The sequence below is a fragment of the Acinetobacter sp. HY1485 genome, from assembly GCF_027568475.1.
Taxonomy (GTDB): domain Bacteria; phylum Pseudomonadota; class Gammaproteobacteria; order Pseudomonadales; family Moraxellaceae; genus Acinetobacter.
The window spans coordinates 288,357-346,027 of record NZ_JANKZG010000002.1; the positions used below are offsets into that span (position 1 = coordinate 288,357).

Here is a 57,671-nt window from a genome sequence, read left to right on the forward strand (position 1 = left end):
CCATCAGCTGTGTCACAATTAAAGGAGCAGTAATACCACCAACACGCCCAATGGCTGATGCCCATCCCGCACCAAACGCACGCATTAAAGTTGGATATTGTTCAGGCGTATAGGTATACAACACACCCCATGCGCCCAAATTAAAAAACGACATCAAGCAACCCCACACAATCAAACTTGTATTACTTGCTGATTGTCCAAAGAAATAAGTAGATACTGCACATAGCAAAATAAAACTTGCTAACGTGGTTTTTCTTCCCCATTTTTCAACGCACCATGCTGCCACCACATACCCAGGAAGTTGGGCTAAAATCATAAATAAAACATATTCAAATGATTTAACAATATCAAAACCTTGTTTAACCAATAAACTTGGCAACCACGTAAAAATACCATAATAGGAAAATACAATACCAAACCAAATGAGCCACAGCATTAATGTTCTTTTATAAAAAAGTCTTTGCCACAATTGTTTAAAACTCACCTTTTGTATGGTGACAGGTTTTACTTCAGCAATATCAATTACGGTGATTTGACTTTGTTTTTCTAAATCTTGGACAATTTGGTGCGCTTGTTGAATTTTTCCTTTATTGACTAAGTACGGCACAGATTCGGGAATTTTGGTTAAAATAATCCAAACATAAAATAAAGGTAAACCGCCAATTAAAAATGCAGCGTGCCAACCTATTTTAGGAATAATCCAATACGAAATTAAAGCAGCACATAACCAGCCCAAACCCCAAAAACTTTCTAATAAAACAATAAAACGCCCACGAACCTGTGATGGGATATATTCACTCACTAAACTCACTGCAACAGGTAACTGACCACCTAAACCAATACCCACCAAAAAACGTAGAATCAGCAAATAGGTCAAATTAGGTGCAAAAGCACATAAAGCGGTTGCTGTGCTATAAATTGCAAGCGTACAGGCTAATACTGTTCTACGTCCAAATTGGTCGGCTAAACGCCCTGCTACCACTGCACCCAATGCCATTCCCACAAAGGTCAGACTCACAATGAATCCGCTTTGGCTTGGGCTAAGCTGCCATGCTTTAACCAAACTCGGCATAATAAATGCAATCATGCCTGTGTCCATGGCGTCAAACATCCACCCCAATCCTACAATAGCCAACAAACGGTAATGAAACCGCCCAACAGGTAAACGCTGTAATCTTGAAATAATGTCCATATTATTTACTCATCTTGAGATGAAACCGATTGTTCATCATCATCTTGATAGATAAATTTTGGCATTTCTAAACCAAAATAAATGGCAATAACACGTAAACTAAAGCCAAACACTAACGTGGTAATAATGCTTGCTTCTAGGTTTAAACCAATTGCCTGACATGCCCAATAACACATCACTGCCACAAACGAAATACTGGCATAGAGCTCACGGCGAAAGACCAATGGTACATCGTTACACAAAATATCGCGTAAAATACCACCTGACACCCCTGTCATCACTCCTGCAACCGCAGACACCACAAAGCCATGCCCCATGCTAATGGCAATTTGACAACCAATAATCGTAAAGCCGATTAGACCCAATGCATCGAGTAACAAAAACACAGAGCGTAAATGACGCATCCATTTAGCAATTAAAATAGTAGCAATAGCTGCAAAGCAAGTTAAAACCAAGTATTCAGGGTGTTTTACCCAACCTAATGGATAGTGACCTAGCAACACATCACGTACAGAACCACCGCCAAGTGCTGTCACACATGCAATCAAAATAACCCCAAACCAATCCATGCTTCGTCGTCCTGCTGAAAGCGCACCTGTCATGGCTTCGGCAGTAATTGCAACAATATAAATAATGGTTAACAGCATACCCACTTCCTTTTGGGAGCAAAATTATGTTTAAAGAAATGATGCACAACAATGCTTATATTTTTTACCCGAACCGCAGATACATGGATGCTTCATACTTGGCATAAATGTCAACGTTGGATCTAAAAAATACCATTGGTTTTGATGGAAAACAAAATAAGAACTTTCATGATGTTCTTGGTCTTTTATACCATCGTGATAGTACGCTTTGAACTCCACTAAAGCATGATGCTTATTCACTTGTGCCACATGTTGTATGACCTCAAGTTTTTGCCATTTATTTTGTAAACTCCATTGGCGAATAGCAGGCACATCTAAATGTGGCTGTTGCCCCAAGGCAGTGGTTTGTACCAAATAATCAATATTGTGTTTGGCAAAAGCACTATAGCGAGAGCGCATCAGCTCTTCTGCATTTTGTGCTGTTTTTTGTCCTAAATGAAATGGTTCACAGCACACGGCATAGTCATTTTTTCCACACGGACAGGTTAAATTACACATAAAAAAATAGCCCTCATATTGAAGGCTATTTTAACTTAGTTAGTCATCGTTGGTCTGCGGTTTTTCTAACATCACCACATGCACTTTTTCAATTTTGTGCCCATCCATCGTCACCACTTCAAAGCGATAACCATCGGCTTCAACCACATCACCATTTTCAGGTAAACGCCCTAAATGCATTAAAATATAACCCGAAAGTGTTGAATATTCTTCACTGTCATCAACTAAGTCTTTACCTAATAATAATGATAAATGACGAATGTCTGTTGAACCTTCCAACATCAATGACCCATCATCTAAACTTTCTGCAACTGCCTCTAGCTCATCTTCGTCAGGGAACTCACCTGCAATGGCCTCTAAAATATCAATGGGTGTAACCACACCTTCAATAGAGCCATATTCATTAAGTACCAATGCCATTTGTAATGGTGCTTGACGTAATTGCTCCATGACCATCAGTACGTCTGCATTTTCATGCACAATCATGGGCTCGCGTAAATGCGGTGTTACTTCAAAATGATGTGTTTCGATATATTGATTGAGCAATTTATGCGTTAAGGCAATACCTGCTAAATTATCTAGTTCGCCATGTGCAAAAATAATGCGTGAATGCGTCATTTGCATTAAACGCTCTTTGACTTCTTCAGGCTGATCGTCTAAATCAATCCACTCAATTTCTGGTCGTGGTGTCATCACAGATTTAACAGGACGCTCAGCTAAACCAATCACCCCTTGCACCATCACACTATGGTAAGCACTGTTTTCGCCATTAAATAATTCTTCTGCTAATGCCTGTGTCGCCAGCACATCATGGTTAGCGTTGTCGTGCTCTGATGTAGTATTACTGCTTTTCTTACCACCCAACATACGCATAACAGCAGAAGCAGTTTTGTAACGCAAATCGGTTGTTGTAACCAGCTTTTCTTGATTACGGCGTGCAGCTTGGTTAAGCACCTCAACCAATACAGAAAACCCAATCGCCGCATATAAGTAACCTTTTGGAACATGATAACCAAAGCCTTCCACAAGCAGTGAAAAACCAATCATCATCAAAAAGCCTAAACATAAGACAACAACAGTTGGGTGTTTATTCACAAAATTCATGAGGGGTTTAGATGCCCACATCATGATACCCACGGCAACCACGACTGCAATCATCATGACAGGCAAGTGTTTTACCATACCCACCGCAGTAATCACACTATCGAGTGAGAATACGGCATCAAGCACTACAATCTGTGCAATCACAACCCAATATGCAGGATATTCTGTCGCTTCTTGCTTAGACTGTGATTTACCTTCTAAGCGTTCGTGTAATTCCATTGTGCCTTTAAACAGCAAGAACACACCACCAAAGAGTAAAATTAAATCACGCCCAGAAAATGGATGATCGAATAAGTGAAATAAAGGCTGAGTGAGCGTAATTACCCATGCAATAGATGCAAGTAATACCATACGCATACATAGCGCAAGGAATAGACCTAATAAGCGTGCACTATCACGTTTTTCAGGCGGTAATTTTTCTGCCAAAATTGCAATAAAAACAAGGTTATCAATACCGAGAACAATCTCAAGGACAACCAATGTGGCAAGACCTACCCATGCCGAAGGATCTGACATCCATTCAAACATCATTGGTTATACTCCTGCAAAGCGATTGAAATAGAAGATAAAGAAAGCGCCGAAAAACAAATGGCTTTTTTTAATTGTTGAAAAAAATGTGTTGAGCGTCGACAACCACTACTCATATGCATAAAAATGTTGTGAAACGATTTTTTAGTATAGGGAAGATTGTTCCGAAATTCATCATTTTTTAGTATTTTTTACACAGTAATTGCTTTCGTTTTTTTGAAAAATTCCTGTTATATTCTGAGCAGACAATAAAGAGGAGTTTGACACATGACAAAAAAAACACACCGCCCTTTAGTGGCACTTTATTGTGGTTCACGCACAGGTAATAAAGCCATTTATTTAGAAAGTGCCATTCAGCTTTCACAAGGACTTGCCGAGCATGGCTTTGGTATTGTTTATGGCGGTGCAAGCATTGGTTTGATGGGACAAGTTGCCGATACAGCATTAGAATTTGGTGGCGAAGCGGTTGGCGTTATTCCTGAATTTATGTTGGATTATGAAGTTGCACATGAGAGCTTAACAGAGCTTCATGTGGTTAAAACCATGCACGAACGTAAAGCAATGATGGCAGAACGTGCGAGTGCTTTTATTGCCTTACCCGGTGGGCTTGGCACATTTGAAGAAATTTTAGAGGTCGCAACATGGGCACAGCTTGAACAACATCAAAAACCAATGATTTTATATAATGTAAATGGTTTTTATAACACCCTTGTCGCACATTTAGACCATGCCGTGACAGAGGGTTTTTTACCGCCCCAACATCGTGCAAAACTTATTGTTTGCAATCATATTAATGAAATTTACAGTGCCTTAAATGGGTTAAAAGCACCTGAGCATGTGTTAGTTTAATCTTTATTTTTCATGAGCAATTTAAGACTTAAAAATATATTGATGGTGATAATCTAAATAGGTTTTATGTTGCTCATGAAGTATGCCATTTATATTACTTAATAATCCTAATTGAACTTGTACATTTTTAGATAATTTAGAAGAGTAAATTAGCGCTTGATTCTCCGTAAACGTAATTAAGCCTTGATCAAATAATTTATCGTAGGTTGGCGTTAAGAGTAATCCATTATAACCGTCAATTTTTTCGGAAGGGTTACTTACTGCCCAAGGCTTAATATGCGATGCAATTAGCAACTGTGGTAATTCGCAGCCTGTTACAATACATTTTTGATTAATATCAAAGACATTTTTTCTAAATTTATTTTGTGCTAAACGTATTTTAATCAATCTTTTTGTTTCTACTTGTTGATTCAAATTCTCAAAACACATTCCTGACTGATCTATATTTGATAAATATTCTTCATACCACTTTAAAGCAGATGAATACATATTATTACCTTTTATATTTCGCTCATGATAGATCTCTAATTCATCAAGTTGTTGTTTTAATGCCATGAACTCTATCAAATCATTTGGTATCTCATAGCTAGGCAACCATTTTTTAATATTATTAAAAATAACCGAACTATACTTCTTTGCTGTAGCATCAGATTTTCCTTGCTTAATCAGCCATCTTTGAAACTCCATATTTACCTCATAAAAAAGGACGCCTGAGCGTCCTTTTATCTTATTCCCACTCAATTGTTGCAGGTGGTTTAGATGAAACGTCGTACACAACACGAGAAACATCTTTAATTTCATTCATAATACGCGTTGAGATTTTATCAACAAGGTCATACGGTAAGTGTGCAAAACGCGCGGTCATAAAGTCAACCGTTTCTACTGCACGTAATGCCACAACCCATGCATAACGACGACCATCACCCACAACGCCTACAGACTTAACAGGTTGGAACACAGCAAATGCTTGTGCTGTTTTATCGTACCAACCACTTGCTCGTAGTTCTTGCATGAAAATGTCATCTGCAAGACGTAAAATGTCTGCATATTCTTTTTTCACTTCACCCAAAATACGTACGCCTAAACCAGGACCTGGAAATGGATGACGGTAGATCATGCTATGTGGCAAACCAAGTGTTGTACCTAACTTACGTACTTCATCTTTAAACAAGTCACGTAATGGTTCAACTAAATCGAATGCTAAATCTTCTGGTAAACCACCCACATTATGGTGTGATTTAATTACGTGTGCTTTACCTTGCTTGCTTGCAGCAGATTCAATCACGTCAGGGTAAATTGTGCCTTGTGCTAAGAATTTAACGCCATCTAACTTACGCGCTTCTTCTGCAAATACTTCAATGAACTCACGCCCAATAATTTTACGTTTTGCTTCTGGGTCTACTTCACCTGCCAGCGCATTTAAGAAGCGATCTTCTGCATTTGCACGAATGACACGGATGCCCATGTTTTCTGCAAACATTTGCATCACTTGCTCGCCCTCGTTTAAACGAAGTAAGCCGTTATCTACAAATACGCATGTGAGTTGGTCACCAATTGCTTTATGCAACAATGCTGCCACTACCGAAGAATCTACACCACCTGATAAACCTAAAAGAACTTTTTCATCACCAATCTGTTCGCGTAATTGTTCTACACGTAAATCAATAATGTGTTCTGCTGTCCACAAATTTCCACAACCACAAATGTTGTGTACAAAATTAGATAGTAATTCAGCACCTTTATCAGTATGTGTAACTTCTGGGTGAAATTGAACACCATAAAAGCCACGTTTTTCATCACTTACCGCAGCAAAAGGACAACTTGGTGTGCTTGCAGTTGTCACAAATCCTTCAGGAATTTTGCTAACTTTATCGCCATGGCTCATCCAAACGTGAAGCTGATTTTCTTGGTCTTGTAAATTACCAATTAATTTATCACGCTTTAAAATATCAACTTCAGCATAACCAAACTCATGTACTGTACCTGGCTCTACTTTACCGCCAAGCTGTTCTGACATGGTTTGTAGACCATAGCAAATACCCAATACAGGCACACCTAAGTTAAATACAACTTCTGGCGCACGTGGACTACCTTCTTCATGTACACTTTCTGGACCACCAGATAAGATAATCCCATTTGGATTAAATGCACGAATGTCTTCTTCAGACATGTCATACGCATACATTTCTGAGTACACACCTGCTTCGCGAACACGGCGTGCAATAAGTTGACTGTATTGTGAACCGAAATCCAAAATCAGGATACGATCTTCAGTAATTTGAGTATTGGTCGTCATGGAATCCACTAACATAGGCAAAGAAGATAGGCACGAAATTTTAGCATTTTTCCCTAAGGGAGTATATATGTTAAAAACAACCGCTTATTTATGATTAACTTAGCTATAAATTCAAAAAATATCATACTGATTAATTAAATAAGTGATAGAAATACTTTTCTACTCCAAACACTACAACGCATTTATATGCTTCTTTAAAGAACATTTTAAAAATATTGTTTTTGTCGTACACCCCATCCCATCACAAGAATGCGTACAATACCCCCATCATGGACGACCACTTTTTGTATGAATAACTGGCTTATTATTGGCATACTCACTGTTTATATTTTAGTCCTTTTTGGATGTGCTTTTTTTGGCGAAAAATACGCAAAAACATTATCACCCAAACGTCACATGCTTTTGCTCAGTTTGGCACTTGGCGTTTACTGCTCGTCTTGGACATTTTTTGGTGCAACAGGCACAGCCGTACGCCAAGGCATTAACTACTTACCTATTTATTTAGGTCCCTTACTATTTTTATGGTTAGGTTACGATATTTGGCGCAGAATCGGGCGCATTCGTCAGCATCATTCTATTTCATCCATTGCCGATTTTATTGCCGCTCGTTACGGTAAAAGTGGCATGTTAGCCGCTTTAGTTACTATTTTATCGGTTATTGGAACGATTCCCTATTTAGCCTTACAACTGCGTGCGATTGCCCTAAGTACCCTTGTTATTTTACCCGATGACAGCGCGTTACATCTAAGTCTTACCACCAATACAGTTTTAGTGCTTACAGGTATCTTGGCATTACTTGCCATGCTATTTGGCACGCGCCAAGCAGAAAGCACCGAGCAACACGGTGGACTCATGTTAGCTGTGGCATTAGAGTCATTTGTAAAATTAGTCGCGCTCATTGCAGTAGCATTATTTTTTGTATTTGACCAACCACATAACATTGTACAAATTACACAAGATATTAAACAACAACTTCAAGAAGTTCAAAAATTTGGCGTCCCCGATACCTTTTGGATTCAAACACTTTTAGCAGGTTTAGCCATTATTTGCTTACCTCGCCAATTTCATATTGCCGTAGTCGAACTTAGAGAAGAACGTCATATTAAAGGCACACGGCGTTGGTTTTCGCTTTATTTACTTCTTACAGCACTTGCCATTATTCCAATTGCCAGTTGGGCATTGCACAGTAACACTAGTATTTTACCTATTCCCGATGTTGCCGTACTTAGCTTGCCCATCACCTATCAACACGAATGGCTCACGCTGCTGTCGTTTTTAGGTGGTTTTTCGGCATCTACAGGAATGCTGTTGGTAGCATCGGTTGCACTTTCTATTATGCTCAGTAATGACCTCATTATGCCTGCCTTATGGAAACTCAACCTACTGTCACGGCATGACCAACGCTTACCATTTGTACTTAAAATTGTGAGACGTCTTTGTATTTTAATGGTAATGTCACTCGGTTTTTTATTTTTCCATTTTTTTGATGGCATTGATCGTCTGTCTGTTTTTGGACTGATTGCCTTTAGCGCGGTTGCACAATTTGCTCCTGCTCTCATTGGTGGACTGTACTGGCGTGGCGGTAGTCGCCAAGGGGTTTACGCAGGCTTATTTATTGGATTTGTCATGTGGGCATATACCCTCATCTTACCGATGGTGATTCATAGCTTGCCACCTCACTATGCACAAGCAGGGCAAAACTTACTCTATCACGGCTTATTTAATATCTCGGCTTTACGCCCTGAGGCATTACTTGGTCTAGAATCTCTTGCGCCTTTATCACACGGCGTACTGTGGTCTTTGGGTTTAAATACACTTGCCTATTTTTGGGTATCTAAACTCTATCGCCCAAGTGTGGCAGAACAAATCCAAGCAGAAAGTTTTTTTTATTACGATACGCCACGTTCATCGCAAAACATTATGGCAGACATGGGCTATTTCCAATCTGATAGTCCCAAACTTAAAATTGGCGATTTAATTGCCTTAGCAACACGCATTACAGGTGAACAGGCAACACAACGTGCCTTTGACCACTTTTGTGAAGAAAATTATCTCACGCTTTACCCCAACCGTGTTGCCAATAGCATGTGGTTACGTTTTACCGAGCAATATTTGGCAGGTACGATTGGTGCTGCTTCTGCTCGTACCTTACTTAAAACTGCACTTGTGAATAATGGGATTGGTATTGCCCAAGTGGCAAACATTTTAGACCAAGCCTCACAGTGGCAACGCTTTAATCAAAACTCATTAATGACCATGATTGACCACATGACACAAGGGGTAAGTGTGGTAGATGCCAACATGTGTTTGGTCGCATGGAACACTCAATATTTAAAGCTTTTTGATTATCCAAAAGATTTAGTCTATGTGGGTTGTCCGATTGCGGATCTCACACGTTACAACGCAGAAAGAGGTGACTATGGACCAGGGGCTGTAGAAGAACACGTTGCACGTCGTATTCGTTGGATGCAAGTGGGCAACAAACAAGAGTTTGAGCGCATTCGTAAAGATGGACGTGTCATTCAAATGCAAGGTAACCCCATCGAAGGCGGTGGTTTTGTAACGACATTTGTAGATATTACGAGCTTTAGGGAAAACGAAGCTGTACTTGAAGCCCATGTGAGCGAACGTACCCAACAGCTTGCCACCGCATTAAAAGAACAAAAACAAGCAAGAGAACAAGCCGACCAAGCCAATATGTCTAAAAGCCGATTTATTGCGGCAGCCAGTCACGATTTATTACAACCGATGCATGCAGCACGTTTATTTAGTACGGCATTAGAACAAGGTATTGAAAATGAAGAAGATAAAAAAACCTTAGAACAGCTAGACCGCGCCCTACACGGAGCAGAAAGTATGCTCTCCGCTTTACTTGATATTGCACGTTTAGAAGGTGGAACTATTCAACCTAAACGAATGTCATATCCATTACATGATTTACTCAGCGACTTAGCACTTCAATTTAAATCCATTGCTGCACAGCGTAGTATTCAATTTAAAGTACACGATGCTACTTTTTGGATTGATACAGACCCACAATGGATTCGTCGTATTATTCAAAATTTTGTGAGTAATGCGTTACGTTACACAGCTCAAGGTAAAATTGTGGTGGGTACATTACGTTCTGCACAAAAACCACAACATATTCGTATTGGCATTTGGGATACAGGTCCGGGTATTGATGAGGAACAAAAAGCAAAACTGTTCCAAGAGTTTGAACGTTGCGGACATACCTCACCTTGGGGTGAGCAAGGGTTAGGATTAGGACTTGCCATCGTTAAACGCATGACACATCTATTAGATTACCCTGTTAATGTGTACTCAACCAAACATAAAGGCTCGTGCTTTATGATTGAAGTACCGATTGTAGAAGCACCTAAAGTGCCTAAAACAACACCACAACCTGTCATGATGCAACAAACTCAATATAACGTACTGTGTTTAGATAACGATGAAACCATTTTAGAAGGTATGACGACGCTACTTACAAAATGGGGCTACAAGGTATTTAAAGCACGTGAACCTGAGGATGCTAAACAGATCATTGATCAAGAAAAGATTCAAATTTGGATGATTGACCAACATTTAAATTTAGAAAAACGTGGTCTTGATTTTATTGAGAAATATCGCTCTGCACATATTCCTGTTGCACTCATTACCGCAGATTCAGACCCAGATTTACCTCAAAAATTGAAAGGCATGAATGTGATGTTACTCAAAAAACCCCTCAAACCTGCTTCAATGCGTGCGTGGTTATCAGGGCTTAAAATCTAGATTTTTTGCTCATCAATATTAAGTGCACCAATAGCAAGAACTGCTTGGGTACGGTTTTGTACCCCAAGTTTTCTAAAAATTGCTGTGACGTGCGCTTTGATCGTCGCTTCCGACACCTCAAGCTCGTATGCAATTTGCTTATTAAGCAGCCCTTCTGCCACCATCATCAATACTCTAAATTGCTGTGGCGTTAAAGATTGAATACGCTCTGCTAACGCAGTTTCATCAGCTGCACGGGCATCAAAATTTAGGTGATGCGGTAGATTTTTAGGTAACCAAATATCACCCTCTAATACCTGTTCAATGGCTTGGCTAATGTCGTTTGGATGTGCCGATTTTGGAATATAGCCCATTGCACCATGCGCAATGGCACGCTGAATAATAGACACTTCTTCATGCGCAGAAACTACAATAATGGGTAAAGCAGGATATTGTGCACGCACATGCACCAATGCCGAAAAACCTGATGCACCGGGTAAATTTAAATCAAGCAAAACTAAATCTGGCTCTGCGCCACTTTCTAATACGCTGTATAACTCATTTACGGCTGCCGTTTCTTGGATATTGGCATGCGGTAAACCTTGCCGTATTGCTTGAATTAAAGCATGACGAAATAAAGGATGGTCATCAACAATTAATATATTCATACGTATCTTCGCAATATGGCGGTGTTCAATCCATGAAGTGCAATCTTACAGGAATTTATTTTAAACGGTGCTTTTTGTAGCTTTATTTTAATGCTTTGTACTATTTGCAGGATTACGGTTAAAATTTTTAAGGCATTCAGGCAAAATAACATTTTTAATTCAAGAGAAAGGCACAGTGGCAGAACAACAGCAATCCTCGACACTTCATGATGTCGCGCAAAATACGGGCAACTTTATTCAAAAGGCAGGCGAAAACGTCGTTCAAACCAGTCATAAATATCATGATGCCTATAGCACTATTGATAAAATTATGGATACCTTTTGGCAACGCTTACCGTACTTGTGTATTGCGATTGTCGTTTTTTTCATTTTTTATCTGCTGTCTAAATTATTTAAAGCCTTTGTTGTTCGTGCCTTATCAAACCGCTCTTATACACGCCAAAACCTTGTTCTTGTTTTAAACCGTGTGGGCAGTACACTCATTGTCTTTTTTGGGTTTTTAATTGCATTGGTGATTGCCATTCCAGGTTTTACTCCGGGTCAGCTTATGAGTGCCTTAGGGGTCGGCTCTGTTGCCATTGGTTTTGCATTTAAAGATATTTTTCAAAACTTACTTTCTGGTATTTTAATTTTACTTAGTGAACCTTTCCGTATTGGTGATGCGATTGTATGTAACGGCTTAGAAGGTACTGTAGAAGATATTCAGATTCGTGCAACCTTTTTACGTTCTTATGATGGTCGCCGTTTAGTGATTCCAAACGCAACAGTTTATACCAGCTCCATTACAGTTGTAACAGCGTATACACAGCGCCGTTGTGACTTTAACGTGGGCATTGGCTATGATGATGACGTACAAAAAGCAAAAGATATTGTACTTAAAATTCTAAATGAAAATCGTAGTGTACTCAGCCAACCTGCTTTCTCTGTAAATGTTACGGCACTTGCAGACAGTTCAATTACGCTGAATGTACGTTGGTGGATTGATACCACTGAAGCGAGTATTTTAGGCTCTACAAGTGAAATTCAGGAATTGGTTGTAATTGCATTTGCAAATCACTCAATCAGTATTCCATATCCAATTACAGAACAAATTGCACGTCCTACCGAGCAACCTGCTTTAGAAGCGCCTAAAGTTTAATTATCAAAATCAAAGAAGCACATTTTGTGCTTCTTTGATTTTAAAAAAATCATAGGCCAAGCTTTCGATACAAATTTATCATTTTAGGTGTTCTTAAACACTCTATTGCATATTTGTCCTGTACCCAATCTTCTACATAACCACAATAATGTTGTCCCAATACACAGATCATTATTTCTTCTACTGATAGAATACTATGTTCATCTTCCTTATATTTATTTAATTCTTCTAATAAAATTTCCATCGACCCTACATTATTAAAATAGATAAAAAAATCTGCAAATTTAGTAGTATCAAAATTTTCATTTTCTAATAAGACTTCGAACATTTGAAAATAAATTCTTACAGATTTATTCGTTACACCCTGACGGTTTAATAAAATAGTTGGAATAGAGTTTTGTAAAATACTATGATAAATATCTATTTTCTTTGCAAAATCTTTAAAAACATTTATATACTTAAAGTCTTCAAGTACAAGTGAAAATACCGCAAAACTATTTGCTTCAACAAGATAAGTATCATAATTAACGTGTAGGTATCTATGTTCACTACCTATAATTTCAATATAGGATAGAATATCTTCATGCAATTCATGAAAACCCGCAGCACTGTTAAATAAACGATTGCCACCACAATCGGGTAATTGTGAAATACCTAATTTTTCTTGATTCAAAATATCCAAAACTTCAAATTTTAAACTATGGTTTTTTGTGAAACCATTTTTAAATAGTTGATTTAAATAACTTAAGATCGCTTTATAATTTTTAACATTATATTCAAAAGCAATAATTTCTACACTTGCTAAAACATTATTACTTATTGCTTTAAAATATTCATTTTTAGTTTCAATTACCTCTATTTCAAGTTCAGGGTCACTATTGGATATCAATGTGTAATAGAAATCTTTATCTAGTTCTTTTACATAATCTAAATATTCAATCCTATCAGCATCATAATATTCATGTGGCCCCATACAACGAATACAAAACATAAGTATTTTTATTCTCTCTTTATCTTGATCCCTTAAATTTAGATTGGGCTTTTTTATCCATTTTGGAGAATATTTATTTACATCTGCATTATAAAAATAATGAGGTAAAATTACTTTTTCAGTAAAAGTTTTATGCAAATAACCTTGACGATATAATTTTGAAAACAAAGTATTTATTTTTTTAAAAAAATTTAAATATATTTTGAAATCAAATGGTGTTGTTTCTATAAAAAACTCTACTGAATTAATCAAATCTGTAAAAGTTGGCGTCTCAATTTGGATTTTCCCTTTAGAGTTTTTTAAATACAAACTTAAACGACCTGTATCTAGTGTTACAAACTCAATATCACTATTTTGAATTTGATTAATCCATATTTGCTGATTCTCACATGAAAGCATCTAGCACATCCTATTATTTTTATAAAATAAATTTAATATATATTATAATTTATCCTAACCGCCCAAGCACATAAGAAATTGCCGTTTCTGTTCTTAAAATTCGATCACCCAAAGTCACTGCTTGGCAACCATTTTGTTTCAAAAGTTCAATTTCATAATCAATAAAACCACCTTCAGGACCAATCACAACAGTACAAGGCTCACTCATGTGTCTTGGCATAGTCATAGTTGCATAAGGATGTGCTACATAACTTGGTTGTTCAAATGTAGATAAAACATCTTCAACAAAAGGTTTAAAACGTTTATAAAACTGAATATCAGGAAAAACCGTATCGCCTGCCTGCTCTAAACCTAATGTTATGTATTCATCTAATTGGTTTAAAAAAGGGCTTTGCCAATAACTTTTATCTACACGATAACTATGAATTAAGCTGATACGGTTTACGCCCATACTGACACTGTCCATAATTAAACGGCGCAATACTTTAGGACGAGGCAATGCCACCACTAAATGAATGGGTAATTTGTTTGGGACACTTTCTTCATATAATGGCTCAACCTGAATTAAATGTGGTTCAACATGAACAACTTTAACCAAATAACGTTTTGCATTTTTAAACCCAACTTTAAGTGTATCTCCCACTTGCACTTTTAAATGGGTATGCAAATGTACAAGTTGTCTTTCTTCTGTAATTGACCATATATCTAGCACAGACTGTGGCTCTAATAACACAATATTCATATCAAGAAACGGTCAATCAGTTGAGTATGTTGTTTCAAAGAACCTTTATTATTTTGCATAATATCTTTGGCTTTTTGTGCAATGAGCAGTCGCTCTGTTGGGTTATCTACCAACTGTAATATTTTATGTACAACGTCTTGTACGTCCTGTGCGATCTTAACGGCATCTTCTGCCATAAAATAATCAACAATCGCTTGAAAGTTGAAGTAATTTTTTCCAACTATCGTTGGCACACCCAACGAAATAGGCTCTAAAATATTATGCCCACCCCCTGGTGTATTTAAAGAACCACCTACAAATGCCACATGTGCTAAGGCATACCACAACCATAACTCGCCCATACTATCAGCTAAGTACACTTGTGTATCAGTCGTAATTTCTTGTTTTAAGCTACGACGATGCGTCTTTAACTCTAATTGTTGCGCAATTTCAAACACTGCATCAAACCGTTCAGGATGACGAGGTACCACAATACACAACAAATTTGGATCTTGCATCAAAGCAGATTTTAACGTGACAAGAAGCTGTTGCTCTTCGGGCGCATGTGTACTTGCAAATACAATAATTTTACGATGTTGTAACTGCCATAAGGTTTTAAGCCGTTCTGCTTCATCCAAAAATGATTGAGGTGCATGAATATCAAATTTAATATTCCCCACAATACTCATTTGCTTTGGATTTTTACCCAACTGTTTAAAACGCTCAAAAGTGGCTTGGTCTTGTGTGGCAATCCAATCTAGGCTGTGCAACATCGGTCGGGTCAACGACTTAATTTTTGCGTAACCGTTTGCAGATTTTTCGGATAACCGTGCATTAAGCAAAAGTTTAGGCGTAGGCACATTTGCAAGTAAATTCGCCCAAAGCTCTGTTTCCATCAATAATAAAATTTTAGGTTGATACAATCTTACAAAGGCTTTTATTTTCTTTTTTTGATCAACAGGTAAAAAAACTGCCTGAAATAAATCAGGATATTGCTGTTCAAATAATGTCTTTGCTCGTGCTTGTCCTGTTTTAGTGGTATTGGTAAGTAATACAGGAAAACCTTGTTTTAAATAATGTTCAACTAAAGGTTGTGCAGCATTGGTCTCACCTACTGAAACTGCATGAAACCAAATCGCTTGTGTATTTTTAGGTGCTAAAAAAGGGCCAAAACGTTGGCTCATTTCAAGCTGTAACCCATTTGAATTTTCAGCACGTTGACGAATACGCCACACATAAAGCGGTTTTAAAAGCGTTAGTAAAACATCATACCAAATAGGAGGTTGCAAAGGTTAATCCTATATCAATCAGCAAATCACACATCTGATCAAGATTATAAATCAAACCTCATTTTCTTGAATATAAAATTGTAACCTTTCACATCAATTATGCATAAAATAACAAGCATTTAGTTATCTTAAGGAACACATCACTTCTAATATTGCTCAATCAAAAAATAAGACGTAAACATCAATTAAAATAAAAAATTAATTTCAATGAGAGAAAGAAAATTTTATTGGCATATGTATTGGTCTATAAGTAAACCAAATCAAAATTTAACGTCATTTCTTATCTATTATTTAAGTTGCTGTATATTTAGAAAATAATATTTATGTGCACTCTATTTCACTTAAAGTACAAAATTACCTAACCTCAGTCTTATTTATGATTTTATTTTAAAATAAAGACCTTAAGCAGATTTTATTGAATTTAAATGCTTAAGATCACATCTAAAATTAGATTTTAAATAGGATGAGAGTGACCTTTATGATGCCTGAAAAGCCTTTACAGCCTTACGCCCAATTTTTGGATCATCCGTAAAAAATCCATCAATTCCTAGCTGTAAATAACGCTGTATTTCTTTAAGCGATCCTGCTTCACAACGTTGCGATGGTTGCTGACTACACTGATCTGTTTGGGGTAAAAAATTATTTTCAGGTCTAAACGTATAAGGATGAATTTTTAAGCCAACTTGATGCGCATCATGTACAAACGAGTTATTACTGCGGATATAGGTTTTATAAGGTCCAACCCCATCGGCATACTGTTTCACTTGTTTAAGACCTTGAGCCGTTGCCATATCTGCATAGGTCGTTTTTTGCCCTTGTACAACGGTATCAGCAGGTTGCATATTAGGCTCATCATATAATTGGATGAGTAACACATGCGCTAAGCCATATTGTTTAATTTTTTGACGCATATATTTTAAATTACTTACCTCAAAAGACTGTAAGTAGATGGGTGCAATTTTTTGGCTATATTGATGCTGTGATAAGGTCTTAAGTAAACGATCTTCAAGCGCTAAATGCTGTTGCTGAAAATAGGTTGGATGCTTAGTTTCAATGTATAGTCCAACAACTTTACCTGTTTTTTTATAATTTGCTTCGGCTAAATCAATAATTTGATCAAGCGTTGGCACTGCATATTGATCATTATATTGTGTATTTTGCGGGCGAATTTTTGGAATACGCTCTCGGGCTTTTACTTGTTGTAACTCCTTAAAGGTTAAGTCTTCGGTAAACCATCCTTGTATCGTTTTACCATCAATTACTTTCGTGGTTTGCTTATCTTTAAATTGTAGCAAGGTACTAATATTAGTTGTTCCACCAATTTCGTTTTCATGCCGTGCCACTAAAACACCGTCTTTGGTTGCCACTAAATCAGGTTCTATAAAATCTGCCCCATCGTCCATGGCTTGTTGATAAGAGGCTAACGTGTGCTCAGGACGCAGTGCGCTTGCTCCGCGATGCCCAATCACAATAATATTTTTATTTAACTCTGCATGTGCCGAAAAACCCAAACATGCCACTAATGATGTCATGCCTAAACATGCCCCCATTTTTTTAATCATCATCAACCCTCGCTTATTTTTATGATGCTTCAATGTAGCGTAGGTTTTTGACGGTTCTATGAAAAAAACCCTCTGTTGAGGGCTTAATTTTACTTTTGAAGAGCAGGATAATCGGTATAACCTTTCTCCAAATCATCGGTCAGTGCATAGAACGTGCTTGGGTCTGGTTCGTTCCAAGGTAAGTTGTTCTCTAAACGATATAATAAATCTGGATTAGCAATAAATGCTTTACCAAAGGCAACTGCATCTGCTTTGTTTTCTGCCAATAGTGTTTTTGCTGACTCAGTGGTTAGACCTTCATTAGCAATCCACGCACCATTAAATTTTTCACGTAGTTGGGGGCTAATGCTGTCTTCAGCTTTGTATTCACGTACAAATACAAATGCAACATCACGTTTACTCAGTTGCTCCATCACATAACCAAACGTTTCTAATGGATTAGCATCGCCCATATCTTCAGCATCACCACGCGGTGATAAATGTACACCTACACGCCCTGCACCCCAAATGGCAATAAATTCATCTACCACTTCAAGCAATAAACGCGCACGATTTTCTACTGAACCACCATACTCGTCATCACGCACATTGGTTGTACTTTGTAAAAACTCATCAATAAGATAACCATTTGCAGCATGTAGTTCTACACCGTCAAAACCTGCCTCTTTAGCAAGTTGTGCAGATGTTTTATATTGCTCAATAATTGTTTTAATTTCTTCTAATGTTAAAGCATGCGGTGTCGTATATGCACGTTGTGGACGTAAAATTTTGACGTGTCCTTGAGGTGCAATCGCACTGGGTGCAACAGGTAAGTCGCCATCTAAAAGTTCAGGGTCAGACACACGTCCCACATGCCAAAGCTGTGCCACAATTTTAGTATTTTGTGCATGCACCGCATCAATAATTTTTGTCCATGCTTGTGCTTGAGTTTTGTTCCAAAGCCCAGGCGTATTGGCATAACCTACAGCTTTAGGGCTAATCACCGTCGCTTCTGTTAAAATTAAGCCTGCATTGGCACGTTGTTGGTAATATTTCACCATTAAATCGGTTGGGACACGTTCAGGATTACTGCGTGCACGGGTAAGTGGTGCCATTACCAAACGGTTTTTTAATTGTAGATCACCTATTGTTAAAGGTGTGTTGAGCTCAGCCATATTCCCTCACTTACACCCTGCACAAATGGCTAGAGTGTTGTTTGTAAATGTTGTATGTACTGCTGAATGAGTGCTTCATTTCTTGAAAAGTAAGACCATTGTCCGTACTTTTGCGCGCTGATTAAACCTGCGTTTTGTAACACAGACAAATGGTTAGACATGGTGGATTGTGCCACTTTTCCAAGTCGCTCAATCTGTCCTGCACAAACCCCTCGCCGAAAGCCATCTGCACATTGTTCTGCATCAAAATATTGCTCGGGGTGTTTAATCCATTGCAAAATTTGACGGCGTAACGGATTGGCTAACGCTTTACTAATTACGTCAATATTCATCATTTTGATACATCAGTGAGTCAGAAGCAGCACAGCAATCATCATCAATACAAAATCATTATATCTAAAATTTACGATATTAATATCGTTTTTTGTCAATATTTGTATCGTATATTTACGATTTACTGTGCTTCTTTAAAAATTTACAGCCCTTGTTTTAAACTTGCCTCAATAAATTTATCAAGATCGCCATCTAAAACAGCGCCCGTATTTGAATTTTCTACGCCTGTACGTAAGTCTTTGATACGTGAGTCATCAAGTACATAAGAACGAATTTGACTCCCCCAACCAATATCAGATTTACTCTCTTCTAAGGCTTGTGCAGCTTCATTACGCTTGTTCATTTCAAGCTCGTACAATTTTGCACGTAACTGTTTCCACGCGTGGTCACGGTTGGCATGTTGCGAACGTTGGTTTTGACATGCCACCACAATACCTGTTGGCGCGTGAGTTAAACGTACCGCAGAGTCAGTTTTGTTGATGTGCTGACCACCTGCACCCGAGGCACGGTAAGTATCTGTACGCACATCAGCAGGGTTAATTTCAATTTCAATATTGTCATCAACTTCAGGCGATACAAACACAGCACTAAATGAAGTATGACGGCGGTTACCGCTGTCAAATGGCGATTTACGTACTAAACGATGCACGCCTGTTTCGGTACGCAACCAACCAAAGGCATACTCACCTTCTACACGAATGGTTGCAGATTTAATGCCTGCCACATCACCGTCTGAAACTTCCATCAGTTCTGCTTTAAACCCATGACGCTCAATCCAACGCATATACATACGTAATAGCATTGATGCCCAATCTTGTGCTTCTGTACCACCAGAACCTGCTTGTACTTCTACATAGCATGGGTTTGGATCCATCGGGTTACTAAACATACGACGGAACTCAAGTTTAGCAAGTGCTTCTTCTGCACTGTCTAACTCGGCTTCTACATCGCTCAGTAAGCTTTCATCTTCTACTTCTACCGCCAAATCAAGCATCGCTTTGGCATCTTCAATTTGTTCTGCAAGGTTGTCTAACACGTTCAGAACGTTTTCTAAATCACCCTTTTCTTTGGCCATTGCCTGTGCGCGCTTTTGGTCGTTCCAAATCGCAGGATCTTCTAATTCACGTAGAACTTCTTCTAAACGCTCTTTTTTAAGATCGTAGTCAAAGATACCCCCGTAGTGTTTGACCACGGTCTGTTAGATCTTTAAGCTTATTTAAATACGGATTAATTTCCACGTAAATTTCTCACTACACAGGTAAAAACTAGTACTTATTTTATCATAAATCGAAAATTTAGGATTTAGGATTTAGGATTTAGGATTTAGGATTTAGGATTTAGGATTTAGGATTTAGGATTTAGGATTTAGGATTTAGGATTTAGGATTTAGGATTTAGGATTTAGGATTTAGGATTTAGGATTTAGGATGCAATAAAATATTAAAGTAAAATTAAATTTTTAAAAAAGATACAAATAAATGACACTATTAATAAAACATAACATTATATATTTACCATAAATAACAATAACTTAAACTCAAAAAACCAACTTATTTATTCAAGATTACACACACAATATTGACCAAAAAGAAAAACGCTCTAAACTCAAACTTGTAACAAAAAATGTAAATTACTTTCTTTTGGAGGAGAGTAACCATGAAAAAAACTTTACTTGCTACAGCACTTTTTGCAGGTCTTGCAATTACAGGTACAGCGAATGCGTACCAAACCGAAGTAGGCGGCTCATACAGTTACCTAGATCCAGATCACGGTGATGGTGTAAGTCAGTTTGGTGTCAATGGTACTTACTACTTCAATCCTGTACAAACACGTAATGCACCGCTTGCAGAAGCAGCATTTTTAGACCGTGCCAGCAATGTAAATGCACAAGCCAACTACGGTCATAACAATGGCGTAAAAAATTCAACTTACGGTATTGGCGGTGAATATTACGTTCCAAATTCTGACTTCTATTTGGGTGGTAATGTTGCTCGTAACGAGATTAAACTTGACCACTCAAGTGCAGAGAAAAAAACCACGCTTTATAGTGCAGAAGTAGGTTATTTACCTGCACCAGGGTTATTGGTTGCAGTGGGTGCACAAGGTTATGACACTAAAAATGGTGATGACGGTGTAGACCCTACCTTACGTGCAAAATATGTAACACAAGTCGGACAGCACGATGTGAACTTAGAAGCACGTGGTGTGTTTGGTAGCGATAACAACAAACAATACTATGTAGGTGGTGACTACTACATCGACAAAACATTAAGTGTTGGTGCAGATTACACAAAAGACAAATCTATTGATCAAAATCAATGGGGCTTAACTGCGAAGAAATTCTTTAATGAAAATCTAAGCGTGGATGGTCGTCTTGGTTTTGGTGATGATTACAACACCTATACTGTTGGTGCATCTTACCGCTTCTAATGGTATAAAACTAAAAAGCACGCTTCAGGGCGTGCTTTTTTAATACAAAATATCTTCAAATGCCTATACTTGCTGTTTTTTATTTCAGGGTCTTGCTCAGCACATATTTTTGATTTTCTTAGTAAACGCATTAGGCAATTTCATAACCTTAATAAAGCATTATCAAAATCTTTTAAAGTATTTACTTTGCTATTAAATATACCATCCCATCTTGGTACATTTCATATAATATAAATATAAAATTTAATATTAAGCCCAACTTCATTTTTAAAATGGCTGTTTGAATATCTTGCTTCGAAGTTTGGTCAAAACAAGAAATAACCTGCAACCTCATTAACCGTATCTAGCACCGTTCTCGACTTGACAATGGTCTAATTCAGCTTGAGGTAAATAAGGCTTAAAAATATGAATATCGCGTAATATACCAAGCCCCATAATATAAATATATTAATTAAAATACTAATGATTCTCTCTTAGTACATTTGATTATTGTTTTATTTCGCGCTTCTTGCTCATAAACATAAAAAAGAAAATAACGCAGCAAATTAGGTTTTAGAAAAATCGTCATAGCCTTTTACTATACAATATCCGTTAACTAATAATATGTACTTAACTTTATTTGAAGTAAGCAATATTTAACCCACCGATTCAATTCTACTAAATCCCCTACCTAGCCTGTTCTATTTAAATTTTTGCTCAATTCAATTTTCGGTTTAAAAATCACTCCAATAGTTTCAATATTTTTAACGCTGATCTGTAGGCTTTTAAGCTAATACTCCCAAAACCATCAAACTCATATCACCGCCATTAAATAAACAATATGCAGTTGCAGACGAGTCACGCCATTAAAAGAATTTTTATCTAATTGATATACAAGGCGTATTCTTTTGGATGTTTCATCAAATGAAAATCGATCCTTTGCATTAAAACCAATCGCATCAATGATCTGCCCACTTTGGCATTTTAAACTCAGTTTTAAATGTTTTTCTTTCAACCATCTAAAATTTAAAACGTCAAAAACACCCTCAAACACAGGATACGGAAATTTTTGTCCCCATGGTCCCAAAGCATCAATTTTTTCAACAGTGGTTAAGTTCAATGCTTCAGCGGGTAACATACCATCTGTCCATAACACTTCCTCTAAGATGCTTGCATCTACTTGGGCAATACACTGTTCAAAAGCAGTTTTGAAAGCTTCAAAGTCCACTTTTTTGATGGTTAATCCTGCTGCTGCTGCATGACCACCAAAAAACCGAATAAGATGTGGATATTCTTCTGCCACTTTTTCGATCATATCGCGTACATGGATACCCTCAATAGAGCGTGCAGAACCTTTAATATGAATACCATCTGCATCAGGTGCAAATACAATACTTGGGCGATGAAACTGTTCTTTTAAACGCCCTGCCACAATACCAATCACCCCTTGGTGCCAATGTTCTTCAAATAATACAATGGCAGATTTTGGTGTATCTAAATGAATGTTTTGTAAAATCTGTAAGGCTTCATCTTTAATTTCACCCTCAACAGTACGGCGTTCTAAATTTAAACGCTGTAATTGCTGTGCGAGTGGATATGCTTCTTCAAAAGTAGATGCAAGTAAACATTCAATACCCACATCCATGGTTTCCATACGCCCTGCGGCATTCAGGCGTGGTCCAAGTACAAAACCAAAATCTTGCGCTGTGGCATGTTGTACTGATTTTCCTGCAACATCAAACAATGCCAAAATTCCTGCTCGACATTGATGCTGTTGAATACGTTTGAGTCCTGCATCAATTAAAATTCGGTTGTTATAATCTAACGCAGCAACATCGGCATATGTACCTAATGCCACTAAATCTAAATACTGCCCCATATTACAAGTGGTTTTGCCTTGCTTTTTACGTTGTGTAGCAAGATGTGCCAAGATATAAAAAGCCACGCCTACACCTGCAAGTGCTTTACTCTCAAATGGACAACCCAACTGATTAGGATTCACCACCGCATCCGCTTCAGGTGCAGATTTTGTCGTCAGGTGATGGTCGGTAACAATGACTTTCATGCCATGCAATTTGGCTTGTTCTACACCTGTATGGCTTGAAATACCGTTATCCACTGTAATGAGTAACTGTGGTTGATATTTTTGCTGTACCAAATCTGCAATTTTAGGCGTAAGCCCATAACCATATTTAAAACGGTCAGGTACAACATAATCTACTTTTGCCCCCATTTGGCGAAGTGCAAGCACCATCAGTGCCGTACTCGTTGCACCATCGGTATCATAATCGCCTACAATTACAATATGTTGCTGTGTATCAATTGCCTCATCTATAAGCGCAACGGCACTATCCAAACCTTTAAAGGTAGGCTTGAGCAGATGCTGTAATTTTAGTTCTAGATGTGTGGCGTGTTGCACACCTCGCCCTGCTAAAATGGTTTGCATAAAAGACGGCAAACCCTGAAACAAGTCAGGGTTTGTTAAAAGCGGACGTTGTTGTATTTTCATTATGGCATTAAACGGGCAAGCACCCATGCTCCATCATGTTGGGTATATTGTAAACGGTCATGTAAACGGTTGGGACGCCCTTGCCAAAATTCGTAACTTATTGGCTCGATACGATATCCACCCCAAAAAATAGGTTTTTCAAGTTCAGGTTTATCTACTACTTCATCATGCAGGTGTTGATAACGTTGTTGTAATGCTTCACGGTCTTCAATTTGACCACTTTGAGGCGTACTCACATGTGCTGCAATTTGGCTATCTCGTGGGCGTTTATGGTAATAATCTGTCGACTCTTGTTCAGATATTTTTTTAACCACGCCTGAGATACGCACCTGACGTTCTAAACTTGCCCAATAAAACAAAATTTCTGCATATGGATTTTGTGCTAAATCTAAGCCTTTTTGACTGTCATAATTAGTATAGAAGTCATAGCCTACCTCGGTTGCACCACGTAATAATACGGTACGTACATGCGGACGACCTTGTGCATCTGCCGTTGCCAAAGACATAGCATACGGCTCGTGCAGTTGTGCCTGTAAAGCAAAATTAAACCAATTCAAAAACTGCTCATGCGGGTTTTCGCTTACTTGTGACTCAATCAGTTCACCTTGTTCATAACTTAAACGTAATTCACTTAAATCTTTAATCACATCGCTCATGGTTTAATTTTCCTTTTTATTTACGCATGTTGTTTAATTGCATCAGCTAAATCGTTTGCAAGTTGCTTAACTTCCGCAAGTTGATCCCCTTCTACCATCACACGAATCATAGGTTCTGTGCCTGATTTACGAATAAGTAAACGACCACGCCCTTGCAACTGTTGCTCTGCTTGGTCAAATTTTTCAACTAAGGCAGGAATGGCAAATGGGTCCATCATTTGCTCTAAACGCACATTAACCAACACTTGTGGAAATAGCTCAAAGCCCTCTACAAGCTCATGTAGTGCTTTGTTTTGATATACCATTACGGTTAATACTTGCAATGCTGCAATAATTGCATCGCCTGTGGTGCTTTTATCTAGTGTTAAAATATGCCCGGATGGTTCGCCACCAATTGCCCACGCATTTTCTTGTAAGTCTTGTAGCACATAACGGTCGCCTACTTTGGCACGTACAAAGGGTACTTCATGTTTTTGTAAAGCAAATTCAAGTGCCATATTACTCATGACTGTACCTACAATTCCTGCAGGTTTCTTTTTGGCTTGAGTGGCTAAAATATAAAGAATATGATCGCCATCAATCAGGTTTCCGTGTTTATCTACCAAAATGACACGGTCGGCATCACCATCAAATGCAATACCAATATCTGCTTGATGTTCTATTACCGCTTTTTGTAAACTTTCTGGATGTGTAGAACCACAGTTTTCGTTGATGTTCACGCCATTAGGTTCATTATAAATTGCCGTAACTTGTGCCCCTAACTCTCTAAATACGGCAGGTCCTACGTTGTACGCTGCACCGTGAGCACAATCCACCACAATTCTTAAATTGCGTAAGTTATAGCGGTATGGAAACGTCGATTTACAAAACTCAATGTAGCGTCCATTGGCATCTTTAACACGCACACTTTTTCCAAGCTGTGCTGTATCTTCAATCACAATCTCATCTTCTAATGCTTGGTTAATAGCATCTTGTACATCATCGGGTAGTTTTTTACCTTCACCCGAAAAGAATTTGATTCCATTGTCAAAATATGGGTTATGAGAAGCCGAAATTACAATTCCTGCATCGGCATGTAATGCACGTGTTAAATGTGCAATAGCAGGGGTTGGCAGTGGTCCTAACAAGTGAACATAAACACCTGCTGCATTTAAACCCGACTGTAAAGCAGACTCTAAGATATATCCAGAAAGACGAGTATCTTTACCCATAACGACCACAGGTTTACGGTTCGGATTTTGTTGTTTAAGCACTTTCCCTGCGGCAAAACCGAGTTTTAATGCAAATTCTGGCGTGATTGGAAGTTGTCCAAATTTTCCACGAATACCATCTGTGCCAAAATAACTCATGCGTTTCTCACTACCTATTCGATCTAGGACGACTAAATCTTTTTCTTGTTCATCAAGTGAAATACTTTACACCAAAATGAAAAAACCGTCACAAAGTGACGGTTTTTTGTACTGCAATTTTACGAAATTAACCTAAACGATAGTTTGGCGCTTCTTTCGTAATGGTCACATCATGTACATGTGACTCTTTCATGCCTGCAGAGGTAATTTTTACAAATTTTGCATTTTGGCGTAAATCTTCTACAGTCGCAGAACCTGTGTAACCCATAGATGAACGTAAACCACCCATCATTTGATGCACAATTGCGCCCATAGGACCTTTGTACGGTACACGACCTTCAATACCTTCTGGTACTAATTTTTCAGCACCTGCTTTAGCATCTTGGAAGTAACGGTCAGCAGAACCTGAAGAACCTGCCATCGCACCTAAAGAACCCATACCGCGGTATGCTTTGTAGTAACGACCTTGGAATAATTCTACTTCACCCGGTGCTTCTTCAGTACCTGCAAGTAAAGAACCAATCATAATGGTGCTTGCACCTGCGCCAATGGCTTTAGACATATCGCCAGAGAAACGGATACCACCATCTGCAATTAAAGGAATTTCTTCTTTTAATGCATTTGCAACACTGTCAATTGCCGAAATTTGTGGAACACCAATCCCTGCAACAATACGTGTTGTACAAATTGAACCAGGACCAATACCCACTTTAACCGCATCTGCACCTGCATCACGCAATGCCATTGCCGCATCACCTGTTGCAATGTTACCGCCAATCACTTGAACTTGTGGGTAGTTCTTTTTCACCCAGCGTACACGTTCAATTACACCTGCAGAGTGACCATGTGCTGTATCAACCACAATCACGTCAGCACCGGCATCTACTAATGCTTCTACGCGTGACGGTGTTTCTGCACCAGTACCAACAGCAGCACCTACAAGTAAGCGACCTAATTCATCTTTAGAGCTACTTGGAAATGCTTCAGCTTTACGGAAATCTGTTACCGTAATTAAGCCTTTAAGTGCATTATTGCCATCAACCACAAGTACTTTTTCAATGCGGTGTTTTTGTAATAGTGCCTGAATATTTTCTTTAGATTCGCCTTCGCGCACTGTCACTAAACGCTCTTGCGGTGTCATGATATTGCTTACTGGCTGTTCTAGATTCGTTTCAAAACGTGTATCACGCCCTGTTACAATACCCACAACCTGTCCATTTTTTACAACAGGTAAACCACTGATGTTATTTGCTTGTTTAATTGCAATTAACTCACGAATAGTGGTTTCTGGTGATACTGTAATTGGGTCTTTTACCATACCCGCTTCAAATTTTTTCACACGGCGAACTTCTGCAGCTTGTGCAGCGATATCCATGTTTTTATGAAGAATACCAATACCACCGTTTTGCGCCATTGCAATTGCCATGCGTGACTCTGTCACAGTATCCATCGCAGCCGATACTAAAGGCACATTCAATTGAATACCACGCGTTAAGCGTGATTGAAGAGAAACATCTTTTGGGAGAACAGTAGAATAGGCTGGGACTAATAAGACATCATCGAAGGTAAGCGCTTCTTGAACGATGGTCAGCATAACAATCTCTCTTTAATTCCGTGCGCTATTATAAACAAATTTTGACTGTAATTTCATTTATTCTGCTCATTTTTTTAATTCATTGTCACAACAAATAAACGTTCATCTTCATCAAAGTAAAAAAAAGAGCCAAATGGCTCTTTTTTTTCATTAAGGTAAACGAAATGAATTTTGATTAAATAAATCAATACCGCACTCAAGCGTTTCTATCCAATCTAAAAATTCATTGATTTGTTGCTTACCCATAAATGGCGTACCGTGTTGAGGCACAATCATATCTAAATCAAGTTGGCGCACCATATTCACCCATAAACGAATGACTTTATTGCTACACATGTAGCGTTGATGGAAACCTTTCATTTTTGGAATATGGCTTTGAAAATCTGTAAGTGGTTGACTTGCATCATCCACCATTGATGCACCCATATCACCTGAAAATAAAATTTTGGCAATAGGGTCGTAAAATTGAAAGTTACCCACTGAATGCATAAAGTGTGCAGGGAGTGCCCAAATTTCAGACTCACCTAAGCGCACACGTTGTCCACCATCGGCAAGCTCAAGTAAACGTTGCTCCCAATTTCCTTTCATACGGTCACTGGTAAATGCAGAATTTAAATGGGGTAAAAAGCGCGCCCATAACTTAGATGCGACAACAGTCGCATCGGTATAAATTAACCAACGTGGCATTGAGGTAATAATATCTGGATCTTGGTGCGATGCCATGACGTAATCTACGTTACTTAGCTTGGTATATTTATTGAGTTCCATTGTCAGTGGCATATAAGTTAAATCACCACCTGGGTCTAAAATTGCCGCTCGCTGGTTGTCTAAAATTAAGAACTGATTTGCCTGTACACCTTCGCCTTTAACCAAACTGGTAAAGCTAATGCATTTATGTGTACCATTATCAAATAGTACTTGTGATGTTGTGCGTTCTAACGCCATCCCCAAAGCCCCTGAAAAATTCAGTATAATAATTTTCCATACAAAATGTATGTGTTTCCAACATAGTACAATTTATTGATTTAATTTTTAATAGTTTTTTTATATTTTGCATAAAAATAGCCCAAATTGGGCTATTTTTTTAGTTTTACTTAAAACCAGTAGTGTTGAGCTAGAGTACTCAAACCCACCACTAGAAAAATACAAGCACCAATTTTGTGAATAAGCGCAATCGGTAATTTATCAGCTAACTTATCACCAATAAAAACAGCAGGAGCATTGGCAATCATCATCCCAATGGTTGTACCTAACATTACAATCCAAACGCTATCAAAGCGAGCAGAAAGTGCGACGGTTGCAATTTGTGTTTTATCGCCAATTTCCGCTAAGAAAAATAGAATAAAGGTTGCTCCAAAAACACCAAAACGCTGCCAACGGTTGATACTATCTGTTTCATCACCTAACTTATCAGGAATAAGCATCCAAATTGCCATACCAATAAAGCCAACGGCTAAAATCCACATCATGGTAGTTGGACTAAGTAAAGTGGTGAGCCATTGCCCAAGTACTGCCGATAAACCGTGGTTAATAGTGGTCGCTAATACAATAGCGCATAAAATTGGAACAGGTTTTCTAAAACGAGCTGCAAGAAGAAGTGCTAAAAGTTGCGTTTTATCGCCCATTTCGGCAAGGGACACAACAGCAATAGAAATGAGGAATGCATACATTTACAAATTCTCCGGCTAGCAGAAATACCCAAGACTTATCCTCCCTGCTAGCCAATATCTGCAGAGTGATAAATCAAAGGTCTTGCCAACAAAGAATTGCTATGATGACCATGTTCTGTGGAACAAGTATGTTGATCATCATCTATTTACATAATGTAAATAGCGGCTACTCCCCAATGAAGTGAGCGGCTATTATATATATTTTTCACCATAAAAAAACCCCGCCTAAGCGAGGTTTTTTTAATTTTTAAGTTAGATCAGCAAATTACGAATATCTTTAAGTAATTTAGTCAGCTTATTGGTAAAGCGAGCTGCATCTGCCCCATTAATTACACGGTGATCATAAGATAACGACAACGGTAACATTAAGCGTGCATCAAATCCTTCACCATTCCAAACAGGTTGCATAGTTGCAGGTGAAATACCCAAAATTGCAACTTGTGGGAAGTTAACAAGTGGCGTAAATGCCGTACCACCAATACTGCCAAGGCTTGTAATGGTAAAGTTTGCACCTTGTAAATCTTTTGGTGATAACTTTTTCTCACGCGCTTTTTTACTTAGCTCACCCAACTCAATTGCAATTTGTTTAATTGATTTTTGGTCAGGATTACGTAATACAGGTACTGTTAAACCGTCTGGCGTTGCAACTGCAATTCCCATATGAATTTCTTTACGTAACAATACAGATTTTTGATCATCTGACATATGTGATGCAAAGTAAGGCTCTTCTTTTAACAAGTGAGCTAATGCTTTAGCAATAAATGCCAAAATGGTTAAACTCAAACCTTGCTTTTTAAAGTCGCCTTTTAATTCGTTACGCCATGCTTCAAGCTCAGTAATATCTGCCTGATCAAATTGCGTTACTTGTGGGATGAAGTTATTTAAACATAACTGCGGTACAGACACTTGCTGTAAACGAGTAAGCGGTTTTTCTTCTACACCACCAAATGCCGTAAAGTCTGGTAATGGCGGTAAACCTGATGCCACAGGTGCAGCTGCTGCTTTTGGTGTAGCCTCTGGTGCTGTTAGGCGTTGTTTAACGTAAGCAAATACATCTTCTTTCATCACACGTTCATGCGGGCCAGAAGATTTTACGTTTGCCAAAATAACACCAAGCTCACGAGCAAGTTTGCGTACAGCAGGGCCTGCATATACTTTTGCATTTTCTGCATTTTGCTCTTGCGTTAACTTATCTGCACCTGTTGATTGTGGTGCAGCAGGCGGCTGAACTGGTTTTTCTGTCTGTGGTGCAGGTTTGGGTGCTGCTTCAGGCTTAGGTGCTGGTGTAGATGCAACAGGTTCAGGCTGTGCTTGCCCTTCAACTGCAATCGTTGCAAGTTTTACACCTTCCGTTACATCTTGACCATTTTCAACATGAATGGCTTTAATCACACCCGCAACTGTACTTGGTACTTCAACGGTTGCTTTGTCAGATTCAACCACAATTAAACTTTGGTCTTTTTCAACAACATCGCCTACTTTCACCAAAATTTCAGCAACTGCTGCTTTGTCCACACCTAAATCAGGTACAGCAATATCCGTATCACCCGCTGGTGCTACACTTGCTTGTGGTTGTTCTGCTTTTGGTGTTGCTGCTTCTTGTTTTGGCTCAGCTTTTTGTGCAGTTGGTACAGGTTCAGCTTGTGCAGTTGTTGCTGTTTTAACTTTAATTAAAACAACACCTTCTTGAATCATATCGCCTTCTTTAATCTCGATACTTTCCACAATACCTGCAACACTGCTTGGCACTTCAACCGTTGCTTTATCGGATTCAACTACAACAATACTTTGTTCTAGCTCAATCTCTTCGCCTACTTTTACCAAAATTTCACCAACAGAGGCTTTTTCTACGCCAATGTCAGGCACTTGTACATCAACCACTTGGCTACTTATTGCTTGCTGTGGTTGTGCTTTTGGCTCAGGTGCTGTTTCGGTTTTTGGTGCTTCTTCTTGTGCAACAGGTTGCGGTTCAGCTTGAACAGGGGCTTCAGATTCAAGTTCAATTAAAGCAACACCTTCTTGTACGTCATCGCCTTCTTTTACCAGAATACTTTTAACAACACCTGCAGAAGTGGTAGGCACTTCCACAGATGCTTTATCTGATTCAAGAACAACAATGCCGTCATTTTCAGCAATGGTGTCACCTACTTTAACTAAAATCTCTGCAACAGCTGCTTGATCTACGCCAATGTCAGGTGTCTTGATTTGCATGCTTACTTCTCCTCACCTGATTGATCTTCACGATATTGAGCTACCGCTTGTACTTCAGGGTGTGCTTGAGGTGCCCAAGCTACTGGACGATCAGTTTCTAATTCAAATGATGAAATGGCATCTTTAACCAAACGGTTATCAACTTCGCCTTCATCTGCTAATTTTTTAAGTGTTGCCACCACAATGTGAGCAGCATCTACACCAAAGTAGCTACGTAAGTTTGCACGCGTATCTGAACGACCAAAACCATCTGTACCTAACGTTACATATGGACGGTTATCTGGTAAATACGCACGAATTTGTTCGCTGTATGTACGCATATGATCCGTTGCAGACACCACAATACCGTCTGTACCACGTAACTGCTCAGATACCCAAGATTCTTTAGTATCTTCTGCAAGTGGGTGTAAACGGTTGTACTCATCACACGCCATACCATCACGTGCGAGTTCGTTAAAGCTTGTGACACTCCACACGTTTGAGTGAATTTGATACTCATCACGTAAAATCTGTGCAGCTTTCATCACTTCACGCAAGATCACGCCAGAACCTAACAACTGAACAGTGGCTTTGTCATCTTTTTCGAGCAAGTACATACCACGCTTAATGCCTTCTTCTACGCCTTCTGGCATTGCAGGATGCTCGTAGTTTTCGTTCATCAAGGTTAAGTAGTAGAACACACGCTCTTGATCTTGATACATGCGTTTTAAGCCATCATGCATAATCACAGCAAGTTCATAACCAAAACATGGGTCATAAGACACACAGTTTGGAATGGTGCTTGCTAAGATGTGTGAGTGACCATCTTGGTGTTGTAAGCCTTCACCGTTAAGGGTTGTACGACCTGCTGTTGCACCAAACAAGAAACCTTGTGCCTGTGCGTCACCCGCTGCCCATGCGATATCGCCAATACGTTGGAAACCAAACATAGAGTAGTACATGTATAACGGAATCATTGGTAAGTTATTGGTTGAATAACTCGTTGCCAATGCCGCCCATGCACTCATTGCACCTGCTTCGTTAATCCCTTCTTGAAGCATATGACCATTTTTTGCTTCACGATAGTTCATGAGCTGTTCATTGTCTTCAGGGATATATTTTTGCCCGTGTGCAGCATAAATACCCAACTGACGGAACATACCCTCTAAACCAAAGGTACGTGCTTCATCAGGCACAATTGGCACAACGTGGTCTTTTAACGCTTTTTCTTTTAAAAGTGCAGAAATTAAACGTACAGATACCATGGTGGTTGATTGTTCTTTACCACCGCTTCCTTTAAGCACATGGTCAAAAACAGACAATTCAGGAATTGGTAACGCAAAGCTTTCTTTACGGCGAGCAGGTAGATAACCACCTAAAGACTCACGACGTGCTTTTAAATACTTCATCTCAGGTGAGTTTTCGCTTGGACGATAAAATGGTAAGTCCTGAAGCTGTTCATCAGAGAATGGTAAGTTAAAGCGGTCACGCACGTACTGTAACGACTCAATACGCATTTTTTTGATTTGATGCGTTTTGTTGACTGCTTCTAGCTCATCAGATAAGCCGTAGCCTTTTACTGTTTTTGCTAAAATAACCGTTGGTTGTCCATTGCTTTGTGTTGCTGCTTGATACGCTGCATATACCTTAAATGGATCATGTCCACCGCGGTTAAGTGCTTCTAAATCATCATCACTTAGATCTTTTACAAGTGCAGCCGTTTCTGGATATTTACCAAAGAAATGCTCACGAATATAAGCACCGCCTTTTACTTGGTAGCGTTGATAATCGCCATCAACTACTTCTGCCATACGTGCTTTTAATGCGCCTGTGGTGTCTTTAGCAAGTAGGCTATCCCATTGACGTCCCCAAACCACTTTGATAACACGCCAACCTGCACCACGGAACACAGACTCAAGTTCTTGAATAATTTTGTCATTACCACGAACAGGACCGTCTAAACGCTGTAAATTACAGTTTACCACCCAAATAAGGTTGTCTAATTTTTCACGACCTGCAAGAGAAATAGCACCTAAACTTTCAGGCTCATCCATTTCACCATCGCCAAGATATGCCCAAATCTTACGGTCTTCTTCTTTAATCAGCTCACGGTTCATCAAGTACTTTTGAATATGTGCTTGATAAATTGACATAATTGGACCAAGACCCATCGATACCGTTGGGAACTGCCAATAGTCAGGCATTAAATAAGGATGCGGATAGCTTGGTAAGCCGTTACCATTTACTTCACGGCGGAAATTGCTCAACTGCTCTTCAGTTAAACGTCCTTCTAAGAACGAACGTGCATAGATACCAGGGGCACAGTGTCCTTGATAATAAATCATGTCACCACCGAAGTGATCACTGCTTGCACGGAAGAAATGGTTAAAACCAACATCATAAAGCGTTGCAGAAGATGCAAAGCTTGCTAAGTGACCGCCTAGATCATCACCTGTTTTATTTGCACGAAGCACCATTGCTAGTGCGTTCCAACGGATTAAAGCGCGAATACGACGCTCCATATCTGGCTCACCTGGCATTGCAGGTTGCTCATCAACAGAAATGGTGTTGAGATATGGCGTATTAAGACGCTGAACGGGAACATGTTTTGCAATAGCTTGCTGGTATAATTTTTCTAATAAAAATGCAGCACGCTCCGTGCCCATATGCTTTAAAACAGAATCAAAGGCATCTTGCCATTCTTGGGTTTCTTGCGCGTCGGAATCACCATAATACGCCATAGTTCACCTTTCCTTAATCATTATAAGTTACCCTTATTTTTACCATGTTTTTGCGGTAAAAGTTATGGTTACTTTTAAATACAACGTCATATCGACATTTCGTAAATAAATACCGATTGACAATGAAAACTTTCGCTTAATAAAAAATCGCCAATAGTGGCGATTTCTTTCTAGCACTTGATGTATAAGGGCTTGAGAGGTTTTAGCCACGGTTATTATACATCGAATTTAATTTGTTTATTATGGCAACATTGCTAAATAAGTGCTTGGATTTGCACGCTTACCATCGGCTACTATTTCGTAATGCAAATGAGGACCTGTACAACGACCTGTACAACCTACTTTCGCAATTTCTTCACCTGCACTGACTTTATCACCCACTTTGACAAATAAGCGTGATGCATGACCATAACGTGTTAAATAGCCATTACCATGATTAATTTCTACAAATTGACCATAACCATTTACCCAACCTGAACGTGTCACAACACCTGTACCCGAGGCAAAAATAGGTGTACCTGATGGTGCTGCTAAGTCAACGCCTGGGTGTCCTTCACGCTTACCACCCATCACACGTTGACCAAAACCTGAACTTAAACGCACTGCATCAGGAAGTGGATTTTTCTTCAACCAAGACATCACACCACCTGTAGCAGACTGTCCATATTTTTGAGTAATTGAGGCATTTGTGAATTCTGTTGCAGTAGAAGACGCTGCTTTCACTGTTTTATTGTTTTGTTGACGTACAGTAACGTTTAAATGTGTTGATTTCTCGCGTGGTGTATCAGCACTATAAGACCCTGCTGAAATGGTATGGGATAACTTCCCTAACTGCTCTGATGAATTATTTTCAATTAAATCTGCAAAAACCATTGGCGTCGAGACCAACATTGATAACGCCAGTAATATACGTCGCATAAAAACCCCTAAATGCTATTTTAAATATGGTCAAACGTCATGTACATTTCTTGCCTTCATTTAGATAAACCTCTAACCTAAACACCTTGTGCTATAGCCAGAGATATCTAATGACACAACCACTTCATGTGTTTAAAACTGAAAAAAAACACCCCAAAACAGGTCAAGTTCAGCTTTTAACTGCTCAAGTGAGCTACTGGCAAAAACTTACAAAAATCGTTCAACCGCTTCTACCTCAACCAGAGCGCTGGCAAGTAGCATGCTACCAACATGGTATTCTCACGCTTACAGGTGAAAATCAAGCCATGATTAGTCAACTTGGTTACCTTCAACAACATTATGTTGCACAACTCTTACACTTAGATGACTTCAAAGACTTACAAAAGATTCATGTACGGTTGCGTTCAAAAACAAAAACCATACAACCTCAAAAAAATCCTCAACCATTATCTACAGAAACACAAGAGATGTTACAAAGTGCCGCACAGTTTGTGAAGGACCCTAAGCTTAGCCAAGCTTTAATCAATTTAGCAAGACCAAAAAAGTAACCAAGCCTAATAAAAATGTGTCTTATTTACTTTTTCGTCTTAGTCGCAGTTTTCATTATAGTATAACATTGCAAAATAAGCCTATAACAATAAGGCTTTAAGCAATTCCTACATACGAAATTGGACATTCATTCGCGTCATCAAATGTTACAATTTCATAGCTGGATGGATCATCTTTAACTTGGCGTAAGAGTTGGTTATTCAATGCATGGCCAGATTTATATGCATCAAACTTGGCAATAATTTGATGTCCTAACAGGTATAAATCACCCACTGCATCTAAAATTTTATGCCGTACAAATTCATCGTTATAACGCAGTCCTTCTTCATTGACCACACCATTGTCATCTACACCAATGGCATTTTCTAAGCTCGCACCTAAAGCTAAATTATTTGCTTTTAAAAAATCTAAGTCTTTCATAAAACCAAATGTGCGTGCATCACTGACTTCATACACAAAAATTTCAGTAGAAAAATCAATGGTGGCAGATTGGTATTCTTTGGCAAATGCAGGGTGATCAAAGTCAATCGTAAAGTTAAGCTGAAACCCTTCATGTGGGGTAAATGCTGCCGTTTTATCTGCAATTTGGGCTTCTATTGGTTTTAGAATTTTAATAAATTTTTTCGGTGCATCTTGTTCAATCAAGCCACCTTGCATGAGTAAATAAATAAATGGCCCTGCACTACCATCCATAATTGGAAGTTCAGAGGCAGATACCTCAACAATTAAGTTATCAATTCCTAGCGCCGCAATTGCACTCATCACATGCTCAATGGTACCTACTTTGATGTCTTCACGTACCAAGTTAGAACACATAAATGCTTCTTGAATGAGCATTGCATCGGCAGGAATTTCAATCGGCGGATTCACATCAATACGACGAAAAACAATCCCCGAATCAACCGTATGCGGGACAAAATTAAGCATGACTTTTTGTCCGCTATGCAAGCCAATACCACTGGCTCTAACGATACGCTTGAGGGTACGTTGTTTAAACATCTGTACTCATCTTCTACCAATAAAATCGCTATACGTTAGCACATTTCGCCATTGATAAAAAATAAAAAAGGTAGACTACACATCTACCTTTTTTTCAATCAATCTAATTGAGTAAATCGATATTACTTACCTTGTTGTTTTTTAAGGTAATCTTGAATACTCATTGGGCTTGGACGTCCATTAGACTGTGGTGCAGGATTGCTCGATTGTGCAACTGGTTCTGCTTGTACATGCTGTTGTTGACGTTGAATTGCAGGAATATCATCGTCTGTTTGCGGTTGTTGTTGCAAAGGTACACTTTGTGTAGCAACTTGTTTTTGTGTAGCTGCTTTACGTGCATCTTGCGCATTTGAATTACGCGTTAAACCTGTTGCAATTACCGTTACACGGATTTCATCACGCGCTTCAGGGTCAAATACCGTACCAAAGAATACTTCACCTTCATCTAAATCAACAATCTGATTCACAACATCGGTAATAATTTGAGTTTCGCGTAACGTCACATCATTGCCACCTGTGATGTTAATTAAAACACCTTTGGCATTCATGATATTTACGTTATCTAACAATGGGCTACGGATTGCTAAACGCGCCGCATCTTCTGCACGGTCTGGACCTGAGCTTTTACCCTCGCCCATCATGGCATAACCACGCGTACTCATTGCAGTTTTTAAATCGGCAAAGTCGAGGTTAATATGACCTGGACGTACCACAAGATCAAAAATACTACGTACCGCACTTAATAATACATCATCTGCTTTACGATAAGCGTCTTGCATTGAGATATCGCCATACACATTCAGTAGACGTTCATTTGGAATAATAATTAAAGAATCGACAAACTGCTCAAGTGCTTCAATGCCTTTTTCAGCAGATTTCTGACGGCGACGACCTTCAAAGTTAAAAGGTGTTGTCACCACACCGACGGTCAAAAGACCCATTTCTTTGGCAACTTCAGCCACAACAGGTGCCGCGCCCGTACCTGTACCACCGCCCATGCCTGCAGTTACAAATACCATATCAGCACCTTCTAAATGCTGGCGGATTTGCTCGCGACTTTCTTCTGCTGCAATTTGACCTACTTCTGGATTTGCACCTGCACCCAAACCGCGTGTGCTTTGCTCACCTAGTTGGATTTTAAACGGTGCATTCATACGGTCTAGCGCTTGCTTGTCTGTATTGGCACAAACAAACTTTACACCTTTAATATCAGATTGCACCATATGCTGTACGGCATTACCACCGCCACCACCTACACCAAATACAGTGAAGCGGGCTTGACCGTTGCTATCAGATTGTTCGTCGTCTAAAAATTCAAATGAGGCCATGACCTTTAGTTTTCCTAATGTTTATTGGCAGTCAGTTGAGCCCGTATACTGCCTTTCACTTCAATAATAATAAATACAATTGTTTTTAGCATGCTGTGATTTGATGATCTTTGTCAAGTATCGACCTGATATCTTACAACTTCTCAACACGATTATATGCCGTTAAAACCACTTTCTTAAACTACCATGAAAGGTATTCCAACCATTTTTTAAACGACCCACAAATGTATCATCGCCATCATCTTGATCATGCTCTATTGTATCTGATGTTTCGCTTTGACTATAGCGCAAAAGCCCCGCCGCTGTTGCATATTGTGAGCGGCGTAACATAGGTAATAATTCATCGCTTGCAGTCACTTGCACAGGTGGGTTACTTAAATGTGCAGAAACACCAAGCGTTTTACGTGCAAAGCTCACCATACCATCAATTTGACTTGAATCACCGGCCAAAACAACACCATGATACAACCCATGAATAGCGCCTGTTTGCTCTAAATCATAACGAATATTGTTTAAAATTTCTTCATAACGCGCAATAATAATTTCGCTCAGTTCAATACGGCTAATTGTTTGCGGTCCTTCAATACCTTGAACCTGAATCATGTGGTCTGGCTTAACAGTTGCTAAGTCGATACAACCGTGCAAAACTTTAATTCTTTCTGCTTCTTCAGTGGTCGTTTGTAAGACTGCTGCAATATCACGCGTTACATTTTCACCACCAAGCGTATAGGTTTTTGCAAAGGCTAAACGTCCTTCGATGTAGGCGGCAACATTTGTTGTACTTGCACCAATATCAATTAAACAAACGCCATAATCTTTTTCATCTTGCAACAAACTTGCTTCTGCTGTTGCCAAACAAGAAACCACCATACGCTCAACGCCAATATTGGCACCTTTCATCGCACGGTCAAGGTTTTGCATAGTATTGATGGGCAATGTCATGAGTTGATAATGTCCAACCATATTATAAGCTGACATATCAACAGGGTTAATCACCCATTCAGGTGAGTCATTGAGTTCAAAGCCAAGCGGTACAGCACTTGCAAAGTAAGAATCAGCAGAAATATGTTGCGCTTTGGCTGCTTCTAATGCTTGCACCACTTCTGTGGTGGTGATTGTATGATTAGAGTTGGCAACCGCTGTACGCCCTGAAGCATAAAAACTTTTTAAGTCTGCACTTGGAATAGATACCCAAGCTGAATGGATACGGCATTCCGCCATATTTTCTGCTTCAGATACCGCATTTTTTACCGCAGAGATCACTTTGTCTAAACTGACAATTTTACCTTTGCTCATCCCACGGTTACGGGCAGTTGCCATCCCGACTACTTGAATCTGATCAGGTGCATGCACCTTGCCAATTAAGACCGAAACTTTGTGCGTCCCAATATCTATTGCTACAACTGAGGGAACCGCTTCACTCATCACCTAGTACCATTCATTTATGTTAGTTTTGGCTTAATTCGCCTGTTATCTTTTGTACCATATATTATGGCGTTGTCTTAGTTTTTTCTGCAATGCTTACATCGTTATTCATTACAACAAATTGGCCATGTATTACAGGTGGACTACCCTTCCACTGAATGGCTAAGCCATTACGATAACGTAAGTCAATCGTGGTCATTTGTTCCCATACAGGCTTAAAGTCTCGTGCTGCAAGTTGGCTTAAACGCTGTAATTTGCTCATGGTTTGGTCTTGATCCACAATAACACGTAACCCTGAGTCAAATTGCATAAACCATGTCATTCTTTCAGTTAAATATAATTCTTTTAAATGAATATTCAGTGGTTGGAATAACTGATTAATTTCGTTATAACGACGCATCATCAATTGTGATTGCGTCGTTGGCCCATGTAGTAATGGCAAGTTATTATGTGCCTGTGGTGTGGCTTCTGTAAATACATCACCATTATCACTTAATAAACGCCCTGTACCCCAACGTGCAATTGCATGGCGTGGAATAACCCGAATACGAATAGCATTTGGCCAAGCACGGGAAATCACCACATGATCGACCCAAGAAATCCCTAAAGCACGATCACGAATTTGTTCTAAATCTGACGTAAAATAATTCTTTTGAATAGTTGGCTTAACATAGCCAATCACTTGTTGTTGTTCACTTTTAGACGCAACACCCACCACATCAAGCTGTGCAGTACGCGCATCTGTAATCACCTTATACAGTCCATATAAGCCGAATACTGCAATGAGCGTGGCAATGACCAATAACAGCCATCCCCCAACATTTACCATTTTCTCTTTAGAAGAGGGTGGCTTGTCGTGAATAGAGGTAACCGCAGCCGCACGTTTTTTGCGACGCATTGAAGCAGGAAGTTGCGCCATGACTTAGTGAGCCGTTGTTAAAGTTTGTTCTAAAATTGCCACACACAATGCATCAAAATCATATCCGACCGCTTTAGCAGCTTTAGGTACTAGTGAATGACTGGTCATTCCTGGTACTGTATTGACTTCTAGCAGCCAAAAATTGCCTTGCGCATCTTGCATAGCATCAATACGTCCCCAACCGCTTGCACCTACCGCATGAAACGCACGCAAAGTTAGTGCTTGTAATTGCTGTTCTTCTGCTTCGCTTAAGCCAGATGGAATACCATAATGTGTATCGTTGCGTTCATATTTAGCATCGTAATCGTAAAATGCTACATCTTTGGGTGGTTCCAAACGAATTACAGGTAAAGCCTGACCATTTAATACAACAATAGTGTATTCACGTCCTGTAATCCATTTTTCTGCCATCACAATTGCATCATGTGCGGTTGCTTTTTCAATGGCATCTGCAAAGTCTTCACGTTTTTCAACCTTACTCATACCAATGCTTGAGCCTTCATGCACAGGTTTAATAATAACAGGCAAACCTAACGCATCAATCACATCATCTAAATTAGTGTCTTTGCTAATAATTCGGTACGGCGCTGTTGGTAAATCACTGCCTTGCCAAATTTGCTTAGTTTTGACTTTGTCCATCCCAATAGCAGAACCTTGCACCCCCGTACCTGTGTACGGAATGTTAAGCCATTCTAAAACACCTTGGATTTGTCCATCTTCGCCACCACGACCATGTAGTACAATAAATGCACGGTCATAATTTACAAGTTCTGTTACAGGACGCGTTTGTGGATCAAATGCTTCTGCATCAATACCCGAACGAATTAAGGCATCTAAAACTGATTGCCCGCTATCTAAAGATACTTTACGTTCTGCCGAACGACCACCCAATAAAACAGCAACTTTGCCAAATTTTGAAACTTCTAACACGCTGTTATCCTTAAACTATAAATAAGCCATTTTGTGCAAGCTCAACCGAAATACCACCTACATTACCTGCGCCTTGAGTGAGCAATAAGTCATGCGGTTGCAATACATTTTGCATAATTGATGCAAGGTTTTCAGGGTCAAGCAATAATGGTTCAACTTGTCCACGTAAGCGAATACTACGTGCAAGCGCACGGCTATCTGCCCCAACAATTGGCTTTTCACCCGCAGGATACACGTCTAACAAGATCAACTGATCAACTTGTGACAACACATCAACAAAATCATCAAAACAATCACGCGTACGTGAGTAGCGATGTGGCTGGAATAACATCACTAAACGGCGATCTGGATGGCTTTGGCGCGCAGCTTTAATCGTGGCATCGACTTCTTTAGGATGATGTCCATAATCATCAACTAACTTTACCGTACCATCTTGTAGTGGATATTCACCATGAATTTGGAAACGACGTCCCACCCCATTAAAACCTTCCAATGCACGACAAATCGCAGCATCAGACACACCCTCATCGGTTGCAATACCAATGGCTGCCATTGCATTTAAAACATTATGTAAACCGGGTTGATTAATGGTCACGCGTAATGGTTCACGATCTTTACGCAGTACAGTAAAATGCGATTGCATCCCATCTTGCTCTACATCTACACCACGAATATCGTTATCTTCATTAAAACCATAGGTTAACGTTGGACGACCAAAGCGTGGCATAATTTCACGGATATTATCGTCATCCCCACACACTACTGCTAAACCATAAAACGGCAACTTATGGATAAACTCTACAAACGTATCTTTTAGTTTGTCAAAGCTTCCACCATACGTATCCATATGGTCAGCATCAATATTGGTAATAATCGCTGCCATCGGTTGTAGGTATAAAAATGATGCGTCTGATTCATCCGCTTCTGCCACAATGTAACGACTAGCACCAAGCGCCGCATTTACCCCTGTACGGTTAAGCAAACCACCAATCACATAGGTTGGATCTAAATTTTCTTCTGCCAACATGGTAGTTAACAAACTTGTGGTAGTGGTTTTGCCATGTGTCCCTGCCACCGCAATGCCATGGCGATAGCGCATCAGTTCACCTAGCATTTCTGCACGGCGTACCAACGGAATACGGTGTTCTAACGCTGCCTTAATTTCAGGATTTTCACGATCAATGGCAGTGGAGACCACAATCACATTGGCATCTTTAACGTTATCTGCATGATGCCCAATAAAAACTTGGATACCTTCTTGTTCAAGTTTAGCTGTCACTTTAGACGCTTTGATGTCTGAACCCGATACACAGTAACCCTGATTTTTAAGGACTTCTGCAATACCACACATACCTGCGCCACCAATACCCACAAAGTGAATATGTTTAATACGACGCATTTCGGGTACTTTAATAAGCTTTTTGGCTTGTTCTGCCGTTGGAGTTGGTGACATACAATACTCTAAAATTATAACGCTTGAATAAGTTCAACCACTTGATGGGTTGCATTAGGTTGGGCATGTTGCCGTGCTTTTACTGCCATTTTAGACAATGTTTGGCGATTCATTAACGGCACCAGAAGCTCGTGTAACGAATTTACAGTCATTGTTGCCTGAGGACACAATTTTGCTGCACCATGTTCAGACAAAAAGCGCGCATTTGCCGTTTGATGGTCATCCACTGCACTTGGTAGCGGTACAAAAATAGCCGCAACACCTGCCGTTGCAACTTCTGTGACAGTCAATGCCCCTGCACGACAAATAATTAAATCTGCATCGCTATAGGCTTTTGCCATATCTTGAATAAATGGAACAACACTCGCATGCGGTGCATTTTCGTAGCGTGCTTGGGTTTGAGCTAACTGCTGTTGCCCACACTGATGAGTAATATTTAAGGGTAAATCTAAGCTCAACAATGCCTGTGGTACGGTTTCATTTAAGGCTTGTGCGCCTAAAGAGCCTCCCACAATAAGCACATTTAAGGGCTGATTGGCTTTTTCTCGCTGTTCATAACGCCATGCAGGACTGAGTGTTTCGGTAATTTCTTGACGTACAGGATTACCTGTTGTCACGACTTTTGAATTTAAAGCAAACGTATTTGGAAATGCTTGGCAAATAGTCGATGCCACGCGTGAAAGTTGCTTATTGGTAAAACCTGCAACCGCATTTTGCTCATGAATCAGTACAGGAATACCTAATGCACGCGCTGCCAAACCACCCGGACCTGCTACATAACCACCAAAACCTGCCACCACATCGATCTGATGCTGTTTCATAAATCGCATGGCACTCATGGTTGCTTTTAGGATTTTAAATGGTGCAGAAATTTTGCGCATGAGTCCATTCCCACGCACACCTTTAATATCTATTTGATAAATCGGAATGTTGTGATCTTTTAACAGACGATTTTCCATTCCATCAGGTGTGGCTAACCAAGAGACCTGATGACCTTGTTGTTGTAATAATTTTGCAACTGCTAAAGCAGGGAAAACGTGTCCCCCTGTCCCCGCTGCCATCATCATGACATGTTTAGATTTTTTTAATTCAGAATTGCTCACAGTATTAATTCTTTAGCTCTAAAAACAATATGTTTCACGTCTTATTTTAATCATAAAGTATTGCACGCGTGAATGATTTTCACGTCTTTTAAACAAATATTAATGAATTATGTCAATAAAACGTTTTTTTATAGAAAATACTTAAAATTTAAAATATTAACCCACCTTTATTTGCTACGAATTACCGCAGATTCATTGGCATAGCGTTGTCCAACGTTTTTCCATGGATTATGGCGTTGATAACGTTTCTCTAAAATATCTAGACCTTGCCAATAAATAGGTACAAGCTTTTGATTTAAAATAGGAAGCTTGAAAATATCCATACCCACCCACGGTAAAAAAGGGTTCCGCCGTGCATATGCCCAAAGCTCTATCCGTGTTGATGGTCTAACACTCTGACCACGTGCATGGAAGCCATAGGTATCTGCAATCACAAGCGTATTTTTCTTTACTGCAAAGGCTTTAGGTTTATTGTAGCCTAATGTTTCAAGCTCTTGTGATGTCACTCTAAAAGAACCTCGACGCGTTAAAATATCATTGGCTTTTGAGATTTCGCACGATTTTTCGTATTCCCACTGTAAGCGCTTTTCGGTCACACGGTGCGAACCCGGTGCATAAACAAAAGGTCCTTCATCTTCTTTTACATCGGTCAAAAATAACCATGCCTTGACGCTTGAGTGGAAGGTATCACTATGCAAATGCGTTTGTGGGTCAGGTTTGGCTTTGCGTACATGCGAGATAATGCTTTGTACATAATACATAGGCTGTAAGTCAAAACTTGCCACATAGTTCAATAAACTTTTCCAACCTTGATCATTTAGTAGCTTTTGTGTGACAGGACGTTGTTTCAATGCCACATCATCTAGTGCCATACGGCGTGTAACGGTATCGCCTTGCAACATCTCACGCGCGTTTAAAGGTTGCTCTAAAAGTTCTTTTTGTAATGCTTTAAATTCATGTTCAGGTAAGTAATTTTCTTTAAGAATAAAACCTTGGTGCAAAAACTGCTGTGCATCGGCTTGATCTACAAAATGAGATAAATAAGCACGGCGACGCTCTGCCATATAAGATGCCCATTGCACTCGTAAACGATGTAGCCCTAATTCATTGAGCTTAGCGTTACCAATAATCTGATTATCTTCAAACGATTTTCCCTCACCCAATAATGCAAAACTGTCTAATATAAATTTTTTGGGGTTATTTTTTGCAAGCGTTTTTAGCTCAGCAAGAATTTGCTGTGTTTGCTCACGTTGAGCCATATTTTTTATTTTTTTAAAAAGTTGCATGTGCCCATCTACATCATTAGCAAAGCATACACTTTAGCAAAAGTGCATGCTTGAATACAGTTTATTGTACTTTTTGCTCAATCACCTCAAACAGTTGATCGGCAATAGATGTTCCAAATTGTGTATCAATTTCACGGATACACGTTGGGCTGGTCACGTTAATTTCAGTGACATATTCACCAATCACATCTAAACCAACAAAAATAAGCCCTTTTTCTTTTAAAAATGGTCCCACTTGTGCAGCAATTTCTTTATCTTTTTCTGTAAGTGGACGTGCCTCACCTAAACCGCCTGCTGCTAAGTTACCCCGCACCTCACCATTTTGTGGGATACGCGCCAAGCAGTATGGTACAGGTTCGCCATTAATCATTAAAATGCGTTTATCGCCTTGCGTAATTTCGGGAATATAACGCTGTGCCATAATTGGACGTTGCCCCATATCGGTAAGGGTTTCAAGCGTGGCACCAATATTATGTCCTGTATGCGACAAACGGAAAATGCCACTACCGCCCATACCATCTAATGGTTTTACAATCACATCTTGATGAGTTTGAATAAATTCACGAATGAGTGATTGTTGCGATGTGACCAAAGTTGGAACTTGCAAATGCGGAAACTGTGTTGCAAATAGTTTTTCGTTACAATCTCTAAGCGATTGCGGTTTATTTACAATTAACGCTCCTTCACGCTCTGCTTGTTCTAAAATATAGGTGGTATAAACAAAATTCATATCAAACGGTGGGTCTTTACGCATCAACACCACATCGTAATCTGCAATTTTTTCTTTTTTTTGATCGCCAAGTGTATAGTATTGTTGGGTATTTTCAAAAACTTGCAAAGGCGCAATTAGACCATACGCCTGCCCTTGATCAATATATAAATCATGTTGTTGCACATATCCTAAAGTATGCCCACGACGACTTGCTGCCCATAGCATTGCCATTGTAGAGTCTTTTTTCAGATTTACATGTTCAATCGGATCCATCACAACCAATACACGCATACAACTACTCTCATATTTTGATTTAAAATCAGTATAACGAAGTTTTTTGCAGTGGTTATGAATTTATCTTTATACTGATGACAGAAAAACTGAAGAAGTATTTATGAAACTTTATCGCTATTTAACAGGCGTGGATGATACGCAATTTTGTATCCGTGTGACTAAAGCACTTAATTTAGGTTGGGAACTCTATGGCTCCCCCACAATGTCATTTAACGGTACAAATACCATTGTAGGACAAGTGATTTGCAAAGAAGTAGATGAAGACTATACCGAAGAAACCGATATTTTAGCTGTCCTTAAATCGAATGCTTAGTATCAATCTAATTCTTTATACGATTGAAGGAACTCTTTTAATCTAAAATGAGACACTTCAAAACAAATATTATTTTAAACAGAATACAAGTTATTTGACATGGGATAAGGTTATATTCAATTAAACAAATCAAAAGAAATGACTGAATTTAACTGATTGAAAAGTCAGGCAGTTTGACTATATGTTTTATTAAAAAGAGCGCGACTATATTAAAGATAATTCAAAGAACATTTTATCAACAAACCTTAGCGCATTTTAATGTTTATAGGTAGAAAGTAATAAACTTGTTTCTGTTGATGAAATACCGTTAATTAAACGAATGCGCCCTAAAGCCTGATCAAATGCTTCAAGGCTTTCTGCCTTAAGCTCAACGGCTAAGTCCCACTTGCCATTGGTACTATGTAATTGTGCCACTGCCAACTCACGGCATAATGCCAAAATAACCGCTTTCATTTTGCTGCCTTCCACTGCAATGCTCATCCAAGCACGAATGGTGTTTGCATCAAAATTAGGTTTAAGTTTTAAAGTATAACCTGTAATCGTGCCCTCATTTTCTAACACTGCCAAACGCTTTTGGACAGTTGTACGCGAAATATGTAACGCCTGTGCAATTTCGGTAATAGATAGACGCGCATTATCTTGTAATAGCGCCAAAATTTGTTGATCTGTTTTTGTCATTTTGTTTAATCAATACAAGCAAATTGCTCAAAAATAGCGATAATTGTGCAAAAATTCAACTTATTCAAAACAAGAAGATTTTTCATACTAAGTCATCACCTTAAAACTTAGATATGACCATGCAAACAGCTCAACATATTTTGATGATTCGCCCCACCAATTTTATGGTAAATCCGCAAACGGTAAGCAGTAACCATTTTCAAAATACATATTTATCTATTCAAAATAGCCAAGAAAAAGCCCAACAAGAATTTGATTATTATGTCAATATTTTAAAAAAAACAGGTGTTCAGGTGACTGTGATAGAAGATCAAAAGACACCAATAACACCCGATGCATTGTTTCCTAATAATTGGCTGATGATGCTACCCACAGGTCAAATGGTCACCTGTCCAATGCAAGCACCCAACCGCCGACAAGAAAGACGGCAAGATATTTTAGATTTCATTTCACGGCAGTTTTTTTGTTAAAGAACATATTGCGTTAGAACACTATGAAGAACATCAAAAATTTTTTGAAGGTACAGGTTCCCTTATTTTTGATCATGAGCATAAAATTGCGTATGCTTGCCATGCAAGCCGAAGTCATGTAGACGTGGGGCGGGCTTTTGAACAAGCATCGGGTTACCAAATTATTTGGTTTAATGCACTTGATGAACACAATAATCCGATTTACCACACCAATGTGATGATGAGCATTGGAAAAAAATTTACTATTGTTTGTTTAGACAGCGTACAAGAAAAACAATTTCTTATAGATCATTTCAGACGTACCAATAAAACGATTCTTGACGTGAGCTATGCACAGCTCAAAGAATTTACTTGTAACGTACTTGAGCTTCAAAACAATCAAAAACAACCTGTTTATGCAATGTCTACACGCGCATGGCATGCCTTTACACCTCAGCAACAACAACAATTGCAAGCTTATGCACAACTTGCCATTGCTCCACTTAATACTATTGAAACACTTGGTGGTGGCGGTGCACGCTGTATGATTGCAGAAATTTTTTTAGAAAAACGTAAAGTTTCTCTATAATGCGTCGCTTTAACGCAAAACATAGCGAATTTATGGATGTAAAATCTCAACAAAATCAAGAATCCAAAAATTCTCAAGGCTTGCAAGCACAACTAGATAGTCGTCATATTCAACTGATTGCCATTGGTGGTGCCATTGGCACAGGTCTATTTATGGGATCAGGCAAAACCATTGCACTTTCAGGTAGTTCGATTTTATTGACCTATATGATTATCGGTTTTTTCTTATTTTTTTTAATGCGGGCTTTGGGTGAACTGTTACTTTCTAACAGCGAATATAATTCTTTTGCAGATTTTGCGAGTGAATATTTAGGACATTGGACAGGCTTTTTTATTGGTTGGTCGTATTGGCTTAGTTGGGTCATTGCCTGCATTGGCGATGTGGTGATTGTTGGGGGTTACATACAATTTTGGTTTCCTCATTTACCCATTTGGATACCTGCTTTTAGCTGCTTATTTGGCTTAGTGTTCTTAAATATGCTGTCAGTTAAGCTATTTGGCGAACTTGAGTTTTGGTTTGCTATTATTAAAATTATTGCCATTTTAGCATTAATTGCTACAGGCTGTTGGATGGTCATCACAGGTTATGTTTCTCCCTCAGGGGTTCATGCCTCAGTACATCATCTATTTAATGGCGATGTCTTTTTTCCACACGGCGCATCTGGTTTTTTAGCAGGTTTTCAAATTGCGATTTTTTCTTTTATTGGGATTGAGCTGGTTGGCGTAACAGCAAAAGAAGCCAAAAATCCCGAAAAAACCTTACCTAAAGCTATTAACTCTATTCCACTTCGTATCTTGTTTTTTTACGTACTTTCTATTGCCTGCATTATTATGGTGAGTTCTTGGTATCAAATTTCAGCCACGCAAAGCCCGTTTGTTCAGCTATTTACTTTAGCGGGCTTACCCGCTGCGGCTGCTATTATTAATTTTGTGGTACTCACTTCTGCATTGTCTTCTGCAAATAGTGGCGTTTTCTCCACTAGCCGTATGGTCTTTGGTCTTGCGCATAAAAAGTCTGCACCACGTCCACTTAAAAAACTTTCAAATAGTAATATTCCAATGCGCGGGCTTGTTTTATCAGGTGCATGTATGGTGATAGGTGCCTTGTTATTATTTTTAGTTCCAAGTGTCATGACCCTTTTTACACTACTGTCTACGCTTGCTGCTATCTTGCTCCTTTTTATTTGGACTATTATTTTATTATCTTATTTGGTCTATCGTAAAAAACGCCCCGAACTGCATCAGGCTTCTGTTTATAAAATGCCATTAGGGCGTTTCATGTCTTATGCTTGCCTTGCCTTTTTTGCCTTTATTTTAATTATTTTATGGTTTAAAGAAGATACACGCATTGGGTTAATGATTGCACCTGTTTGGTTTATTTGGCTTATTTTTGCCTATCGTTATCGAGAAAAAATAAATCAATGGGTTTGTAAATTTTATGCTTAAAAAAAGCCGACATCATGTCGGCTTTTAAATGTTTAAATACCGTATTTTTCGCGATACTGTTGCATATTTTTCAGTGCCACTGTGTCACCTTTTTGATCTAAAAAGGTCATTAAATCTTGCATCGTAATTAGTGCATGTACAGGAATTTCAAGCTCTTGTTGTACTTCTTGAATAGCAGATAAATTGCCTTGACCACGTTCTTGGCGATCTAATGCCACCAATACGCCTGCAATGCTTGCCCCTGCTTGTTTTAAAATGGTGACCACTTCACGAATGGCAGTACCTGCGGTAATCACATCATCAATAATCCATACTTTTTTGCCTTTTACATCTGCACCCACTAAGACACCACCTTCGCCATGATCTTTGGCTTCTTTACGGTTAAAGCCCCATGGCACACTCTTACCATGTGTTTGTGCAAGACTCACTGCGGTTGCGGCTACAAATGGAATGCCTTTATAAGCAGGTCCAAAAATCACATCAACATGGTCACAGCTTACAATTTTATCTGCATAGCCTTGTGCCAATAATGCCAATGCCTCGCCATCATTTAGCAAACCTGCATTAAAAAAATAGGGACTCACACGTCCCGATTTTAAAGTAAACTCTCCAAACTTCAGCACACCACGTGATAAAGCGAGTTCAATAAATGCTTGTGGATCAAATTGAGTTTGCATTGCCATGTGGTGCTCCATTTTTATATTTGAGGTCAGGTTTACGCATGATACCAAAGGATCACTACGCAAGTGATGAAAAAATTCTTCGGGTTGTTTCAATTAACGTGAATGGCTTACGTGCATCGGTTAAAAAAGGTTTTTTACAATGGTTAGAAAAATCTGAAGCCGATGTGGTCTGTATCCAAGAAAGCCGTATTAGTGCCACACAGTGGACAGATGATTTTAAACCCGAAGGTTGGTACACCCATTTATTTGAAGCCCAAAAAGCAGGCTATTCAGGCACTGCCATTTATAGCAGAATCCCGTTTGTCTCTATCACCGATGGTTTAGGCTTTGAGTTAGCAGATACACAAGGGCGCTTTATTTCCGCAGAGTTCGACTTGGGGTTAGATAAACCTGTCCATATTTGCTCGCTCTATTTACCATCGGGCTCTTCGGGTGAAGAAGCGCAAGTACGCAAAGATTTATTTTTAGAAAAATATAAACCCATTTTAAAACAATGGCGTGATGAAGATAAATCCATCATTGTGTGTGGGGACTACAATACTGTACACAAACGAATTGATATTAAAAATTGGGCAGGCAATAAAAAGTCTTCAGGCTGTTTACCGCATGAGCGTGAATGGCTAGATCATATTTATGATGAGCTGGGTTATGTAGATACTTTCCGTGTGGTACGCCCAGAAGCAGAGCTCTATTCATGGTGGTCTAACCGTGGTAAGGCGCGTGCTAATAATGTGGGATGGCGTATTGACTATCAAGCTTGCTCACCCGATTGGAAAGCACGTACGGTCAATGCTTGGGTTTATCGCGATGAATGGTACAGCGACCATGCCCCTGTCATTATTGATTACCGTCTTTAAATTAAAAGCGATCTTTTAGATCGCTTTTTTTATACATGTGTAAATTCTAAAAACGTGTTGTGCTGTTCGCGCGCTTTCAACATCTCAATTAATTCACGTGGACTCAGACAGCAATTTAAAAAATCTGACAAATATCCCTCTATGTGTAATTCTTTAAAAAAATTCTCGCTGTCTGTGCTATACACCATCGGATTATTACGATCTAAATCATGCGTACAAACATAATAATGATCGGGATACCCTGTACCTTTTAAAATTTGAATAAATTCAGGTGTTGTATGTCTCATACTTGGCAAGGCACCAGTTAAGTTAATTTGATGCTCTAAAAAATAGCTTTGCCATTGCTCATAATCTGCTGTATTTGGTTTAAATGGTGTAAATGTCTGCACATTCCAATACAACTGCCCTAGACTTTTCGATTGTGGCTCATAATAGTGGTCAATTAAATCCTCATAAACACCATAACAATCGTCTTTTAAACGCGGTTCTTGTTTAGCCATAAATGCATTTAAACCAATCAAAGGTTCTTGATCGTCTATATCAAGCCAAGAACTCAAATGCGGTTTTTGATATAAGACCACATTAAATTTTATAGTCTGTAACTGATCAATTAAATCCTCATGAGGATCAATTTGATCAACCTGACCACCAAGTTCTTTCATTCTTGTTAAAATTTTTTGTTGCATCACATAAGATGTATTCTTTAAAAGAACGCTATAATAAGAAAAAAATAAAGACAAAAATATGACAACTCTGTAAGTCTTTTTTTACCTATCCATATCTATAATTATTAGTTTTCTTCATATTTAGATGAATTTATACTTAATTTTTTATAAAAAACCAACTTTTTTGGTCAATTTAAATACAACTGTAATAGAAACAGATTAGTCTACTTAAAAGATTAATTTTATTCAGTTTTTTACGTGAACAGGTGTTCTCTCAATAAGTGGTAATGGCTTACAGGCTTTGTCGTGTTTGATGATTTTTATTACCCCCAAATAAGCGCAATATAAGCACACGGCAGAGGGATTGTCAGGATGACAAACAAGGACTGGAAGCCGTAGGAAGAACAGAAAATAGATTAAGTGATTAATTTATTTTTCATGGATGAGTGACATTGGACGTTGTTTTGAGACCCGCATTATCAGGATGATAATATGCGGGTTTTCTCATTTTGGTTTTTTGGTTACGCTTAGGTTTTCTTCATAGAGAACCATTATGCTTAAAATTTATGGCATCAAAAACTGTAGTTCTGTTAAAAAAGCGTTTACTTTGCTCGATGAGCTTCAGCTTACTTATGAATTTCACGATTATAAAAAACAAGGGATTGATGCAGACACACTTAAAACATGGCTAGATGCAGTAGGTGCTGATGTTGTCTTAAATAAACGAGGCACAACTTGGCGTAAACTATCTGAAGCAGAACAACAATACGCCCTATCAAGTGAAAACGCACTCATTGAAACTTTAATTGCACATACGAGTTTAATTAAGCGTCCTATTTTAGCCACAGCACACGGTTTTGTTGTTGGCTTTGATGAGGCGCAATATAAAAATCTTGTATAAATAAAAAGCCTGATTACTCAGGCTTTTTTTAATTTACACGTATCCATGTTTGATTACGCCCAAATACAGATACTCCCATATAGCCACGTAATTTAAGTACGCGCCCATTATTGGTTAACTCACCTTTTAAATTATAAGTTTTGCCATTCTTTGGGTCTGTGATGTGTCCATCCTCATAAACTGTTCCACCTACATGTTTTAAGCCTTGTACAATCACTGCACCCTTAAGGGGCTTATTATGAAAAGTGCCTTGGCATAAACTACATGATGTCTCTTCTTGTGCGTTAAAGGTTTTTTGAATAGATGCCGACAATGTACCATTTGGTTGTTCTTTAAATATCACCAATGATTTAGCTTGTTTCGTTTCATCATCAATCGTTTTCCATACCATACCATTAAGTACATCTGACGCCTGCACAGACCATGCTGATAACAACACACTTAAACCCAAGATTAATTTTTTCACTGTTATTACTCTATTTTGCCTTACATCTAGTATTTTAAATTCACAACAATTTTGCAATGCAGTACTCACAATAATTGGTGTAAGCTTGTAAAAAATGAATATATATGTCCCTTAAAGACCAATAAAAGGCAGACAAAATGAACGATATGTGGAAACAACTTTTTGCAGAAACGCTTCTAAAAACCTCTGTACGTGCAGTTGCCCGTCAGTCGATCTCTCCTAAAATTATGCGTACTTTGGCAAACAATGCCTCTTATCTTTTACCCCATCATAGTACAGATTTAGAGATTGAACAGCTTACACTTGGCGAGTTACAAGCAGAAAAAATATCGCCAAAAGACCATGCCAATAAAACGATCTTATATTTTCATGGAGGTGGGTTCTTTTTAGGTTCTTTAAACACGCATCGTGCCATTGTCGAAGCTATTGCACAACGTACACAACTACCTGTTATTCATGTCGATTACCCACTTGCACCCGAAGCAACTTTTCCAGAGACAAGTGAAGCTATTTACGAAAGTTACTGTGCTTTAGTTGACTCAGGTACAGCGCCACATAATATTATTTTGGCAGGTGATGATGCAGGGGCAAATTTAGCGCTCACACTCATGTTACGGTTAATTCGACAAGATGCAGAACAACCTTGTGGACTTATATTACTCTCACCATTTTTAGACTTAACACTCACGAGTGACTCGGTACGTTATAACCAAAAATTAGATGCGCTCCTTTCACCCGAATTTTTACAAAAAGCGAGTGATCTTTACGCACCACAACCTGCACAAGATGTAGCTGATCCTCGTATTTCACCCTTATTTGCAGAAGACTTTTCACAGCTTCCACCGACATTTGTGCAAGTCGGCAGTAAATCCTTATTATTGGATGATGCAACACGCTTTAAACAAAAAGCCAATGATGATGATGTAAAATTAACCTATAAACTTTACACAGGAATGTGGCATAACTTTATGCTGTTTAATGCTTGGTTTGATGAAGGCAAACAAGCCCTACAAGACCTTGCCTCTTTTACAGCGCAATTTAAAACAGAAGAAGAATAAAAATTTTCTAAGATAGGTTTTCCTATCTTAGAGACTAACTTATTAATAAATATGTATTAACAATGTATAACTAAAGGCGTCTATTGAATATTTTATTAAAGTATTTCAATATAGAAGACTCAGACTCTCAAACTATCCCCAAAAACTGCATAGATAAATGAATAATATAAGAGCTTTCTTTTGGTTTTTTAAACTCAGTAAGAAATTACGTCATGTCTTCATGTTTGAACCTATTGTAAATTGGGGAATAATTAAGAAGTCTGCGTTAATGATGCTTATTGGTTTTGGATTAAACCTAGAATGGCTTATTTGGAAAGTTTATCTCTATTTTCGTGAAGACTATTGGCAATGGATTCATCTAGATGTTTTATATGAACAAATTGGCGTTAATGTTTGTGTCCTTTGCTTATTTATTTTAGGACTACTGTACTGTATTTTTTTACCTAAAAATAATTATAACAAGTATATTGTACCTATTTTTACAGGTATTTTACTCAATATCAGCATTTGTATTGAATCTTTGCTAGTGGGTGCATTAAGCCCCTCCAATATTGCAACTTATATTTGTTTAACCAATATTATCTTAATTATTTTTCCACGTTTTTACGTGTATTTATTTTTAATGCCTTGCACTATTTTTTATATCAGTTGTTGCTATCTCACCCTACATCATCAACTCCCATACGACCTACTCTTTGCTATTTCTTCAACGCGCTATTCAAATAGTTTTTGGTTGGATAGCATGATGATAATGATTGCACCTGTGCTTATTTTTACACTGCTATTTACAGAGCTTTTACTTAAACAGTGGCGTAACCGAGAGCGTTTAATTCAACAGACTAGTCAGCGAGACCCACTCACCAATATTGCAAATCGTCGTGTGATTGATCATACATTTGCACAGCTTCAAAATGCCACACATCCATATTGCTTAGTTATTGTCGATTTAGATTTCTTTAAGCAAGTAAATGACCGTTATGGGCACAACATGGGGGATCAAGTCTTAATTGAAGTAGCGCAACTTTTACAACGAACTGTACGCTTAAATGATATTGCAGGGCGTTTAGGCGGTGAAGAGTTTTTGATGATTTTAAAAAATCAGACAGAAGAGAATGCACTTGCCATTGCCGAACGTTGTCGTTCTGCTATTCAAAATTTAAATATTCAAACTGCAGAGGGCATTTCAATTCATTTAAGTGCAAGTTTTGGTGTTGCAAGTTCTACAGCCGACTTAAAGCCACAACAAGTACTTAATTTGGCAGATAAAGCACTCTATGTGGCTAAAAACTCAGGGCGTAATCAAGTCCAAATTTTAAGAGCCGAGTCGAGCTAAACGCTGTTGAAGGGTCTGTGCCTCAAATTCTCCTGTTAAACGTAAGCCACGTTGTTCTTGATGTGTTTTGTCTAAAAATAAATACGTTGGTGGTCCCAAAATATCCCACTGTTTTAATAATCCATCATGTGACGCATCATACTGGCTTAGATCAATTTTAATTAAATAAAATGGCTGTAATGCTTGTTGAATATCAGCCTGTTTTAAAATTTTGTGCTCTATAGGTTGGCAAGCTGTACACCAATCCGCATATACATCAACCACAATTGCTTGCCCTTGCGGTGCACTTTGCAATAAAGCATTAAACTCCGATGCAGTATGTGCTACATGCCACTGAACAGTAGTAACAGAAACATTATTTTGATTGTACTGATACTGATAAATACCCACTGAAGCAAGTGCAATAAGTAGCACAGCATGTAAAAACTTTAACCCTTTTGGGTATTTAATAATGCCATATAGTAAGTAGATGGCAGTACATACCGCTAGCGCTTCGCTTAGCCATAAAAACGCATTAAAACTTAGTAAGGGACGAATAAAGTAAACTGCAAGCCCAAGCATAATAAATGCAAAAATGACTTTGATATGTGTCATCCAAAGTCCTGCTTTAGGTAAAAAGCGTGCGCCTAAAATACTAATAACAAGTAAAGGAATCCCCATTCCAAAACCTAAGCTAAATAAAAATACAGCACCTTGCCACTGAGCTTGGCTTTGTTGAGCAATAAATAATAAAGCACCTGCCAATGGCGCGGTCATACAAGGACCCACCAACAAGGCAGAAATTACACCCATCATGCCTGCACCCAATAAAGAACCACCTTTTTGAGTAGACTGCATTTTATCTAAACGATGTGTCCATGTTTGTGGAAGCTTAATCTCGAATAGACCAAATAAGTTAAGTGCAAACACCACAAACAATGTACTAAATGCAATAAGGGTTGTAGGTTGCTGTAACCAACGTTGAAATCCTAATCCTGCATAAGATGCCACCATACCTAAAATGGCATACACCACTGCCATACTCAGCACAAACACCAAAGCAATACTCCATGCTTTTACTCCTTTATGTTCACGAATAATCAATGAACTTAAAATAGGAAGCATAGGCAATGAACACGGCGTAAAAGCAAGCAACATCCCTAACCCTAAAAAGAGTAAGACACTATAAACAAACGAATGTGATTGCAGTTGATTAGCAAACTGTTGATCTTGTGCCACAGGTGCTTGTGGTTGCTCAATAGGTTGATTAGATAGCTCAAGTAAACTGGTGGTAGTTTTAGCTTGTTCTTGTAAGGCAACCAAACCATCTAAATCTGTTTTAACTTGGATGTGCTGAGGTGGATAACAAAGTCGATCTTTAGCGCAGCCTTGCCATGCTACATCATAGATTTTATTGGGTTGTGTTTTTAAATTGAATTGAACTTGGTTAAAGTAAACTTGCGTGGTCCCAAAGTTTTCATCATGCTGAGAAATAGCTTGAGGAAAATTTAGATGAACCTCATGTCCATTTTCTTTAACTGAAAATTTATGTTGGTATAAATAATAATTGGGTGCAATTTTCCATTGCAACTGTGCTTGTTTTTGGTCTAGCGATTCAGCACTAAACTCAAACGCCTGTGCCACAGGCAACAGTGGCGCCTCGGCATGTGCCATGCCTAAAAAGGTAAAACAGCATTGCGTCCACAAACACAATACTGTCAAAATTCTTGTCGTATTAAACAGTCCCATTTGTTATCCGAAATACCTTTCGTTTAAAACAGGAATGATACGCCAAATCCACCTTTATAGTCAGGCACATCACCGCTTAAACCTGCACCAATACTAGCATCAAGTTGAACATTATTATTCACAGCATAAATTAAACCTGTGTTTAAACTGCTTTGATAACGCTCACTTTCTTGCTTACGATAGACAAACTCTGAATAGCCTGACCACTTATCAATAATTTTGTAACTTAATGTAGGAATTGCCGTGACTGCCCAATTGCTGTTTTGAATCTCATAGCGCATGGTAATGCCTGTGGTGAGCAAATCGTTTTGTTTATACTGCACAGAAGACGCAAGCGAATAAATATCATCA

At 38.7% G+C, this 57,671-nt stretch carries 51 protein-coding genes and 1 riboswitch (2 of these 52 cut by a window edge); of the genes, 13 read left to right on the forward strand and 38 right to left on the reverse strand.

The window, feature by feature from the left end; translation table 11 throughout:
- The 4 genes in view from PCI70_RS03270 to PCI70_RS03285 are tightly spaced (at most 39 nt apart) and all read right to left on the reverse strand, a layout consistent with a single transcriptional unit that may run on beyond the window.
- Nucleotides 1-1,192 carry the 5' portion of an MFS transporter gene (locus PCI70_RS03270; protein WP_269913918.1) on the reverse strand. 113 nt of this gene lie to the left of the window's left edge, so only the first 1,192 of its 1,305 coding nucleotides appear in the window; it begins with the start codon at nucleotides 1,190-1,192; its stop codon lies off the left edge, out of view.
- 5 nt (nucleotides 1,193-1,197) lie between these two features.
- Entirely contained in the window at nucleotides 1,198-1,839 is a 642-nt protein-coding gene (locus PCI70_RS03275) for a trimeric intracellular cation channel family protein (protein WP_269913919.1), read from the reverse strand.
- Nucleotides 1,840-1,869: 30 nt separating this feature from the next.
- Nucleotides 1,870-2,337, reverse strand: coding sequence for a YchJ family protein (locus tag PCI70_RS03280; RefSeq protein ID WP_269913920.1), 468 nt, complete (start codon nucleotides 2,335-2,337; stop codon nucleotides 1,870-1,872).
- A gap of 39 nt (nucleotides 2,338-2,376) precedes the next feature.
- Nucleotides 2,377-3,972 carry a TerC family protein gene (locus PCI70_RS03285; protein ID WP_269913921.1) on the reverse strand — a complete coding sequence of 532 codons (1,596 nt, stop codon included), beginning with the start codon at nucleotides 3,970-3,972 and terminating at the stop codon, nucleotides 2,377-2,379.
- Nucleotides 3,973-4,236: 264 nt separating this feature from the next.
- On the opposite strand from PCI70_RS03285, the gene PCI70_RS03290 reads away from it, so the two are divergent.
- Complete coding sequence (locus tag PCI70_RS03290; protein ID WP_269913922.1) at nucleotides 4,237-4,818, forward strand: TIGR00730 family Rossman fold protein; 582 nt, start codon at nucleotides 4,237-4,239, stop codon at nucleotides 4,816-4,818.
- A gap of 21 nt (nucleotides 4,819-4,839) precedes the next feature.
- Here PCI70_RS03290 and PCI70_RS03295 read toward each other — a convergent pair whose 3' ends face one another.
- Both PCI70_RS03295 and guaA read right to left on the reverse strand, forming a co-directional pair.
- Nucleotides 4,840-5,505, reverse strand: a complete 666-nt coding sequence (locus PCI70_RS03295; RefSeq protein WP_269913923.1) for an HNH endonuclease — start codon at nucleotides 5,503-5,505, stop codon at nucleotides 4,840-4,842.
- 40 nt (nucleotides 5,506-5,545) lie between these two features.
- Nucleotides 5,546-7,114, reverse strand: a complete 1,569-nt coding sequence (gene guaA, locus PCI70_RS03300) for a glutamine-hydrolyzing GMP synthase (protein WP_269913924.1) — start codon at nucleotides 7,112-7,114, stop codon at nucleotides 5,546-5,548.
- A gap of 288 nt (nucleotides 7,115-7,402) precedes the next feature.
- On the opposite strand from guaA, the gene PCI70_RS03305 reads away from it, so the two are divergent.
- Nucleotides 7,403-10,888 carry a hybrid sensor histidine kinase/response regulator gene (locus PCI70_RS03305; protein WP_269913925.1) on the forward strand — a complete coding sequence of 1,162 codons (3,486 nt, stop codon included), beginning with the start codon at nucleotides 7,403-7,405 and terminating at the stop codon, nucleotides 10,886-10,888.
- Here the strand turns inward: PCI70_RS03305 and PCI70_RS03310 are convergent.
- Nucleotides 10,885-11,535: a response regulator gene (locus PCI70_RS03310; protein WP_269913926.1), complete on the reverse strand. Its 651-nt coding sequence runs from the start codon at nucleotides 11,533-11,535 to the stop codon at nucleotides 10,885-10,887. The genes PCI70_RS03305 and PCI70_RS03310 overlap by 4 nt on opposite strands.
- A 175-nt stretch (nucleotides 11,536-11,710) precedes the next feature.
- On the opposite strand from PCI70_RS03310, the gene PCI70_RS03315 reads away from it, so the two are divergent.
- The gene (locus PCI70_RS03315) at nucleotides 11,711-12,673 is read left to right on the forward strand and encodes a mechanosensitive ion channel family protein (RefSeq protein ID WP_269913927.1); all 963 of its coding nucleotides are present in this window, start codon (nucleotides 11,711-11,713) and stop codon (nucleotides 12,671-12,673) included.
- 49 nt (nucleotides 12,674-12,722) lie between these two features.
- Here PCI70_RS03315 and PCI70_RS03320 read toward each other — a convergent pair whose 3' ends face one another.
- The 7 genes from PCI70_RS03320 to prfB all read right to left on the reverse strand — a co-directional run bounded on the left by PCI70_RS03320 (nucleotide 12,723) and on the right by prfB (nucleotide 20,360).
- Nucleotides 12,723-14,063, reverse strand: coding sequence for a DUF6138 family protein (locus PCI70_RS03320; RefSeq protein ID WP_269913928.1), 1,341 nt, complete (start codon nucleotides 14,061-14,063; stop codon nucleotides 12,723-12,725).
- Between the two features lie 49 nt (nucleotides 14,064-14,112).
- Nucleotides 14,113-14,805, reverse strand: a complete 693-nt coding sequence (locus PCI70_RS03325; protein ID WP_269913929.1) for a 16S rRNA (uracil(1498)-N(3))-methyltransferase — start codon at nucleotides 14,803-14,805, stop codon at nucleotides 14,113-14,115.
- A complete protein-coding gene (locus PCI70_RS03330) occupies nucleotides 14,802-16,073 on the reverse strand; it encodes a 3-deoxy-D-manno-octulosonic acid transferase (protein WP_269913930.1) in 1,272 nt (423 codons plus the stop codon). The genes PCI70_RS03325 and PCI70_RS03330 overlap by 4 nt, the downstream gene beginning before the upstream one ends.
- A 476-nt stretch (nucleotides 16,074-16,549) precedes the next feature.
- Nucleotides 16,550-17,635 (reverse strand): glycerophosphodiester phosphodiesterase, encoded by a 1,086-nt coding sequence (locus tag PCI70_RS03335; protein WP_269913999.1) that lies wholly within the window; start codon nucleotides 17,633-17,635, stop codon nucleotides 16,550-16,552.
- 89 nt (nucleotides 17,636-17,724) lie between these two features.
- Nucleotides 17,725-18,789 (reverse strand): alkene reductase, encoded by a 1,065-nt coding sequence (locus tag PCI70_RS03340; protein WP_269913931.1) that lies wholly within the window; start codon nucleotides 18,787-18,789, stop codon nucleotides 17,725-17,727.
- 29 nt (nucleotides 18,790-18,818) lie between these two features.
- The gene (locus tag PCI70_RS03345; protein WP_269914000.1) at nucleotides 18,819-19,121 is read right to left on the reverse strand and encodes an ArsR/SmtB family transcription factor; all 303 of its coding nucleotides are present in this window, start codon (nucleotides 19,119-19,121) and stop codon (nucleotides 18,819-18,821) included.
- Nucleotides 19,122-19,264: 143 nt separating this feature from the next.
- A protein-coding gene (prfB, locus tag PCI70_RS03350; RefSeq protein WP_269913932.1) for a peptide chain release factor 2 occupies nucleotides 19,265-20,360 on the reverse strand; the annotation gives its coding sequence in 2 pieces (ribosomal slippage) (nucleotides 19,265-20,287 and nucleotides 20,289-20,360; 1,095 coding nt in all).
- A 417-nt stretch (nucleotides 20,361-20,777) separates the two neighbouring features.
- Between prfB and PCI70_RS03355 the strand changes: the two genes are divergently transcribed.
- Nucleotides 20,778-21,551 carry a putative porin gene (locus PCI70_RS03355; protein ID WP_269913933.1) on the forward strand — a complete coding sequence of 258 codons (774 nt, stop codon included), beginning with the start codon at nucleotides 20,778-20,780 and terminating at the stop codon, nucleotides 21,549-21,551.
- A gap of 793 nt (nucleotides 21,552-22,344) precedes the next feature.
- On the opposite strand, the gene recJ is transcribed toward PCI70_RS03355, so the two are convergent.
- The 9 genes from recJ to PCI70_RS03400 form a co-directional block, all read right to left on the reverse strand.
- A complete protein-coding gene (recJ, locus tag PCI70_RS03360) occupies nucleotides 22,345-24,039 on the reverse strand; it encodes a single-stranded-DNA-specific exonuclease RecJ (protein ID WP_269913934.1) in 1,695 nt (564 codons plus the stop codon).
- A complete protein-coding gene (gene pdxH / locus PCI70_RS03365) occupies nucleotides 24,039-24,695 on the reverse strand; it encodes a pyridoxamine 5'-phosphate oxidase (protein ID WP_269913935.1) in 657 nt (218 codons plus the stop codon). Before pdxH ends, recJ begins: the two co-directional genes overlap by 1 nt.
- A 20-nt stretch (nucleotides 24,696-24,715) precedes the next feature.
- Nucleotides 24,716-26,044 (reverse strand): phosphoglucosamine mutase, encoded by a 1,329-nt coding sequence (gene glmM, locus PCI70_RS03370; protein WP_269913936.1) that lies wholly within the window; start codon nucleotides 26,042-26,044, stop codon nucleotides 24,716-24,718.
- A 127-nt stretch (nucleotides 26,045-26,171) separates the two neighbouring features.
- Nucleotides 26,172-27,638, reverse strand: a complete 1,467-nt coding sequence (guaB, locus tag PCI70_RS03375) for an IMP dehydrogenase (protein WP_269913937.1) — start codon at nucleotides 27,636-27,638, stop codon at nucleotides 26,172-26,174.
- Between the two features lie 150 nt (nucleotides 27,639-27,788).
- Nucleotides 27,789-28,583 carry an MBL fold metallo-hydrolase gene (locus PCI70_RS03380; RefSeq protein WP_269913938.1) on the reverse strand — a complete coding sequence of 265 codons (795 nt, stop codon included), beginning with the start codon at nucleotides 28,581-28,583 and terminating at the stop codon, nucleotides 27,789-27,791.
- A gap of 149 nt (nucleotides 28,584-28,732) precedes the next feature.
- On the reverse strand, nucleotides 28,733-29,308 hold the full coding sequence (locus PCI70_RS03385; protein ID WP_269913939.1) for a TMEM165/GDT1 family protein: 576 nt from the start codon (nucleotides 29,306-29,308) through the stop codon (nucleotides 28,733-28,735).
- Nucleotides 29,309-29,312: 4 nt separating this feature from the next.
- Nucleotides 29,313-29,497: riboswitch (yybP-ykoY riboswitch) on the reverse strand.
- Between the two features lie 63 nt (nucleotides 29,498-29,560).
- Entirely contained in the window at nucleotides 29,561-31,519 is a 1,959-nt protein-coding gene (locus tag PCI70_RS03390) for a 2-oxo acid dehydrogenase subunit E2 (protein WP_269913940.1), read from the reverse strand.
- A 2-nt stretch (nucleotides 31,520-31,521) separates the two neighbouring features.
- On the reverse strand, nucleotides 31,522-34,239 hold the full coding sequence (gene aceE, locus PCI70_RS03395; protein WP_269913941.1) for a pyruvate dehydrogenase (acetyl-transferring), homodimeric type: 2,718 nt from the start codon (nucleotides 34,237-34,239) through the stop codon (nucleotides 31,522-31,524).
- 240 nt (nucleotides 34,240-34,479) lie between these two features.
- Nucleotides 34,480-35,157, reverse strand: a complete 678-nt coding sequence (locus PCI70_RS03400; protein WP_269913942.1) for a M23 family metallopeptidase — start codon at nucleotides 35,155-35,157, stop codon at nucleotides 34,480-34,482.
- 110 nt (nucleotides 35,158-35,267) lie between these two features.
- On the opposite strand from PCI70_RS03400, the gene PCI70_RS03405 reads away from it, so the two are divergent.
- Nucleotides 35,268-35,705, forward strand: a complete 438-nt coding sequence (locus PCI70_RS03405; RefSeq protein WP_269913943.1) for a DUF721 domain-containing protein — start codon at nucleotides 35,268-35,270, stop codon at nucleotides 35,703-35,705.
- A 97-nt stretch (nucleotides 35,706-35,802) separates the two neighbouring features.
- Here PCI70_RS03405 and lpxC read toward each other — a convergent pair whose 3' ends face one another.
- The 9 genes from lpxC to gshB all read right to left on the reverse strand — a co-directional run bounded on the left by lpxC (nucleotide 35,803) and on the right by gshB (nucleotide 46,152).
- Nucleotides 35,803-36,705: a UDP-3-O-acyl-N-acetylglucosamine deacetylase gene (gene lpxC, locus PCI70_RS03410; RefSeq protein WP_269913944.1), complete on the reverse strand. Its 903-nt coding sequence runs from the start codon at nucleotides 36,703-36,705 to the stop codon at nucleotides 35,803-35,805.
- Nucleotides 36,706-36,827: 122 nt separating this feature from the next.
- A complete protein-coding gene (gene ftsZ, locus PCI70_RS03415; RefSeq protein ID WP_269913945.1) occupies nucleotides 36,828-38,033 on the reverse strand; it encodes a cell division protein FtsZ in 1,206 nt (401 codons plus the stop codon).
- 162 nt (nucleotides 38,034-38,195) lie between these two features.
- Nucleotides 38,196-39,458: a cell division protein FtsA gene (gene ftsA, locus PCI70_RS03420; RefSeq protein WP_269913946.1), complete on the reverse strand. Its 1,263-nt coding sequence runs from the start codon at nucleotides 39,456-39,458 to the stop codon at nucleotides 38,196-38,198.
- 64 nt (nucleotides 39,459-39,522) lie between these two features.
- Nucleotides 39,523-40,377 carry a cell division protein FtsQ/DivIB gene (locus PCI70_RS03425; protein WP_269913947.1) on the reverse strand — a complete coding sequence of 285 codons (855 nt, stop codon included), beginning with the start codon at nucleotides 40,375-40,377 and terminating at the stop codon, nucleotides 39,523-39,525.
- A gap of 3 nt (nucleotides 40,378-40,380) precedes the next feature.
- On the reverse strand, nucleotides 40,381-41,307 hold the full coding sequence (locus tag PCI70_RS03430; RefSeq protein WP_269913948.1) for a D-alanine--D-alanine ligase: 927 nt from the start codon (nucleotides 41,305-41,307) through the stop codon (nucleotides 40,381-40,383).
- A 10-nt stretch (nucleotides 41,308-41,317) separates the two neighbouring features.
- Nucleotides 41,318-42,760: a UDP-N-acetylmuramate--L-alanine ligase gene (murC, locus tag PCI70_RS03435; protein WP_269913949.1), complete on the reverse strand. Its 1,443-nt coding sequence runs from the start codon at nucleotides 42,758-42,760 to the stop codon at nucleotides 41,318-41,320.
- Between the two features lie 14 nt (nucleotides 42,761-42,774).
- Nucleotides 42,775-43,863 carry an undecaprenyldiphospho-muramoylpentapeptide beta-N-acetylglucosaminyltransferase gene (gene murG, locus PCI70_RS03440; RefSeq protein ID WP_269913950.1) on the reverse strand — a complete coding sequence of 363 codons (1,089 nt, stop codon included), beginning with the start codon at nucleotides 43,861-43,863 and terminating at the stop codon, nucleotides 42,775-42,777.
- Nucleotides 43,864-44,030: 167 nt separating this feature from the next.
- A complete protein-coding gene (locus PCI70_RS03445; RefSeq protein WP_269913951.1) occupies nucleotides 44,031-45,149 on the reverse strand; it encodes a phytanoyl-CoA dioxygenase family protein in 1,119 nt (372 codons plus the stop codon).
- 61 nt (nucleotides 45,150-45,210) lie between these two features.
- Entirely contained in the window at nucleotides 45,211-46,152 is a 942-nt protein-coding gene (gshB, locus tag PCI70_RS03450) for a glutathione synthase (protein WP_269913952.1), read from the reverse strand.
- Nucleotides 46,153-46,255: 103 nt separating this feature from the next.
- Here gshB and PCI70_RS03455 point away from each other — a divergent pair, with 103 nt between their 5' ends.
- Nucleotides 46,256-46,468, forward strand: a complete 213-nt coding sequence (locus PCI70_RS03455) for a DUF1737 domain-containing protein (protein ID WP_269913953.1) — start codon at nucleotides 46,256-46,258, stop codon at nucleotides 46,466-46,468.
- Between the two features lie 255 nt (nucleotides 46,469-46,723).
- Here PCI70_RS03455 and PCI70_RS03460 read toward each other — a convergent pair whose 3' ends face one another.
- On the reverse strand, nucleotides 46,724-47,146 hold the full coding sequence (locus PCI70_RS03460) for an Lrp/AsnC family transcriptional regulator (RefSeq protein WP_269913954.1): 423 nt from the start codon (nucleotides 47,144-47,146) through the stop codon (nucleotides 46,724-46,726).
- A gap of 119 nt (nucleotides 47,147-47,265) precedes the next feature.
- On the opposite strand from PCI70_RS03460, the gene PCI70_RS03465 reads away from it, so the two are divergent.
- The 3 genes from PCI70_RS03465 to PCI70_RS03475 are packed head-to-tail and all read left to right on the forward strand — an operon-like array spanning nucleotide 47,266 to nucleotide 49,629.
- Complete coding sequence (locus PCI70_RS03465; RefSeq protein ID WP_269913955.1) at nucleotides 47,266-47,616, forward strand: arginine deiminase-related protein; 351 nt, start codon at nucleotides 47,266-47,268, stop codon at nucleotides 47,614-47,616.
- A 7-nt stretch (nucleotides 47,617-47,623) separates the two neighbouring features.
- The gene (locus tag PCI70_RS03470) at nucleotides 47,624-48,184 is read left to right on the forward strand and encodes an arginine deiminase-related protein (RefSeq protein ID WP_269914001.1); all 561 of its coding nucleotides are present in this window, start codon (nucleotides 47,624-47,626) and stop codon (nucleotides 48,182-48,184) included.
- Nucleotides 48,184-49,629, forward strand: coding sequence for an amino acid permease (locus PCI70_RS03475; RefSeq protein WP_269913956.1), 1,446 nt, complete (start codon nucleotides 48,184-48,186; stop codon nucleotides 49,627-49,629). Before PCI70_RS03470 ends, PCI70_RS03475 begins: the two co-directional genes overlap by 1 nt.
- Nucleotides 49,630-49,661: 32 nt before the next feature.
- Here PCI70_RS03475 and pyrE read toward each other — a convergent pair whose 3' ends face one another.
- Nucleotides 49,662-50,312 carry an orotate phosphoribosyltransferase gene (gene pyrE, locus PCI70_RS03480; protein WP_269913957.1) on the reverse strand — a complete coding sequence of 217 codons (651 nt, stop codon included), beginning with the start codon at nucleotides 50,310-50,312 and terminating at the stop codon, nucleotides 49,662-49,664.
- Nucleotides 50,313-50,350: 38 nt separating this feature from the next.
- Here pyrE and PCI70_RS03485 point away from each other — a divergent pair, with 38 nt between their 5' ends.
- A complete protein-coding gene (locus PCI70_RS03485) occupies nucleotides 50,351-51,169 on the forward strand; it encodes an exodeoxyribonuclease III (RefSeq protein ID WP_269913958.1) in 819 nt (272 codons plus the stop codon).
- A 29-nt stretch (nucleotides 51,170-51,198) separates the two neighbouring features.
- On the opposite strand, the gene PCI70_RS03490 is transcribed toward PCI70_RS03485, so the two are convergent.
- On the reverse strand, nucleotides 51,199-51,858 hold the full coding sequence (locus tag PCI70_RS03490; RefSeq protein WP_269913959.1) for a hypothetical protein: 660 nt from the start codon (nucleotides 51,856-51,858) through the stop codon (nucleotides 51,199-51,201).
- 529 nt (nucleotides 51,859-52,387) lie between these two features.
- Between PCI70_RS03490 and PCI70_RS03495 the strand changes: the two genes are divergently transcribed.
- On the forward strand, nucleotides 52,388-52,735 hold the full coding sequence (locus tag PCI70_RS03495; RefSeq protein ID WP_269913960.1) for a Spx/MgsR family RNA polymerase-binding regulatory protein: 348 nt from the start codon (nucleotides 52,388-52,390) through the stop codon (nucleotides 52,733-52,735).
- Nucleotides 52,736-52,763: 28 nt separating this feature from the next.
- On the opposite strand, the gene PCI70_RS03500 is transcribed toward PCI70_RS03495, so the two are convergent.
- The gene (locus PCI70_RS03500) at nucleotides 52,764-53,201 is read right to left on the reverse strand and encodes a DUF2147 domain-containing protein (protein ID WP_269913961.1); all 438 of its coding nucleotides are present in this window, start codon (nucleotides 53,199-53,201) and stop codon (nucleotides 52,764-52,766) included.
- Nucleotides 53,202-53,338: 137 nt separating this feature from the next.
- Here PCI70_RS03500 and PCI70_RS03505 point away from each other — a divergent pair, with 137 nt between their 5' ends.
- Both PCI70_RS03505 and PCI70_RS03510 read left to right on the forward strand, forming a co-directional pair.
- A complete protein-coding gene (locus PCI70_RS03505; protein WP_269913962.1) occupies nucleotides 53,339-54,259 on the forward strand; it encodes an alpha/beta hydrolase in 921 nt (306 codons plus the stop codon).
- A gap of 157 nt (nucleotides 54,260-54,416) precedes the next feature.
- Nucleotides 54,417-55,592 carry a GGDEF domain-containing protein gene (locus tag PCI70_RS03510; protein ID WP_269913963.1) on the forward strand — a complete coding sequence of 392 codons (1,176 nt, stop codon included), beginning with the start codon at nucleotides 54,417-54,419 and terminating at the stop codon, nucleotides 55,590-55,592.
- On the opposite strand, the gene dsbD is transcribed toward PCI70_RS03510, so the two are convergent.
- Nucleotides 55,572-57,320 (reverse strand): protein-disulfide reductase DsbD, encoded by a 1,749-nt coding sequence (dsbD, locus tag PCI70_RS03515; protein ID WP_269913964.1) that lies wholly within the window; start codon nucleotides 57,318-57,320, stop codon nucleotides 55,572-55,574. The two genes, PCI70_RS03510 and dsbD, sit on opposite strands and share 21 nt — an antisense overlap.
- A gap of 23 nt (nucleotides 57,321-57,343) precedes the next feature.
- On the reverse strand, nucleotides 57,344-57,671 hold the end of the coding sequence (locus tag PCI70_RS03520; RefSeq protein WP_269913965.1) for a transporter. 440 nt of this gene lie beyond the right edge of the window; the window shows 328 of its 768 coding nt (coding positions 441-768); its start codon lies off the right edge, out of view; the stop codon is at nucleotides 57,344-57,346.

Coding starts and splice junctions, on each gene's coding strand:
- PCI70_RS03275 (WP_269913919.1), bottom strand. CDS start 1,839: ATGCTGTTAACCATTATTTATATTGTTGCAATTACTGCCGAAGCCATG.
- PCI70_RS03280 (WP_269913920.1), bottom strand. CDS start 2,337: ATGTGTAATTTAACCTGTCCGTGTGGAAAAAATGACTATGCCGTGTGC.
- PCI70_RS03285 (WP_269913921.1), bottom strand. CDS start 3,972: ATGATGTTTGAATGGATGTCAGATCCTTCGGCATGGGTAGGTCTTGCC.
- PCI70_RS03290 (WP_269913922.1), top strand. CDS start 4,237: ATGACAAAAAAAACACACCGCCCTTTAGTGGCACTTTATTGTGGTTCA.
- PCI70_RS03295 (WP_269913923.1), bottom strand. CDS start 5,505: ATGGAGTTTCAAAGATGGCTGATTAAGCAAGGAAAATCTGATGCTACA.
- guaA (WP_269913924.1), bottom strand. CDS start 7,114: ATGACGACCAATACTCAAATTACTGAAGATCGTATCCTGATTTTGGAT.
- PCI70_RS03305 (WP_269913925.1), top strand. CDS start 7,403: ATGAATAACTGGCTTATTATTGGCATACTCACTGTTTATATTTTAGTC.
- PCI70_RS03310 (WP_269913926.1), bottom strand. CDS start 11,535: ATGAATATATTAATTGTTGATGACCATCCTTTATTTCGTCATGCTTTA.
- PCI70_RS03320 (WP_269913928.1), bottom strand. CDS start 14,063: ATGCTTTCATGTGAGAATCAGCAAATATGGATTAATCAAATTCAAAAT.
- PCI70_RS03325 (WP_269913929.1), bottom strand. CDS start 14,805: ATGAATATTGTGTTATTAGAGCCACAGTCTGTGCTAGATATATGGTCA.
- PCI70_RS03335 (WP_269913999.1), bottom strand. CDS start 17,635: ATGATTAAAAAAATGGGGGCATGTTTAGGCATGACATCATTAGTGGCA.
- PCI70_RS03340 (WP_269913931.1), bottom strand. CDS start 18,789: ATGGCTGAGCTCAACACACCTTTAACAATAGGTGATCTACAATTAAAA.
- PCI70_RS03345 (WP_269914000.1), bottom strand. CDS start 19,121: ATGAATATTGACGTAATTAGTAAAGCGTTAGCCAATCCGTTACGCCGT.
- PCI70_RS03355 (WP_269913933.1), top strand. CDS start 20,778: ATGAAAAAAACTTTACTTGCTACAGCACTTTTTGCAGGTCTTGCAATT.
- recJ (WP_269913934.1), bottom strand. CDS start 24,039: ATGAAAATACAACAACGTCCGCTTTTAACAAACCCTGACTTGTTTCAG.
- pdxH (WP_269913935.1), bottom strand. CDS start 24,695: ATGAGCGATGTGATTAAAGATTTAAGTGAATTACGTTTAAGTTATGAA.
- glmM (WP_269913936.1), bottom strand. CDS start 26,044: ATGAGTTATTTTGGCACAGATGGTATTCGTGGAAAATTTGGACAACTT.
- guaB (WP_269913937.1), bottom strand. CDS start 27,638: ATGCTGACCATCGTTCAAGAAGCGCTTACCTTCGATGATGTCTTATTA.
- PCI70_RS03380 (WP_269913938.1), bottom strand. CDS start 28,583: ATGGCGTTAGAACGCACAACATCACAAGTACTATTTGATAATGGTACA.
- PCI70_RS03385 (WP_269913939.1), bottom strand. CDS start 29,308: ATGTATGCATTCCTCATTTCTATTGCTGTTGTGTCCCTTGCCGAAATG.
- PCI70_RS03390 (WP_269913940.1), bottom strand. CDS start 31,519: ATGCAAATCAAGACACCTGACATTGGCGTAGATCAAGCAGCTGTTGCA.
- aceE (WP_269913941.1), bottom strand. CDS start 34,239: ATGGCGTATTATGGTGATTCCGACGCGCAAGAAACCCAAGAATGGCAA.
- PCI70_RS03400 (WP_269913942.1), bottom strand. CDS start 35,157: ATGCGACGTATATTACTGGCGTTATCAATGTTGGTCTCGACGCCAATG.
- PCI70_RS03405 (WP_269913943.1), top strand. CDS start 35,268: ATGACACAACCACTTCATGTGTTTAAAACTGAAAAAAAACACCCCAAA.
- lpxC (WP_269913944.1), bottom strand. CDS start 36,705: ATGTTTAAACAACGTACCCTCAAGCGTATCGTTAGAGCCAGTGGTATT.
- ftsZ (WP_269913945.1), bottom strand. CDS start 38,033: ATGGCCTCATTTGAATTTTTAGACGACGAACAATCTGATAGCAACGGT.
- ftsA (WP_269913946.1), bottom strand. CDS start 39,458: ATGAGTGAAGCGGTTCCCTCAGTTGTAGCAATAGATATTGGGACGCAC.
- PCI70_RS03425 (WP_269913947.1), bottom strand. CDS start 40,377: ATGGCGCAACTTCCTGCTTCAATGCGTCGCAAAAAACGTGCGGCTGCG.
- murC (WP_269913949.1), bottom strand. CDS start 42,760: ATGTCACCAACTCCAACGGCAGAACAAGCCAAAAAGCTTATTAAAGTA.
- PCI70_RS03445 (WP_269913951.1), bottom strand. CDS start 45,149: ATGCAACTTTTTAAAAAAATAAAAAATATGGCTCAACGTGAGCAAACA.
- gshB (WP_269913952.1), bottom strand. CDS start 46,152: ATGCGTGTATTGGTTGTGATGGATCCGATTGAACATGTAAATCTGAAA.
- PCI70_RS03455 (WP_269913953.1), top strand. CDS start 46,256: ATGAAACTTTATCGCTATTTAACAGGCGTGGATGATACGCAATTTTGT.
- PCI70_RS03460 (WP_269913954.1), bottom strand. CDS start 47,146: ATGACAAAAACAGATCAACAAATTTTGGCGCTATTACAAGATAATGCG.
- PCI70_RS03465 (WP_269913955.1), top strand. CDS start 47,266: ATGCAAACAGCTCAACATATTTTGATGATTCGCCCCACCAATTTTATG.
- PCI70_RS03475 (WP_269913956.1), top strand. CDS start 48,184: ATGCGTCGCTTTAACGCAAAACATAGCGAATTTATGGATGTAAAATCT.
- pyrE (WP_269913957.1), bottom strand. CDS start 50,312: ATGGCAATGCAAACTCAATTTGATCCACAAGCATTTATTGAACTCGCT.
- PCI70_RS03485 (WP_269913958.1), top strand. CDS start 50,351: ATGATACCAAAGGATCACTACGCAAGTGATGAAAAAATTCTTCGGGTT.
- PCI70_RS03495 (WP_269913960.1), top strand. CDS start 52,388: ATGCTTAAAATTTATGGCATCAAAAACTGTAGTTCTGTTAAAAAAGCG.
- PCI70_RS03505 (WP_269913962.1), top strand. CDS start 53,339: ATGAACGATATGTGGAAACAACTTTTTGCAGAAACGCTTCTAAAAACC.
- PCI70_RS03510 (WP_269913963.1), top strand. CDS start 54,417: ATGAATAATATAAGAGCTTTCTTTTGGTTTTTTAAACTCAGTAAGAAA.
- dsbD (WP_269913964.1), bottom strand. CDS start 57,320: ATGGGACTGTTTAATACGACAAGAATTTTGACAGTATTGTGTTTGTGG.